Raw genomic sequence first — 57671 nt, forward strand, 5'->3', positions numbered from 1 at the left:
GACAGTTGCACCTCGACTGGTAAATCTTTGAGCGATAAACCTAGAACCTCCCTCAGCAGGCACGAACTGTCCCTCGATCACTGCCCCCGCAGGAATCAAGACCGTCCCATTGTTTGCTGCGATGTCTTGGGCAACTAGCAGACTTGCATTAACAGTTTCTCCCTTGTTGATATAGAGTGTGTCTTGGCGATTGATTTTAGTGGCGATTGTTTGACCAGCAGGCAAACTCAAGGTCGAGCGAAACACTTGAGCAACTTGATTAGGAGATTTGGTTTGTGAAGGTTGAGGATTAGCAAATCGGGGTTGCGTGACCTGTGATTGATATCTAGCTTGCGATCGATAACGCGGAGCCGCAGAGCTTGGGCTTGCCATCAATAAAGAAGTTGCTGCAATGCTGACTACTATGCTTGCAGATGAAATAGCTGCTAATTTTGAAATGTGTTTAGCGCTCATAAATGCCTCTTGGGGATGCCAATAGAGTTCTATCTAGATATGACTAACTGTAATTTAGTTTTGTTCCAATCGCGATCACCTTAATCACTACAGCAATTTATCACTACAGCAATTTCCCATCAAAACCCAAAAGCCCTTTAAAAAGCTTGCGAAGCCAAGCTTTTTAAAGGGCTTTTGGGTTTGTAATTTTTACAAGGTATGTCCCATGCGCTTAGGAATTGCCTCATTAAAGTTTTTGGTAATTTGCGCTAGGGATACCGCGATCGCTTTCTCTTTACCCACCACAATCTCTAAGTTCTGATCTGCATCACTTACAATGCCGATATGTTGCCAATTGTTGCCTAACTGATTGGTGAGATAGGTTTCCCATGCGGTGCGATCGCTATCTTTGACAGAAACAACAATTCGACTCGCGCCTTCACCAAAGAGAACTTGAGTGAGATGGTGACCTTCAGGATTAGCGAGTTGAATTTGCGCCGTGAGTTTGCCAGAGATACTTGATTCGGCGATCGCCACGGCTAGACCACCTTCAGCACAATCATGAGCCGACTTTACTAATCCTTGGGTAATGCCTCGACGACAAGCGAATTGCACTTTACGTTCTAGGTCAAAATCAACGGGTTGCGGGCGACCTGTCACTTCACCAATGACTGAAGCAAGATATTCTGAACCAGCTAGACTCGCGCGATCGCTACCGAGTAGATAAATCGCATCACCCACAGATTGCCAACCCTGACCACAAACCTTAGTGACATCTTCAACTAAGCCCACCATGCCAATTACAGGTGTAGGATAAATTGGTTGGGCATTACCTTCGGAGTCAATGGTTTCGTTGTAGAGTGAGACATTGCCACCAGTCACAGGAGTTGACAACTCGCGACAAGCATCAGCAATTCCGCGACAAGCTTCGTGAAGTTGCCAATAACCGATCGCATTTTCAGGACTGCCAAAATTCAAATTGTCGGTGACAGATAGAGGTTCAGAGCCAACGCAAGACAGATTACGCGCCGCTTCAGCAACTGCGAGTTTTGCACCTTCATAAGGGTCAAGATAAACATAACGAGCATTACAATCAACTGTAGCCGCGACACCGACAAGAGAATCAATTTGAGCTTGGGATGCTCCCAATTCGCCAACTCCAAAGCCTTGGCTACGTAAACGAATCACCGCTGCATCGGCTCCCCCAGGAAAGATCACCGTATTATTTTGAACTTGGTGATCATATTGACGATAGACCCATGATTTAGAGGCAATCACAGGAGTGTCAAGTAATTGCAAAAGAGCATCATTGGGAGAAATAGATTTAAAAGCAGCGATCGCAGCTTTCTCCTCCCAAGCCCAAGCTTTCTGAGCATATTCGGGAGTATCTGCAAGCTGACGATGATAGATGGGAGTATTGTCAGCGAGTGCTGTGGCGGGGATTTCCGCAGCAACTTCCCCATGCCAAAGAATTCGCACAATCGGTTCCGCTAAAACTTCTCCAGCAACAACCGCATGAAGTCCCCAACGCTCAAAAATATCAATAAGTTCCTGTTCTCTTCCCTTATGCGCCACAAAGAGCATTCTTTCCTGTGATTCTGACAACAGATATTCATAGGGAGTCATTCCTGTTTCTCTGGCAGGAATTTTGTCTAGATCGAGAACTACACCCACACCACCTTTAGCTGCCATTTCAGAAGTGGAACAGGTCAACCCTGCCGCACCCATATCTTGAGCTGCGACAACTGCACCTGTTTTGAATGCTTCCAAACAAGCTTCTACTAGGGATTTTTCTAAAAAGGGATCGCCGACTTGTACCGCCGAACGGCTCTGCTCCGACTTGTCCGAAATCTCAGTACTAGCAAAACTCGCTCCCTTCATCCCATCTCGTCCTGTAGTAGAGCCAACATAGATCACAGGATTACCAGTGCCTGAAGCTCCAGACTTAACGATTTCCTTGGTTTCCATAATGCCGATCGCCATGGCGTTGACGAGGGGATTACGGTTATATGCCTTATCAAAATAGACCTCACCGCCAACCGTAGGAACGCCGATACAGTTGCCATAACCTGCAATGCCATTGACAATGCCATTGACACGACTACGCACCCAAGGATCAGACAATTCGCCAAATCGCAGTGAATTCAAAATAGCGACGGGACGCGCTCCCATCGTAAAAATATCGCGTAAAATGCCGCCGACACCTGTTGCCGCGCCTTGGTATGGCTCCACTGCCGAAGGACGGTTATGACTTTCGATTTTGAAACTGATGGCAATATCATCGGTGATTTTGACCACACCTGCATTTTCTCCTGGTCCAACGAGAATGCGATCGCCTGTAGTGGGAAATTGCTTAAGTAACGGACGCGAATTTTTGTAGCAGCAATGCTCTGACCACATCACACCAAACATCCCCAATTCGGCTTTGTTAGGTTCACGACCAAGGCGATCGCAAATCATCTGATATTCATCAAGAGTCAAGCCCTCAGATTTAATTTCGGCTGCGGAAAATTTGGGTGTGGTATTGGCGGTCATGGTTAGATCTGGGACAATCATTTACTTGCAATAATCATCTTATCGCAACACCCTATTTTTTGCTGTGGTGCGATAGTCGGCTTCTTTGCAGATTTTGGTTCATCCGTTAAGATGGAAACACTAACTCGCAATTAAGTTGAAAAATATCATGTCCGATCGCCTGAAATTTTTCCGCAAACTAATGTCAGCTTTTGAAGGTACTTCTAACCCTCAACGCGCTGTCGAGCGAGGATTTTATGTCAACTTGCCTAATAATCCTGTAGGAGTTATTACTAGTAAAATTGCTCTCCGACCTTCTTCAGTGCATTTGTTATTTGGTGGTATTGGATCGGGAAAAACAACACAGTTATTATTAACGCAACAAGCTTTAGATGAGTTAGAAGATATTAAAGCTATTTATGTTGATGTTAGTCTTGTTACGGATATTTCCGATCTTCAGTCTGGGGCTTTAATTGCGATCGCTGGACTTGAATTAATAAAAACATTACAAGGCTACAATACTTCTGAGATACATAATTCCAAAAGAATATTTGAAGGATTATTATATGGAAATAGCGAGATTATTACGCATCATCAACCAAAATTTACTGGAGGTTTAGCGGAAGTACTAAATAAAGGATACCCCCAAGCATATACTACTACTGAGAAGCGAGAAAATAGAAGTTCAGTTTTACAAGCTTTTATAAAGGTAAGTGAAATTGCTAATGAAAGGACAACAAAACAAGTTGTATTTCTTTTCGATAGTCTAGATAGATTAAGGGAATCCAAAATATTTATTAAACCTACTCTTGATGACGTAATTGAAATTAACAAATATGGGCTTGGAGCTATTCTCGTAGGCTCAATTGTAACTCTATATACAGAGAGAGTCCATATTGTCAAAAACACAGAAAATTTCTATTTTTTACCATATTTGGATCTATTAAAAGATTCTGAAGCGCAGCAATTTTTCGCGCAGATTTTTGAGGTTAGAGATTCTGAAAGCCTTATCAATAAAGATGCAAGAGAATTATTGATATTTAATTCTGGAGGAGTATTACGAGATTTAATGTCTCTTAGTCAAGCAGCTATTGAAGAGGCATATATGGATGGCTCGTCTCTAGTTATGGAGCAACATGCAGAGCAAGCAATTATATCTATGCAACGTTCAAAAACAATTGGTTTAACTGATTTGAATATAGATACTCTTATTAAAGTTGCAACTGAAAAATCATTTTTTCCTAGAACTTCTGAAGATTTTGAACTAATGCTCACAGGGCATATATTAGAATATGAATATCCTCGCCAACGTTTTGCTATTCATCCGACTTTAATTCTATTTATCCAAAATAAAATTAATATGAGAGAATTTACTAATGGATTTGCTAATGGATAAACTATCTTCTGTAGATGAATTATTGCAAAAAATTGAGTTGCGCCCACCAGATAGTAATAGTTGGATGGTTCTAGTCGCTACGCCTGATGACATACAATCAACAATTGATGAATTACAAGATAGTGTTGAGATTTTTAGTGAATGTGAAACAGTAACTATTGCAGGAGAATCTGGAGCAAGAAATCTAGTTAAATGTATTCAAGAAGCACCTCAAGAATACTTCCTACTACATCAACTTGACTCTTGGGATAATAACGAATGGAAAATTTTTGATGCTTTTAGAACTCAATTAGATAAAAATACAAATGGAGGCTTAGTTGTACTTTCCGATCAAGCAAGTCATTTAATGTTTAGTAATGCTCCTCATTTTGTTAGCTTCGTCGGTTCACGATTATATTATTTAGATAACAAAGCAAATGTACTAACTCCTGAAGAATGTGAGCAACGCTTGTCTGCATTACAAGAATGGTCTGGTCAAACCAATGAAGAGATAATAGCTTTAGCAGAAAATCGTCAACTACCAACCGATCCAGAATATGGAGAGTGGCTAATTTTGCTTGATCGAGGTGACTTGCTTGAAAGGTAAAAATAATTGGGAAAAGTTCTGTAAAGAAATCCAAGAGCGTTCTTTAAATCAGACACTGCTGGAAGTAGAAAGTGCAGAGAAATTAAGGAAGAAAATTTTTAAATGTTTGAATGATGCTAGCAATGAAAAAATATTGAGTGAAAATCTAAGCGAGATTCATAAATTACTTAAAATCAATAATAGTAAGCAAGGATACATAATTACAGGTGGTGGCGAAGATTCTAAGCGCAATTTTAAAAGAGATCCCAATATTCCACATTTTAAACTTCATAATGGACGCTGGTTTGATTTTGCGATCACTATTGATGAAAGATGTAAACCTGCTCAAATTCTAAGTTTTGCTTTTGAAATTAGGTTTCCTAAAAGAGAAGGAGAAATTGCAGATTCTTTTCTAAGAATTGACCTTAATTCCCCAGATCATAGAAATGATGTACGAGAGTTACGATTTCATCTTCATCCCAACAATGGTGACATCATGGTTCATAGTCCGCCTATGTCACCTCTAGAAATTCTTCATATGTTTTTATATGGTATGGAAATTCGTGACAAACCACGTGCTTCTTAAAACACTCAAAATTTTGCTGCGATTGAGATAGCTTTATGATTGCTCTCAGCAGCTATTAATCTAACATTTTTAGTAATTGCTCAACCTATAGAAAACAATGATTTGAGAGGATTCAAAGCGATAAGAATGGACTCAAAAGCAGAAAAGCCTTGTCTTTTTCCAGTATTGACAATGGAACGAACAGCCGCAAATAAGTCACGCCCCCAATCGGAGCGAAAACCATTCGTAACTTTTCTAAAAATGACACTCCAACGTAAAGCCTGTTCGCTAGAGTTATTAGTTGGCGGGATGGTGTGGTCATCCAAAAACAGAAATAAGTTTTCTCGTAATTCTAGATATCGCTTCTGTAATCTAAGTCCATCTTCTTGAGTAGGTAACAGAGCTAAAATATTGTCGAGGTCTCGATACAATCGACATCGATATTGATAACGAGTAGAGTCAGCTAAATCCGACCATCGCCTTCGCAGCACCAAAGCTCGTAGCAGCAGCTTTTTCATCCTGCCAGAGAAAATCTGGTCTCCTGCATCAATTCCATACTGACAATCTCTGAGTTGATGGGCAAGACAAACTTGCCATTCTGTCGCTGGATTGGTCTTTTGGGCGCTAAACAAATCTGATACCCACACCTCTGGTTGATGCTCTGCCATCACTTCGGCGATGACATCTGCGCCTCTAGACGGTCGGATGATATGAAAACATACTTGTTCGTTCTGAAATACCCATTCCCATTGATTTTTACCGTTTACCCTTGCTCTGGTTTCGTCACTGCATACTAGACGAGATGTTTTTAGGGCTTGGAGTATTCCTGTCACCTCCGACTCTAGTTGTCCTTTCACCCTTGTTAAGAGATTGGCGATACCTCCTTCTGATATCTCTAAGCCAAATACTTCACTCAGCATTTGCTGCATTCTTCCATAGCTTATACCGTGACTGTATCTCATCGTTGTCACTAGGGCAGCTATTCTTTCTCCAAAGGGACTTCCTACTTCAAGTCCTACGGGTAATGCTGCGATTTGTTCCTGTCCACAATGCTCACACTTGCATCCATACCTTTCGATTCTGGTAACGATGGGCTTGATTGGTGGTATATCGATCTTGTCGTATCGTTCCAGTAATACCTGCATTGATTCAGCGATCTCTTTCCCACATTCTGCACAACTTTTTACAGTTGCTTTGAGCGTTTGGTCTGGATTTTCACTCAGTTGACGACCTCCTCCATCTCTTCCTATACTTCCTGCTCGTTTGCCTTCTGTTTCTTCTGGATTATTGATTTCCGCTTTAAATCCTTTGGCTGGTGGCAAACTTGAGTTCTTTGAAGTCTTCTTTGGTTTCTTTTCTAACTGCTTCTGTAGTTTTTGTAGTTCTTCCCATAACTTAACTATCAAGGCTTCTTTTGCCTCGTCTGTTAGTTCTTTTAGGTTGGGTAGTTCTTTCATTTCTTTAATTTATCAGCTTTTGCCCCTTTGTCAATTTTCCTACGTTGAGCTATTACCATTTTTATCATAAAAAGCATCAAGAGGTAGTCCTGAAGTACCGTTCTAATAAATGTAAATAGAGTCATTAAATAGAGAAATAGAGCCATTTTCCATTTTAAAAATTCTTGTACTTGTGCCATCAGGTTATTTATGAGATTAAATGGTTTGAGAGAGTGAGCCCCGAAGGGGCTCACTCTCTCAAACCATTTAGGATTGCTATAGATCGAGCTTAGTACTGATTACACTAGTTTTATACTAGTTATTTAGAAGCAAATAATCCCTAACTTCAGAGCCATATGGATACGATTCAGCAACCCCGGTCCAAGATCGGTGCATTTGACAAACTGCGAAAGGCTTCAGAATTTACGATCGCGGGAGTTGAAGATTCGATTCCGTTGCGGGTACTAGTCCAAATCTTTGTGTTTATTAGTATTGGGGCTATGGACTCCGTCGCGAGTTCAGGGAATAGTGCTTGGGCAATCCCTCTTAGCGCGATCGCAGGAGTCTGGGCATGGTACGCAAGGCGCAAACGCAATGTAATTGTAAAACTATTCATTGCGATCGCCATGATTGCGATGTTGGTTGTATTTCTACGCGATCTGGTACGAAATGCCGATGAGACTAGATTGCTACTAGCACGACTGTTGATCCAGTTGCAGGTTTTGCATAGCTTTGACCTACCCCGTCGCAAAGACTTGGGATATTCGATTGTGATCGGATTAATCCTGATGGCTCTAGCCGCGACCCTCAGTCAAACGATGGTGTTTGCACTATGGTTAATTGCTTTTTTATTGTTAGGGATTCCAATTTTATTGCTTGATCACCGATCGCGTTTAGGCGTTCCCACCAAAAGTTTTCAGCCAGATAAAATGGGGATTTCTCTATTGCCTTTATCGGGACTACTCGCGATCGTTTTAGTTTTAGGCTTAACAATTTTTGCATTTTTACCTCGCCTTCCAGGTTTTCAGCTACGCAACTTTCCCGTAAGTGTCAATCTTTCCGTCCAAAGAGATGTACCTAGAGGTGACATCTTAACGAGACAACAACAAAATCAACAACAATCTGGCAATGGCACTAGCCCCAATGGCACTGGAGGAACAGGAAACAATAACGATTTAGAAACCTTGCCTCCATTATTTGCACCTGAAATTGATACAGTTTCTGGTTCTCAGCAAAGTAAGCAGCGTCAACCTGAATTAGTAATGCGTGTGCGATCGCAAGCTGAACTATTCTGGCGCGTAATGGCGTATGACGAATTTACAGGCAAGGGCTGGCGAATTTCGCGCAATGACCCCAAACAAATTCGCACTGTTCGGCGTAACCCCTTTACTTACGAGTTTTTTGTCGCTCAACCGCCCCATGCATCTATTGGTATCAAAAAACAACTCCAACCCGTTGAGAGTCAAGATGTAGTCCAAACCTATACCATTACCTCACCAAATTTTCCTAACCTTGTACCTGCCGCATCTGTGCCAAGACAGATCTTTTTTCCTAGTGAAGAGCTAGATATCGATCCAGAGGGAATGATTCGCGGACCGGGTCCTTTGCCTGAAGACCTTACCTATACGGTAATTTCCAATGTGGTGGCTCGTGATGTCCAACAATTACGACAAATGCCCAATCAATACCCAAGCTCAATTCGTAATTATTATTTACAAGTTCCCGCCAATTTATCGCCTGAAGTCCGTAATCAAGCTATTAGTCTAGTGAATAATGCCAAAGACAAAGATGGCAAGCCGATCACTTTGGATAATGCCTACGATGTGGTGGTACAGATCGCCCGCAGTGTTAAGCAAAACTACGTCATTAAACCTCTGAAATTTGATGATTCTAAAGGCGATCTCGTATCTCAGTTTATTGAGCAGGGTGGTGGTGAAGAGAGTCATTTTATCTCGACGATGGCGGTCATGTTGCGATCTCTGGGGATTCCTACTCGCTATGTGGTTGGTTTTGCCCCAGGAAAATTCAATCCATTTACAGGGCTATATGAGGTACAGAACATTGATACCCAATCCTTGGTAGAAGTTTACTTCCCTGTCTATGGTTGGATTCCATTTGATCCTGTACCCAATCGTCCTCTGTTTCCCCCATCACTGGAGAACAATCGCACCTTTGGCGTGATCCAGACCTTTTGGAGTTGGATCGCCCAATTTTTACCTAGTTCAGTCACCAACTTTTTTACAGCCCTATTTGAAAGTATCGGTAAATTTTTGGGTGGAGTGATCAGTTGGCTCATTGAGATGGGCTGGATTGGGATTGCCTTTGGTTTAGCGATCGCCTTTGGCATTGGCATCGGTTTATGGGCATTGTGGCAATTGGCGATCTGGTGGTGGCAAGTACAACGCTTACAAAAAATGCCAATCCCGCAGCGTACTTATCAGCAAATGTTGCAATGGCTATCAGAGCAGGGCAAACCGAAATTGTCTTACCAAACGCCCCAAGAATATGTGGCTAGCCTCAACAATCGCGTTTCTGAAAAACAAGCAGAGGCGATCGCCAAAATTACGCAGATCTATCAAGATTGGCGCTATGGCGATCAGGCGATCGGCTATAACCTAGCCACAGAACTAAAAATGCTGCTCAAGCAACTAAAAGCCAAAATGTAACAGGTCAGATATATCTTGCTTCAAGACAAAAAGCACTTTAAATCTGGTTTTTATAGACATCTTTTGCTATAGCTCATACAGATTTTGCACTGACTGGAACCCCAAAGCAAAAACTTGAAAGTGATGCTTCGTCTCACTTTCAAGTTTTTGCCCTAACCTAAAAGTAGAGATAGGGCACAAAGCACCGCATCTGTACTTTTAGGTTTTGATTATGAAGATTTGTGATTTTATTACAAATTCTTGGCGCATTCACCGCTTTTGGTAGACTAGATGGCGAATATATTAAATTTTTTATTTTAATTATGAGTGTAGTTAGTCAAGTTTTAGAAAGAGCCGACGAAGAACTCCGTTATCCCAGCATTGCTGAGTTACAAAGTGTGCAAAACTTTCTCGCCACTGGCGCTCAAAGGGTACGCATTGCCACAACCTTGGCAGAAAGCGAAGACAAGATCGTCAAGAAAGCCACCGAAGAACTATTTAGAATTCATCCTGATTACATCTCCCCAGGTGGTAATGCCTATGGTCAAAAGCAACGAAACCAGTGCCTGAGAGACTTCACATGGTACATCCGCCTCACCACCTATGGGGTTTTGGCAGGTGATAAAGATCCGATCGAAAAAATCGGCATCATTGGTGTCCGTGAAATGTACAACTCCCTCGGTGTTCCTCTAGTCGGAATGGCTGATGCAGTTCGTTGCCTCAAGAATGCATCTCTAGCCTTACTCAGCAAAGACGATGCTGCTACCACTGAGCCTTATTTTGACTACATCATTCAAGCCATGTCTTAGAAATTAGAAGGGGGTGCTTTGCGCCCCCTCCTAATGCGATCGCTCTAAGATAGAAATAGGACGATCTTCAAAAATTGACCCTTATGCTGCAAAATCCTAAAATCCCAAAATCTCAAACAAGTTTTTCGACTTTTGATCCCCGCTACTTCTCGCAGATCGTCGTTACTTCTGAGCCTGTTACCGATGCTTGGCGACGATGGATAGCTGATAGCAAGTTTGCGGGGATGGATGATCAGTCAATTGTGCAGCAATTAATTACCCATGGCATCAGTCCCAGCGCAGCCCGTCTAGAAGTAAGTTCGCTTCATCAAAATCCTTATTTTCAAGCAGGACATAAATATGTCCAAGTCCTCAATAAAATAGAATCCCATGCCAATATTTTGGCAGAGCTTTCGTTTCTCTCCCCTCGCTCACATACCATTGAGCGCAGAGACCATATTTCTAGAACAGAGTTTTTAGAAAACTACTACTGCAAAAATATTCCCCTAATTTTTCCAAGCATTGCCAAGAACTGGTCAGCCATTTCAAAATGGAATCCTGAATATCTTCATGAGAAATATGGCGAGGTTGAGATAGAAGTACAAAGCGATCGCAACAGCGATCGGCTTTATGAGATTAATGTCGATCAACATCGCAAAAAAATGCGAATGGCTGATTATGCTAGAACCGTAGTCAATGGGGGGGCAACAAACAACTATTACATGGTGGCAAACAACGGCAATATCGAAAAGACCGATTTACGTGGTTTGCTAGAAGATATCGAGATGTTTCCTGAATATCTTGATCCGACAAATATCAATGGCACTACTTTTTTCTGGTTTGGTCCTGCAGGAACAATTACTCCATTACATCACGATCCCGTTAATCTAATTTTTGTGCAGGTCTATGGTCGTAAAGTATGGAAGATTATTCCTCCCTATTACACCCACATGATTTACAACTACCGAGGTGTTTTTAGCGAAGTTGACTGTGAAAATCCTGACTATGAGAAGTATCCATTATTTCAAAAAATTCCTATTATTGAAGTGACTTTAAATCCAGGAGACGCGATATTCATGCCCGTTGGTTGGTGGCACGCCGTGAAATCTCTGGATATCAGCATATCTATGTCTTTCACTAATTTTGTATTTCCCAATAAATATGAATGGACATATCCTGCTATCACAAATTCATAGCTAAATGAAGGCGGCACTTCGTGCCGCCTTCATTTAGCTATTTGCGGCGTGCTTCGCACGGCTGCAAATGTACGCAAAACATATATATAGCTATAGCCACCTGTATCAGGACAAATCAAAACCCAAATAATGTGAGGCGGCGCTTCGCGCCGCCTCACATTATTTGGGTTTTATGTCCTACAAGAATGGCTATAGCTATACCAATGCCACAGTAGCTATACTTTTTGAGTATGCAATTCTAAAAACTCACGAATGCGTTTGATTTGAAAATCACGGGCATAGTCTAACACTTGATTAGCAAAGGGACTAAAAGTGGCATCAGTTGTCTGTAAAAGCGTAACTTCATCCTGAATTGCTAGAACATCACCCATCCGAGCCAGTTGCAATAACTTTTCGAGTGTGTAGTTGGGGGGAGGAATCAGAGGTTGCGAAATCGCCTCAGCCTTGTCATTGGCAACATCTATGACATTAGGAGCATGAGTATGTGCATCTTCGTATAGCCATTCCAAATTGAGAAGCGATCGCATTGTATAAAATAATGTATCTGGATCAACAGGCTTCGCAATAAAATCATTGCATCCAACCGCAATACTTAGATTCCGATCTTGATTGAAAGCACTCGCCGAAACCATGACGATCGCAGTTTTCTGGAACATTGGCAACTGACGCAACTGCTTTGTAGTTTCATGTCCATCCAGTTGCGGCATCACCATATCCAACAAAATTAAATCTGGCTCAAATATCTGCGCTTGCGTAATGCAGTCATAACCATCGATCGCCTCAGCCACGATAAAACCAAGGGGTGTAAGCAAATCACGTAATACCATGCGATTTTCAGTCTTATCATCGACAATCAAAATTTTGCACCGCTCTCCTAAGTAGCCCGTAATTGTGCGACTATCGATCATTACATGGGGAACATGATTCGGAACTTCGGTTAACTCAATTTCAAACCAGAAAGTACTACCCTCATTTAAGCTACTCTCCACATGCAGTTGTCCTCCCATCATCTCCACAAGTTTCTGACAAATCGGTAAGCCTAAACCAGTACCAGAGTATCGCCGAGCGCGATCGCCTACTTGCTGAAATGGCAAAAATATGTCGTCTAACTTATCAGGATCGATACCCACACCCGTATCGGCGATCGCAAAATGGACTTTATATTTATGACTAGATTCACAGGGTTGAGTACTGACGGTCAGCGAGACACTACCGTGATCAGTAAATTTAACTGCATTCCCAAATAAATTAATTAATACTTGGCGCAATCGCTTTTCATCACCATACATCGTAGTGGGTAAAGCTGTTAGAGGTTTGTAGATTAACTGAACATCCTTAGCGCCTACTTGCAGTTGGAACATATCCGTAATACTTTGTAGCAACTTCGGAAGATCAAATTCACTAGGATTCAGTTCTAGCTTCTTTGCTTCAATTTTAGAAAGATCGAGAATGTCATTGAGCAAAGTCAGCAAATGCTCACCACTACGTTGAATCACCTCTAAACCAGCTTTATGTTTATCAGGATCGTAACTACGCTTGAGGATTTGAGCATAACCGAGAATACCGTTAAGGGGAGTACGTAACTCATGACTCATGTTTGCGAGAAACTCACTCTTAGCCCGATTTGCCGTATCTGCAACTTCTTTAGCAGATTGCAGTTCTTTCTCGGCTTGTTTACGATCAGTAATATCCGTCCCTACCGATAGAATTTCAATTAACTGTCCTTGATCGTTATAGATCGGCTTATTCGACCAAGTTACCCAGACACGCCGCCCATCTTTGCAAATATTCTCATTCTCGTTGAGTTGATATTTCTCAGGAGCGCAACATATTTCAGAAATCATGTTTCGCAGATCTTCACCTGATACATCTTTGGCTGAGACAACTGTATCTAATACATAAGTACCGATAATTTCTTCTAATTGATAGCCAAAAAACTTCAGGCCATAGTCATTTAAGAAGCAAATCCGACCCTGTGTATCCCATCGGAGAATTATGCAATTAGCTGATTCCACGAGATCGCGATATTTCTTTTCACTCTGTTTGATATTTTCTTCGATAATCTTGCGATCGCTAATATCCTTGACTGCATAAATTGCAAAAACCTTGCCGCCAAACTCAATGGTTTCCGAAGAGATTAGTCCCGTAAACCTCTTCCCACTCTTAGTCACAAAATTTGCTTCGTAGTTAAATACTCTCCCTTCAACTTCTAAAATCGCTAACATGCGATCGCGTTCTTCCAAATCAACCCAAAGATTTAAATCAGAAGGCGCTGCACCAATCGCTTCTTCACGGGTATAGCCTGTGATTTCTGACCACTTATTATTGACATCAATATGTTTGTAAGTTTCATTGGAGAGCAAAGCCATACCATCTGGACTAGAACGAAATGCTTTAGCAAATTTCTCTTCAGATTCTCTCAAAGCCGCTTCAGTGATTTCATGTTCTAAAATCTCCTGCTGTAATGCATAGGTACGTTCATCAACTTTCTGCATTAAAAGCTGTGAATATTCCTCTAGTCTTGTGTGCGATCTTTTCATCTGGCGACTCATCTGATTAAAGGAATTCGCCAATATTGCTAATTCTTTAATGGCACAAGATTCTTCCACCTTTTGATCGAGATTACCATTAGCGATCGATTGACTTGCTTGACTAAGTTGAGCAATGGGACGACTGATACGACGAGCAGCTATCACTCCTAAGACAGCGTTCAATCCAAGGGCAATGAGACATAACATTCCTGTTGATAATGTATTTTCTTTAATCTGCGACATAAAATCAGACGCAGGCATAGCCACAACTATCCGCCAATTCAATCCACCTAAACCAGAGTTATCCTGCAATTTCCCAACTTGAATAAAGTATGGCTCGCCCTCAAACTTGATCATTGACTGTTGAATCTCATTGTCATGATTTACTGGCTGAGATTTCAACCATTCAGCCACTGTGCGAGTTAATTTATCTTGACTTTGAGTTGCTAAAATACGCTCCGATTTATTACCTAATGTTGAGATTTCTACATCTAAATTAGAAGTTGCGACTAATTTCCCTGAAGGCTCAATAATTAATGTTTGCCCCTGTTCACTAACTTTTGTTTCCTGTAAAAACTGATTGATATCGCCCAACAGCATCGATACACCTAACACACCCTGTAGATCGCCATTTTCTTGAAAGATCGGCTTAATCGCGGTGATCGCAGGTTTTTCGGCAATCGAGTCTGTATATACTTCAGTCCAAATACTTTTTCTGGTCTCAACTATAGTTTGATACCAAGGGCGATCGCTTAGATTAAATCTACTCTTGGGCATTAAGGCTGTTTGAGGTCGCCCAAAGTTATCGGTCATGAAAGTCGAACTGGAATTTTCTAGAGCAAATCCATCTTTAATTCGTCTTGCGCCAAAGTATTTACCAGAAAAAGTAGCAACGTAAATATTGCTGATACGAGGAAAGCTTTGTAGTTGTTTCCAAAAGTGATTTTGGATTTTTTGTTCATCACTAGAATCAATTTGAGCTAACTCAATGCTATTAGCATTAAGTTGATTGAGCGTATAGGGGAGTTCTAAATAGGAATGTAAGCGATCTTGAACTTGCTCAGTAGCTTTACGGTGGAACTGATTGGCGAGAAGCAAAATCGCTTGATGCCCATTCCGAAAAGATAACCATCCAATCAATCCAACAATGCCAAAGGTGTTTAACAAAAATGGCACTGTAATCAATAAGCTTAGAGGGATTCTCAAGCCTTTACATTCACAGCGATTTGTTTGCGTAGGAATAAATCCTGCTGACGCATTGTTAATTACTTTAGTAGATAGAGGATTGATCTGTTGGGTCATGGGCTTTGTGTGCTGTTGCATTCCTGAGCTTTAATCAAAACCAAGTCTTCTCAATGCGATTTTACGATTTTGCCAAACCTGTGGTTCTTGTGGTGATATTTGGATTGCTTGATCATAGGCAGCGATCGCCTCTTCGAGCATTCCTAGACCACTGAGAGCATTGCCTCGGTTATACCAAGCAAAATGGTCGTCAGGATTGATCTCTAGGGCACGGTCATGACTAGCGATCGCCTCTTCGTAAAGTTCAAGTTTACTCAGTACCAGACCACGATTGTTCCATGCATAATAATCATCGGGACGAATTTCTAGAGCTTTATCGTAACTGGCGATCGCTTCTGTGTAATTGCCCCATTGCTCAAGAGCTTTGGCGCGGCTATACCAGATTTGATGATCGCGCGGCTTATACTCTAGAGCGCGATCATAACTAGCCACAGCCTCTCCATATTTGCCGATACTTTCCAAAGCATAGGCGCGACTAAACCACCCCTGAACATAGTCGGGTCTAAGGGCTAGCGCCTTTTCGCAATGAGAGATCGCTTCTTCATATTTTCCGAGCACACTGCAAACTAACCCTTTCCCCCCATAGGAATAGTAATAATCAGGTTTGTGTTTAAGCGCTAGATTATAACTATCAATCGCTTCTTCGTAGCGACCTAACATACTCAAAGAAGTGCCAAGGTTGTGCCAAGCTGCATAAAAATCTTCTTTATAGGCGATCGCCTGACGGTAATTGTTTACAGCCTCTTCATGGTGACTAGATAGATCTAAGGCAACTGCACGGTTATACCAAGCCAAATGATTATTAGAACGAATCTGCAAAGCAAGATCGCAATTGGCGATCGCCTCTTGACAACGATTACCCGCAACTAATAACCCACCTTGCTCTAGTAATAGCTCAATCCGACGTTCAGAAATTAGGGGCTGAGCCGCAATCAGCTTTTGCAGATCCTCATATTTGCGATCGCGTTCTTCCTCACTAATTTGAGCGTAGGCTTCATAGCGATCGTCACTGACCCAGCGAAAAGTCTCCTGTCGCATCAACTCCATGTCAGTAGGAAACTCAAACACCTCAACAGCATCATCAAAAAATTCGGGATAGCTATCAATAAAAAATTTAAGTGCAAATAAAGGCAGTAAAAATACAAAGCAAATCGGAAAATTCTCTTTGAGCTTAGATTGTAATAGGAGCAGATGGGCAAGGGGACGAGGAAGATGGGTTAGTTTTTCACCCAATGCATGATCCTCTAAATCATCAACTTTATTTTCTAAGAACTCTTCGATACCTGTGATAAACAATAGATTTGCTTCATGTAAATCTGGCTCATTAGCAAACATCTCATAAAAATCAGCGATCGGGCGATCGAGCCTTAACACTCGAATTGTTTGACTCTCTGCATCTACCCGTATCCTTCTAATTATCTGCTCCCCCTCGGCAGGCGAGCAACGCACAAACAGCATTCCAAAATCTTGCTTGTTTCTGAGTAAACTCAATAGAGTCTGATATTCTGTCTCTGGATTTTTTAGAGCGTCCTTATCCCAAGCGTTTCCAGTGTATTGCATGGTTCTCCAATTTGACCGAATACTCAGACTAATCATATCAAAAAAGATTAGAGGCGGCGCTAAGCAAAACCTCATAAGAGTGTTGACATGCTTGGCGATAGGGCTATTAACAAACCAAGATATTTTTTGAAAATGATGCAAAGCAACATTTTCAAAAAATATCTTGGTTCAGGTTTGATCGCAAAGCGCTGTAATACCAAAACACAGGATGTCTACTTGTGTTTTTTGTGTCTTTCTTGATAGATGTGCAAAGATAGTTGCGGCGCTTTGCGCCGCAACTATCTTTGGGGTTTTGATTTTGTCCTAACATGACTGGCAACAGCTATAAAACCCTTACTAGGCTTGAGTTTTAATTTACAAAAGTGTTGCTACATTTTCGTAAATTGGTATAAGACATAAAAACTAAAGGAGAATTGCGGCGCTTTGCGCCGCAATTCTCCTTTAGTTTTGGGACTGCTATAACATAGAGATCTAGCTCAGGTTCTACCTGCGTTGCTCTATTGAATAATCCAAACTTAGAAAAAGTTCATGAACGATCGCTTAATTCGCGCCCTCACCGCCGACGGCCGAGTCCGTGTCATTGGCGTGAATATTACCCAATCCCTTACTGAGGCTCGTCGTCGTCATCATTTATCAGCGGTTGCTACAGCCTCACTCGGTCGAGCCATGGCGGCAAGCTTACTACTTGCCTCAAATATGAAACAACCTCAAGCCAGAGTAAATGTCAGAGTAGCTGGAGATGGCGGACTAGGTTTAGTCTACGCTGATGCTGGATTTGATGGAACAGTACGCGGTTTTGTTACCAATCCTCAATTTACATTGCCGCCCCTTGCCGATGGTCAACAAAATGTCATTCAAGGCGTTGGGCAAATAGGTTTTTTCAAAGTTATGCGTGATGTTGGCTATGGCGAACCCTATAGCAGCACCGTGGAGTTAATTGCAGGTGATATCGCCAATGATGTTGCTTGGTACTTAGCCTCTTCGGAGCAAACTTATTCCAAGCTCATGCTGACCGAAATAATTGATCAGGATAATCATAGCGAGGCTCCCGTTAAGGTAGCAGCAGGGATTTTGTTACAAATCATGCCCATGGCGACCCTGCGGGCAGCAAAGACCGCAAACCTCTCTCAGGAAGATTTATTGATCCAACTAGAAGCAAAAAGTGATTCGCAAAATTTCAGAAACTTGCTGCTTCAAGGCAAAGCGATCGAAGATGTGATGACGGAAATCTTTGCTGATATGCATCTAGATATTTTGCCGATGACTAAAGATGTCAAATTTCATTGCCCTTGCTCACTCGATCGCATGTTAGCGGCGATGAAGATGTTTGGCGAAGAAGATTTGCGATCGATGATTAGTGATGACAAAGGAGCCGAGGCAACTTGTCATTTCTGCGGTGAGGTCTATCACGCTAGTACTGAGCAGTTAAATAATTTACTTGCAGATTTACAGGTAGCAAAAGCCTAACTAACAAGAAGTCTCGCGTAGCGAGACTTCTTGTTAGTTAGGCTTTATGGTAACTTCACTTCTAGACGCTTCTCGATAAATTTGCATAATTCCTAAAAACTATGACAGTTAACGCACAAATTGGCATTATTGGTGGCAGTGGACTCTACAAAATGTCCGCCCTGACTGATATTCAAGAAATTAACATCGATACTCCCTTTGGAAAAACATCAGATGCATTTATCTATGGCAAATTATCAGGGACACCAGTAGTATTTCTTGCCAGACATGGGCGATCGCACCATTTACTACCCACCGAAGTCCCCTATCGCGCCAATATCTATGCACTCAAAAGTCTTGGCGTAGAATACATCATCTCCGCCTCAGCCGTTGGCTCGTTGCAGGAATATGCTCGTCCCCTTGATATCGTGCTACCCGATCAATTTATTGATCGCACCACTAGCCGCACTTCCACATTTTTTGGGGAAGGGATTGTCGCCCACGTTGCTTTTGGCGAACCAATTTGCAAATCACTGTTATCTGTTGTCTCCTCTGCGGCGGAAGCGATCGACTTAGGACGCAACAAAGTCCATAAAGGTGGAATTTATCTTTGTATGGAGGGACCAGCCTTTTCGACTAAAGCTGAATCTTTGCTCTATCGCAGTTGGGGCGCTAAGGTAATTGGCATGACCAACCTTACTGAAGCAAAGCTTGCCCGTGAAGCTGAAATTGCCTATGCCACGATCGCCTTGGTTACCGATTATGATTGCTGGCATGACGATCATGAGAGTGTAACGGTGGAAATGATCGTCCAAAATTTACAAAAAAATGCCCTAAATGCTCAAGCCGTAATTCAAAATGCCGTGGCAAAGATTGCGGCAAATCCTCCTAAATCTGAAGCTCATCATGCTCTGAAGACTTCAATCTTGACGGATTTGAGTAAGGTGTCTGATGCCAGTCGCGATCGCTTAAAAGTAATTTTGCAGAAGTATCTCTAATTTGATTACCTAGTAATTTACCTAGTAATACTAATGCACTTCAAAACAAGCCCAGTAAAATTTTGAGATTGCAAAAATGGCGTTGCCATTTTTGCAATTGGTATAGGGAGAAGTATCAAAATGACACAGCCTTTAACACTTGATAGTGTAGCCAACGATTTAGATACAGTCAAAGAGATCATGTTTACCCTTGCAAGGCAATATGAACGCATTGATCGTACTGTTGATCAAGTGGCTACTCAACAACAAGCTAATACTGAAGCGATCTCCAATCTGACAAGATTCATGATGCAGTTAGGTGAAACAATGGCAAGTACACAAGCTGACATTAGGCAGATGCAGGCAGATGTTAGAGAGATGCAAGCAGATGTTAGAGAGATGCAAGCTGAAGTTAAAGGCTTGCAAGTTGAAAATCGTAGGATTTTGCAACACGTATTCAAGGATGAGTTTTAGGGTTAGCAAAAGCTATAAAAAAAGCCTCGCTAAGCGAGGCTTTTTTTATAGCTTTTGCCGCAAGTTTCTTAAGAGCCAAGCCCTTTAACTGTCTCAAAGAAAAATCTGGCGTTATCTTCGGGCGTGGTGGATAAAATGCCATGACCGAGATTCATGATGTGACCCTTGTTACCAGCTTTAGCAACAACTTCTAAAATACGTTCGCGAATGTAGCTCTGCTCAGCAAAGAGAACACAGGGATCGAGGTTACCTTGGACAGGAATATCATGACCAAGGCGATCGCGGGCATCGACAAGATCCACAGTCCAATCAACACTGACGATATCCACACCAGACTTAGGCATTAGGTCTAGTACACCCGCACTACCACTAATATAAAGAATCATGGGCGTGTTGGGATATTTTGCCTTGACCTTATCTACCACCATCTTTTGGTAGGGCAGCGCAAAGGTTTTATAATCCGTTGGGCAAAGATGTCCAGCCCAAGAATCAAACATTTGTACAACTTGAGCGCCACACTCGATCTGGTGAATTACATAAGTGCCGATCATTTCGGCAATCTTGGTCAAAAAGCTATGAATAATTGCTGGCTCTTTGTAAGCCATTGCCTTAATCGTAGAATAATCCTTAGAGCCTTTACCTTCAACAGAATAGGCAGCTAATGTCCAAGGTGCGCCCACAAATCCAAGAATTGTTGCTTGATCTTTAACTTCTTCTTTGATCGCGCTTAAAATCTTCCGAATGAAGGGAACAGCAGTATCAGGGTCAAACTCTGTGAGAGCATCAACCTGAGCTTGGGTACGAATTGGGGACTCAATAATTGGTCCTCTGCTTTCGATGATGTCAAAGTTAATGCCGATACCTGTGAGGGGAGTGAGGATATCGGAGAACATAATCACGCCATCAGGTTGAAAAGCGCGAAATGGTTGCAAAGAAATTTCGGCGGCGAGTTCAGGGATTTCCGATCGCTCTCTAAATGTTGGATATTTATCACGCAAATCACGATACACCTTCATGTATCTTCCTGCTTGACGCATCATCCATACTGGTGGACGATCCAGTACTTCACCTCTTGCTGCCCTTAGCAAGCGATCATTTCCTCCCATAATCAACTCTTTCCTGTATTTTTAAACTTTTTTATGATTGTGCTTTTGAATTATAGAACGTGGAGTACCAGACACCAATAAACTAAAGTGGGGCGTAAAGAGCAAGGTTTTAGTCCTATCCTGCCAAATCATAGGGAGAGCCATCGGTTCATGACTAAACTTAGGCTTTATTTAATTTCTCATTGCGATTTGATTACTTATACTTTCTTTAAGATATGTTATTAATACTTAAGCTATGAATACTTTGCTAAGTACTTATTAAGTAAAAGTTTTGGCTAAATAATGGCTAGGTTTAAAAACTGTGATTAATGAAGGAGCAAATTTGGTAAAGGATGCTGACCCGTCGGCAGATACGACATCAGATCAATCCTTGCGTTCGCCTGAGGTAAAGTCGCCTCTACAAAGCTTGCTGGCGATCGCAATTACTTTGGCGATCATGGCGATCGCTCTATTTTTTTGGATATTCAGTCCACCGCTCGATCAATATACACAGTCGGTTTTAAACCTTTCAGGTGATCCTGTACAGGGAAGGTCAATTTTTGTGATGAATTGTGTGGCTTGTCATGGTCAATGGGCTAATGGCAAAGTTGGACCCAGCTTGCATGGTGTATCCGATCGCAAGTCCGATGCTCGTCTAATCCAACAAGTCGTCAGTGGTGAAACTCCACCCATGCCCCAGTTTCAACCAAGCCCTCAAGATATGGCAGATTTGTTGAGCTATCTCAAGCAATTATAAAAAGAGCGGCGCGATGCGCCGCTCTTTTTATAATTGGATTTGCAGCAATTCGCCAATCCCTTTTTCGGCGACATCGAGCATTTGATTAAGCTGCGATCGCGAGAATGTATCTGATTCGCCAGTGCCTTGCACCTCGATCAGCTTGCCACTGCTGTCCATAACCACATTGAGGTCAACACTGACAGCGACATCTTCTTTGTAATTTAAGTCCAAAATTGGGACACCCTCCAATAAACCCACAGACACAGCCGCCACAGCATTACGAATTGGCGATCGCGTAATTTTGCCTTCAGAGAGTAAGCGATCGCAGGCTGCTTTAAGAGCCACAAACCCTCCTGTGATTCCACCTGTGCGCGTGCCACCATCAGCTTGCAACACGTCAATATCAACGGTAAAAGTGTAATTAGCAATCGCAGTCATATCTAGTGCAGCTCTCAGACTACGCCCAATTAACCTTTGGATTTCTTGAGTACGCCCTGATAGTTTCATAAATTCCCGTTGTTGACGCGGAATGGTAGATGCAGGCATCATCCGATATTCGGCTGTTAGCCAACCTTGATTACTCCCAGTCAGAAACTTAGGCACACCTTCTTCGATGGATACAGTGCAGATCAATTGGGTATTACCAAATTTTGCCAACACAGAACCCGCAGGTGCTTGGGTAAATGGATGCTGCAAATGCACTGGGCGCAGTTGATCCCAAGCTCTCCCATCGGGACGTTGAATAATCGGCAAATCACTCATGATCACTGTTTGTAAAGTCTTTCCAATCATATAGCAATCCTAAATGTTTTTTGGAAGAGTGCTCCGAAGGAGCGCTCTTCCAAAAAAACAAAAATCTACAAAGGATTTAGGACAGCTATAGCAATGTATAGCTGTCACCATTTGTACTAGGACAAATCAAAACCCAGAAGGCGAGTGGCAGCGCTTCGCGCTGCCACTCGCCTTCTGGGTTTGTATCCTAACAAGACTGGCGACGACTATAAGAGTCATCTCGGACAAAAATCAAAACCCAAAAGATGAGTGGCGGCGCTTCGCGCCGCCACTCATCTTTTGGGTTTTATGTCCTAAGCAAAACTTACATTGCTATAGCAATCAATATATAGAGATTTTCCAGTCTGACAAAGGACGTGTTTGTGTTCCTAAAATGCCCCTACATCTCATAGCATCAGTTCTATCAATATTAATCATCATCTTTTTTCTTACCACCTTTTTTTGAAGGAAGTTCGCGTTTCGAGGATGGGGTTAATCGCTCATCAGGTCTGAGTTCCAGCGCTTTAGAAAAAGCTGCGATCGCCTCATTTTCACGCCCCATACTTCTCAGTAATAAGCCCTTTGCTCCCCAAGCATCGGCACTATTGGGATCTAACTTTATAGCTTCTTCTACTTTTGCCAGAGCTTCCTGAGGTTTGTTATTGCGATTAAGAATCAAGGCTTGGGCAAGTAACTCCTCAACAGATAAAGGCTTTGGGGTTGCAGTCGATGATGCTGTAACTGGAGGTGTCGATGCGATCACCGTTGGGGTTGCAGTCGATGATGCTGTAACTGGAGGTGTCGATGCGATCGCCGTTGGACTCGGTAAGTTGGAAACTACGGGATTATTAACAACTTCAGGTGCATTTCTCGCAGTTTTGCTGATGATTGCCATGATCACTACCAGCAGCAAAGCAAAGCCTCCAGTGACCCAAACCCAAATAGGAAATGATTTGCGCGACGAGGACTCTTGGAAGGCGACAGTGTGAGGGTCTCTATAGGAAGAATCGCCTTGAGAACCTGCTGCTTGCGTAGCAACCTGTGACGACGTGATGATAGTTGCGGCGTTGTTAGTCATATTGCTGGCGCTAACGACAGTTGGCAAATCATGCTCGGTAACATTGGGCAGAGAGGCGATCGCTTTTAGTACTTCTGAAGCGGTCTGATAGCGTTGACGGAAATCGTAACGCACCATTTTGTCGAGAATATCTAGAAATTGCGGGGAGTAATTACCCTGTAAGCGATCGCGCCAAACCAGTTCCGCCGTTTCAGGATGTTCACCAAACAGGCGTGGCTCTGCGCCAGTAATTGCTTGGATTGCCATCATCCCTACCGCATAAATGTCACTACTAAAACGCGGCTTGCCATTAAGTTGCTCGATGGGCATATACCCAGGGGAACCAATCGCGATCGTCAGATTTGTATTACCTTGCGGATCAACTGCCAAACTACCAATTTCTTTAACTGCACCAAAATCGATCAAAACAATTTTGCGATCGCTGTTACGGCGAATTAAGTTGGCTGGTTTGATATCACGATGGACAACATTGCGCTCATGCACATATACCAGTATTTCTAAAACCTCTTTGAGCAAGGCGATCGCCACCGCTTCAGGAGATCGCTTGCCATTACCAATCTCCTGCGTGAGATCCGTACCATCAGCAAATTCTTGGACTAAATAAAATTCTTCGCCTTCCTGAAAGTGGGCAAGTAAACGTGGAATGCGATCGTGGGAGCCTAAAGAATAAAGCATCTCGGCTTCTTGATCGAAGAGACGCTTAGCAGTTTCCAACACAAAAGGCTCATGGGATAAAGGCTTAAGTTGCTTCACCACACAGGTAGGATGCGTTGGCAAATCAATATCTTCAGCCAGATATGTCTGACCGAAGCCACCACCACCGAGGTGACTAATAATTTTGTAATGTCCTCTAAGTATGGTGTCTAGCACATTTTATCTATTTGTTTTCTAGGTGGTGATTGGAAATTTAAGGTCATTATAAGGCTTAGATCTCCGAATACAAGGGGATTAAGCAATATGTCGCAACTATAAATGCTCCAAAAAATAGCAGGAGGTGCTTCGTACCTCCTGCTATTTTTATAGCGATCTCATGTTTTAACGTCATTTCGCCATTTGCGTCGTGCTTCGCACGACGCAAATGGCGAAATGACGTTGTTTTAATTTCGACTTTTGTGATGTATTTGTGCAAACATTTGCTAGTATAGAAATCGCTCTTTGAGCAAACGAGCAAATTTAGGGTGACTGGCGCAGTGGTAGCGCATCGGACTCTTAATCCGCTGGCCCTGGGTTCGAATCCCAGGTCACCCATTAACAAGATTTAGAGGTACGTCGCTAAGCGACGTACCTCTAAGTTTTTGTTGTAGTGCATCAAGGCTTTTGAAAGCGTCGTGACGCTTTCAAAAGCCTTGATGGGGTTTATATAGCTATAGCCACCTGTATCAGAACAAAGCAAAACCCAAATAGTGTGAGGCGGCGCTTCGCGCCGCCTCACACTATTTGGGTTTTATGTCCTAACAAGAATGACGACTGCTCTAGCTGTGTCGCAAAAGAGGAAGAGCGATCGCTCTTCCTCTTTTGGTGATTAGAGAACTACACCCTTAGGAGCAGGAATAGAAGGTTGTAAATACATGGTCAGGAACTGTAAACCGTTATTGGCAAGGTAAGGAAGTTTCTGAATCTTCTTCAACCACTCAGGAGCATTGGATTCATCAATTTTCGAGAGCTTGGCATTGTTCTCTTCGCACTTCTTCAGGCAAGCCCAGAACTTAGGATTTTCCAGATTAAGAATCACAGGAAATGCCTTTGCAGCATCACGATTGGTTTCACGAAGAACTTCATCGACATACTTTCTGGTATCCATGCCGATGGATTCGTAGAACTCATTGCGAACACAAATATCATTTAGATACATGGTGGCAAATACTGATAGCAAGAAGAACTTACTCCAGAGATTAGCTCTAATACCCTTGATATTATTTTGCTCACTGCGGAGAAGCAAGCTACAGAAATCACCGTGGCGGCTCTCATCTTGGCACCAATTTTCAAAGAAATTGAAGATCGGGTAGATTCGATATTCAGGATGAGCAAGGAAATGTTGGTGAATCTTGATATAGCGCCAGTAGCCAATCTTCTCAGATAGATAGGTAGCGTAGAAGATAAACTTCGGTGCAAAGTAAACGTATTTCTTGGTTTTGGATAGGGTCGAAAGATCAAGTTGCAGATCAAAGTCTGGCATCGCCTTATTCAAGAAACCAGCGTGACGAGCTTCATCACGGCTCATCAGGCTAAAAATTTCCGCCATCAGAGGGTTCTTGTCTTTGATTTTGACAGCAATTTCCTTGTATAGCAAAAATCCTGAAAACTCAGAGGTACAAGAGCCTTCAAGGAATACACGGAAATGCTCTCTTACTTTGGGATCGATATGATTCCAATCTTGGTTGAAGTCAGCAGTACGGACAAAGTGACGACGGTTGTAGTCAAATTTAAATTCTTCGAGGATAGCTTCATAGTCTGGCTTCAGATCGAAGATATCCATATTTGCCATTGCTTCAAAGTCAGTAGTGTAGAAGCGTGGAGTCAGGATCGTTTCGCGTCGGCCAGTCCCGTTAACCTTTTGTTGGTTTGACTGGCTTACATCGGGTTTAGAAGGGGTAGCTACCATATTCTCTGTTTCTTAAATGCTGAATAAAGGTGGGGATAAATTGCAGTTTAAATACCTATCTGACTGCCTATTTTACGACTAGTGTTTAGTTTATGGGTAGTTATATCTAGAAATAAGGTTTACTTGTTAAGAAGCGTTAAGCAAGATCCCTGAAGCAAGCTGTGAGATTTGCAACGGTTAGGGACTTACTAACTAAAGTACCGATGGCTTCGACTACGCTCAGCCATCTTTCGACTACGCTCAGCCATCTAAAGTACCTGGGGCTGAGCGTAGTCGAAGCCCTATTTTTCTCATAAATGATTTAGGAATGCTGTAGCTTGTTAAAAGGGTGTAAAACTGTTAATTGCCCAGAATTTTTAGACTCAAGCGGATAAGACAGGCAAACTATGATCTCAGGGGAAATTAAAAGTCAAATCGATCGCATTTGGGATGCGTTTTGGTCGGGTGGGATATCTAATCCGCTTGAGGTGATTGAGCAGATTACTTATTTGCTGTTTTTAAAGCGCCTTGATGAGCTACATACCCTAGAAGAAAACAAGGCAAACCGCACCAAGAAACCAATGGAGCGGCGGATTTTTCCAGAGGGTAAGGATGATAAGGGACGCGCTTATGATGAGATGCGCTGGTCTAGGTTTAAGCATGTCGCGGCGGCGGAGATGTATGAGCTTGTTAACGATCATGTGTTTCCTTTTTTACGATCGCTAGGTGGTGACGGTTCGACTTACGCGCACCACATGAAGGATGCAAGGTTTACGATTCCCACGCCTGCGCTGTTGGCTAAGGTGGTGGATGCCTTGGATGGTGTGCCGATGGACGATCGCGATACTAAGGGCGATCTCTATGAATATATGTTGGGCAAGATTGCCAGTGCTGGGCAGAATGGGCAGTTTCGCACACCGCGCCATATTATTCAGTTGATGGTGGAGTTAACTGCACCGACGGCGGGAGATGTGATTTGTGACCCTGCGAGTGGGACTTGTGGCTTTTTGGTGATGGCGAATGAGTATTTGCGATCGCATTACCCTGAGATTTTGCGCGATGCCAAGCTCAAGGATCATTTTCACCATCGGATGTTTCATGGTTTTGACTTTGATAACACGATGCTACGAATTGGCAGTATGAATATGCTGTTGCATGGTGTGGAAAATCCTGATATTCGCTATAAGGATTCACTGGCTCAGGAACACGCAGGGGATGAAGGGGCTTATACGCTGGTTTTGGCTAATCCTCCGTTTGCGGGTTCTTTGGACTATGAGAATACGGCTAAGGATTTGTTAGAGATTGTCAAAACTAAGAAGACGGAATTGCTATTCCTAGCATTGTTTTTGCGGCTTTTGAAGACGGGCGGACGGGCGGCGGTAATTGTGCCTGATGGGGTTCTATTTGGTTCATCGAAGGCTCATAAGGAACTTCGTAAGGCTTTGGTAGAAGAACAGAAGTTAGATGGGGTGATTTCTTTGCCTAGTGGGGTGTTTAAGCCATACGCAGGAGTCTCGACGGCGATCTTGTTATTCACAAAAACGGAGTCGGGGGGGACGGATTTTGTGTGGTTTTATGATGTGAAGGCGGATGGTTTGAGTTTGGATGATAAGCGATCGCCTTTGTTGCCAGATGATAAGCAGGGGGCTGTGCCTGCTAAACCGTTGACGGATGAGGAGCATTCTAAAAATAATTTGCCTGATGTGTTGAGGCGTTGGCGTTCCCTTCCGATGGCTTCGACTCCGCTCAGCCATCGGCAAAAATCTAGCTCCCTGAGCGAAGTCGAAGGGACGGTAAACGAAGCCGATCGCCCTAGAACTGCTCAGAGTTTTTGTGTGCCGAAGGCGGATATTGTGGCGCAGGGCTATGATTTGAGCTTGAATCGTTATAAGGAGGTGGTACATGAGGAGGTCGATCATCGCGCTCCTAAAGATATCATTGCGGATTTGGCGAGGTTGGAGGCTGAGATTCAGCAAGGGATGCAGGAGTTGGAGGGATTGCTTACTAGTGTTATATGAAAATTGAGCAATCTAGCTCCCTGAGCGAAGTCGAAGGGACGGTAAACGTAGCAGATAAGTTTCCGCCGCAGAGATAATTGGTCTGTCTACGTTGTCGATGGCTTCGACTACGCTCAGCCATCGGACGATCTCTCAGGGAAAGGCTTTGAACTTCGCTCAGCCATCGGACGATCTCTCAGGGAACGGCTTTGAACTTCGCTCAGCCATCGGAATTCTAGAAGAAATAGCTTAAATGGATTTATGGCGTATATGTATATTTTGGAGTGTGTGGATGGGAGTTACTATACGGGTAGTACTAAGGATTTGGTGCGGCGTTTGTGGCAACATCAAAATGGGTTGGGTGCGAGGCATACGGCGAAACGGTTGCCTGTGAAGTTGGTTTATTGTGAGTTCTTTGATCGCGTGGCGGATGCTTTTGCTAGGGAAAAACAGGTGCAGGGCTGGACTCGCAAGAAGAAGGAGGCACTAATTGCTGGTGATACGAATTTATTGCATGAGTTTGCGGCTTGTCAAAATGAGTCACATTACAGCCATTTGAATAAACCTAGCTCCCTCAATAAATCTAGCTCCCTGAGCGAAGTCGAAGGGACGGTAAACGAAGCAGATAAGTCCCCGCCGCGTGGATAATTGGTCTGTCTACGTTGTTGATGGCTTCGGCTTCGCTCAGCCATCGGGCGATCGCAATAAATCTAGCTTCCTGAATAAATCTAGCTCCCTGAGCGCTTGCCCTGAGCCTGTCGAAGGGAAGTCGAAGGGACGGTAAACGAAGCCGATAAGTCCCCGCCGCAGGGATAATTGGTCTGTCTACGTTGTTGATGGCTTCGGCTTCGCTCAGCCATCGGGCGATCGCAATAAATCTAGCTCCCTGAGCAAACCTAGCTCCCTGAGCGCTTGCCCTGAGCCTGTCGAAGGGAAGTCGAAGGGACGGTAAACGAAGCAGATAAGTCTCCGCCGCGTGGATAATTGGTCTGTCTACGTTGTTGATGGCTTCGACTCCGCTCAGCCATCGGGCGATCGTATTCAGTCATTGAGGGATCGCAATAAATCTAGCTCCCTGAGCGAAGTCGAAGGGACGGTAAACGAAGCAGATAAGTCCCCGCCGCGTGGATAATTGGTCTGTCTACGTTGTTGATGGCTTCGGCTACGCTCAGCCATCGGGCGGATCTATAAAATAAAGCAGTAACTTGCTCCCTGAGCGCTTGCCCTGAGCTTGTCGAAGGGAAGTCGAAGGGAACACACTTGGTAAGAATAATTTAAATGAGAGGCAGAAATGAAGTATAGATTTCCTGTTGAATGGAAAATACAGTCTTTTAAAAAAATTGCGGATGTTGTCACAGGTACAACGCCATCAACTAATCATCCTGAATATTATGGAAATTCTATTCCATTTATAGGTCCATCAGAATTAGGGGGGATTGAACCAATTATAAAAAGCACTAAGAACCTTTCAGATGAAGGTGCAAAACAAGCAAGACTTTTACCTAGAGAATCTGTTTTGGTCTGTTGTATTGGCGCAACAATTGGAAAAATTGGTTTTGCTGGGACGGAATTAGCCACTAACCAACAAATTAATGCTCTAGTTTGCAATAAAAATATTGTTTTCCCTCGATATGTTTTTCACTATTGCCAGACGCTTATATCTTTATTTCGACATGAAGGAGCTTCTACAACTTTACCTCTTCTACCAAAAGGACGTTTTCAAGAAATAGAGATACCTATCCCTCCGATCGCAGAACAAAAACGTATAGCAGAGATACTCGATCGCACTCAGTCACTAATATCAAAACGCAAAGAGGCGATCGCAAAACTCGACACCCTCACCCAATCCATCTTCCTAGAAATGTTCGGCGATCCAGAATTAAAAGGGTGGCACATAGAAACTGTTAATAATGTAGTTCATCCCAGTAAAGGGTCAATTAGAACTGGACCATTCGGAAGTCAACTTTTACATAGTGAATTTGTAACAGAAGGTATAGCAGTTTTAGGAATTGATAATGCTGTTGCCAATGAGTTTCGATGGGGAGAGCGTAGATTTATTTCTGAGGCTAAATATCAAGAACTAAAACGTTACACAGTTAAGCCCAATGACGTAATCATAACAATCATGGGAACTTGTGGAAAATGTGCAATCGTTCCCGAAGATATTCCTCTCTCTGTTAACACAAAACATTTATGCTGCATTACCCTAAATCAAAAGAAATGCTTACCAAGATTTTTACAAGCTTACTTTCTATTTCATCCAATCTCTAACAGATATTTAGAGCAAACTAAAAAAGGTGCAATTATGTCTGGTTTAAATATGAGTATTATTCAAGCAATGCCAATTTTTTGCCCACCCCTTGCACTACAAAAAGAATTTGCTCAACGAGTCGAAGCCGTAGAAAAACTCAAAGCAACCCATCGGGCATCCCTTAGCCAACTCGAAGCCCTCTTTGCATCATTACAGCATCGCGCCTTTAGAGGAGAGTTATAATTTTATCGATACCAGCAAGACCTATCAAAAAATTGTCAGAAATGACCTAGTAAAACTTACAGACGATCATGGCTACTCACCAATTGTCAATTGAAATACCCAACGACAAGATCGCCGAATTTTGTAAAAAATACCATGTTCGCAAACTGTCACTATTTGGCTCAGTACTAAGAGATGACTTCAGCCCAGAAAGCGACGTAGACTTCTTAGTGGAATTTGAAAAAGGCAAAACACAAGGCTTCGGCATAGTCCGCATGGAGAGAGAGCTATCAGCCATGATTTCTAGAACCGCCGATCTACGGACACCCAACGAACTAAGCAAATACTTTCGTCAAAATGTTTTGTCTGGAGCCTTAACAATATATGTCCACGATTGACGACCGCACACGTCTACACCATATGCGGGATGCCGCTATTGAAGCAATTAGCTTTATTGAAGGCTACAGCCGTGACGATCTAGAAAGCGATCGCCGTTCAGTCCTAGCCCTAGTAAAAGCCATTGAAATTATCGGAGAAGCAGCAAACCGAATATCTAAAGATTGTCAAAATCGCCACTCACAGATGCCTTGGGCTGACATCATCGGTATGCGAAATCGTCTAGTTCACGCCTATTTCGATATAGATTTAGACATAGTTTGGCAAGTCGCTACCCACGATCTGCCGCTCCTACTTACGGAAATAGAATCAATCATTGCATCAGAGACAGATGCCTAACTAATAGCAATAGACCTGTAATATTTGCTATCCTAAAATAAAAATGTTAGGGGTCAGCATGAGCCAGTTCAGCTTTCTCAAACCAGAATTTCCCGCAATCTACGAATCCGCCCACAAAGCCTTTAGAACTGCCTACCGCGATCCGCGTACAGCTTGTTTCTATGCCCGTCGCGCCCTAGAACTAACCGTAAATTGGCTATACAAATACGACACATCCCTGAGACTCCCCTATCAAGACAACCTCAGCGCCCTAGTCCATGAGCCAACCTTTAAAACTCTAGTCGGCGAAGCCGTCTTTAACAAAGCCAAATACATCATCCGACTAGGCAACCTCGCAGTCCATAACGAGCGAGCCGTCCCCGCCAACGATGCCATTAATGCAGTCCGTGAATTTTTTCATGTCGCCTACTGGTTAGCCCACACCTACGGACGCACCCACAAACCCGAAGCAGGATTACAATTTGACCCGCAAGCAATACCGCAGGCTTCGACTTCGCTCAGCCAGCGAGAAAAGGTCACTGAGCGAAGTCGAAGTGAACTCCAAAAACTCGAAACCGAACTAAGCGATCGAGATGAAAAACTATCCATACTGTTAGCCGATAAAAATGCGATCGATGAAGAACTAAAACGCCTCCGCGCCGAACTCATCGCCGTCAAACAAGCCAATACAGTCCAACCAGATACCCACGACTATTCCGAAGCCCAAACCCGCGACCTATTTATAGACTTATTACTCAAAGAATCAGGATGGGATCTGGCTTCGGCTCCGATGGCTTCGACTCCGCTCAGCCATCGGCAAAAACCTAGCTCCCTGAGCGAAGTCGAAGGGACGGTAAACGCAGCAGGAAATGTTGAAGGGAGGCAAGGAACAACAACCGCAGCAAAAGATGCTAGTGGGGTTTTGGCTTCGACTCCGCTCAGCCAGCGAAGAAAATCTAGCTCCCTGAGCGCCAGCCCTGAGCGGAGTCGAAGGGAAGTCGAAGGGACGGTAAACGCAGCAGGAAATGTTGCAGAGAGGCAAGGAACAACAACCGCAGCAAAAGATGCTAGTGGGGTTTTGGCTTCGACTCCGCTCAGCCAGCGAAGAAAATCTAGCTCCCTGAGCGCCAGCCCTGAGCGGAGTCGAAGGGAAGTCGAAGGGACGGTAAACGAAGCAGAAAAGTTTGAAGGGCAGGAAGGGACAGCAAACATAACCAGAGAATTCCAAGTCTCAGGAATGCCCAATGAGTCAGGTAAAGGCTATGTCGATTATGTCCTCTGGGGCAACGATGGCAAACCCCTCGCCCTAGTCGAAGCCAAACGCACCAAAAAAGACGCAAGGGTAGGACAACAACAAGCAAAACTCTATGCCTATTGTCTCGAAGCCCAATTTGGACAACGCCCGATCATCTTCTACACCAATGGCTACGAGCATTACATTTGGGACGATACCAACTACCCACCCCGTCAAGTCCAAGGCTTTTATAAAAAATCTGAACTAGAACTACTGATCCAACGCCGCACCACCCAGAAACCTCTCTCAACAGCAAACATCAATCCTACGATCGCCTCCCGCCATTACCAAGCCCGCGCCATCCGTAAAGTCTCCGAAGCCTTCGAGCAGAACAAAGAGCGCAAAGTCCTAATTATCATGGCAACAGGCGCAGGTAAAACCAGAACCGCGATCGCCCTAGTCGATTTACTCATGCGATGCAACTGGGTCAAACGCGCCCTATTTCTCGCTGATCGCGTCTCTTTAGTTAACCAAGCGATCGGCGTATTCAAAAAACATCTACCCGACTCCGCACCCGTCAACCTACTCACCGAAAAAGACACCGAAGGGCGCGTCTATGCCTCAACCTATGCCACGATGATGGGGCTAATCAATGGCACTACAGATAACAATAAAAATGGACAAAAGCGCTTTGGAGTCGGACATTTTGATCTCATCATCATCGATGAAGCCCATCGCTCCGTCTATCAGAAATACCGTCATATTTTTAATTACTTCGATTGCTTACTCCTTGGACTCACCGCCACACCAAAAGATGAAATTGATCGCAACACTTACAGCTTATTTGACCTCGAAAACGGTGTACCTACCGATGCCTATCAACTAGAAGATGCTGTCAAAGATGGCTACCTAGTCCCCACTAAAGCCATATCCGTACCCCTCAAATTTCAACGAGAAGGCATCAAATATGATGAACTTTCGGAAGCAGAGAAGGAAGAATGGGATGCACTGGAATGGGATGAAGAAGGCAATATTCCCGATCGCATTGAAGCAGGGGCATTAGACCAGTGGTTATTTAATCAAGACACCGCCGACAAGGTGCTAGAGCATCTGATGACCAGAGGGCTAAAAGTAGCAGGAGGCGATCGGCTCGGTAAAACCATCATCTTCGCCAAAAATCAAAAACACGCTGAGTTTATCGAAGACCGCTTTAACGCTAATTACCCACACCTCAAAGGTGAATTTACCAGACTGATCACCAATAGAACTCCCTATGCTCAAAGCCTAATTGACGAATTCTCTAAAAAAGACAAAGACCCCCATATCGCCATCTCCGTCGATATGCTCGACACAGGCATCGATGTGCCTGAAGTCGTTAACCTAGTCCTTTTCAAACTAGTACGCTCCAAAACTAAATTCTGGCAAATGGTCGGACGTGGAACCCGTCTTTGCCCCGATCTATTTGGCGATGGTCAAGACAAACAATTTTTCTACCTATTCGACTACTGCCAAAATCTCGAATTTTTCAAACAGAATATTCCAACCATTGACGCGCCTATCCCTAAGTCTCTAGGCAAGCAACTATTTACCACCAGACTAGATCTAATCGCTGCGCTAGACAAAAAATATAGCTCCCTGAGCGAAGTCGAAGGGACGACAAACGCAGCAGAAGATGCTAGTGGGGTTTTGGCTTCGGCTTCGCTCAGCCAGCGTATACCATCTAGCTCCCTGAGCGAAGTCGAAGGGACGACAAACGAAGCAGGAAATTCTAGTGAGGTTTTGGCTTCGGCTTCGCTCAGCCAGCGTATACCATCTAGCTCCCTGAACGAAGTCGAAGGGACGACAAACGAAGCAGGAAATTCTAGTGAGGTTTTGGCTTCGGCTTCGCTCAGCCAGCGTATACCATCTAGCTCCCTGAGCGAAGTCGAAGGGACGACAAACGAAGCAGGAAATTCTAGTGAGGTTTTGGCTTCGGCTTCGCTCAGCCAGCGTATACCATCTAGCTCCCTGAGCGAAGTCGAAGGGACGACAAACGAAGCAGGAAATTCTAGTGAGGTTTTGGCTTCGGCTTCGCTCAGCCAGCGTATACCATCTAGCTCCCTGAGCGAAGTCGAAGGGACGACAAACGAAGCAGAAGATGCTAGTGGGGTCTTGGCTTCGACTTCGCTCAGCCAACGCATACCATCTAGCTCCCTGAGCGAAGTCGAAGGGACGACAAACGAATCAGAAGATGCTAGTGGGGTTTTGGCTTCGGCTTCGCTCAGCCAGCGTATACCATCTAGCTCCCTGAGCGAAGTCGAAGGGACGACAAACGAATCAGAAGATGCTAGTGGGGTTTTGGCTTCGACTTCGCTCAGCCAGCAAAGTTTTTTGCTCAGCCAGCGTAGAGCATCTCGTTCCCTGAGCGTAGCCGAAGGGAATGAAACGCTCTACAATCCAACAACTAATTCTGAATCATCACTACGCAATCAAATCGCACAGGTTCTCTATTCGGAAGTTGCCGCCATGAACTGCGAAAACTTTATCGTGCGACCCAAGAGGCGACTTGTTGAAAAATATAATAATCCCGAAGTATGGCGATCGCTATCAGAACAAGATCTAAACGAACTCAACCAAGAAATTGCAGGATTACCCGCCCAAATTGAACCCGAAGCCGAAGAAATTAAAAGGTTTGATATTCTCATCCTCAAATTACAACTAGCCATCCTGCGATCGCACTCTTCATTTACGCGGCTACGCGATCAGGTTAAGGCGATCGCCAACTTACTAGAGCAAAAGGCATCTATTCCTCTAGTTCAAGCCCAACTAGCACTAATTCAAGACATCCAGACTGATGAATGGTGGCAAGACATCACCTTACCCATGCTAGAAGCCGTCCGCAAACGCTTACGCAGTCTAGTTAAGCTCATCGAAAAGCAAGAGCGTCAACCGATCTATACCAACTTTGAAGACGAGATGGGTGATGAAACGATTGTCGAATTACCTCACTTCACTCCATCCGACAACTTTGAAAAATTCCGAGCTAAAGCTAGAGATTTTTTGCGATCGCATCAAGATCAGATGGTCATCTTCAAACTCAGAAATAATAAACAACTCACTGAAACTGACCTATCAGAACTAGAGACAATCTTGCTAGAAAATGGCTTGGGCAATGTTGAAGACCTTGACCGTGCCAAACAAGAATCTCATGGTCTGGGCTTATTTGTGCGATCGCTGATTGGACTAGATCGCGAAGTAGCTAAACAAGAATTTGGCAAATTTCTCACCGATAAAACTCTCAATGCTAATCAAATCGAATTTATCAACATGATCGTAGATTACCTCACCGAACACGGCGCGATCGCCGCAGAACGTCTCTATGAATCACCGTTTACCGACTTTGCACCCCAAGGCATTGATAGCTTATTCGCATCTTCTCAAGTAGATGAATTATTTGCTTTGCTAGATGATGTTTCTGCTAAAGCTGCTGCATAAAGTTATAGTCATTTTAAATAGCAGAGGGGCTTCGACTTCGCTCAGCCCTCGATGTAAGGTAGCTGAGCGAAGTCGAAGCTTAAGGTTGCTGAGCGAAGTCGAAGCTTAAGGTTGCTGAGCGAAGTCGAAGCTTAAGGTTGCTGAGCGAAGTCGAAGCTGTAGTTTTTATTTACTGATCGCCGCATCAATTTGTTCCATACTCAGCGATCGCAATAGACTCACCTGAGCCGCAGGCGTGGAAATATTCGCAAAATACGATGTAGTCAGGTATTCAGCATAATTAGCTTCTTGAAGCAGATGGTTTTTGAAAAAGGCAACACTCAGCAGCTTGAGATAATCTTGTGACTCGATCGCACTGGAGCCAGCCAAAACATTACTGACTTCAGGACTAAGGCGATCGCTAGAGGTAATGGCTGTAACCGCCGTATGTCCAGCTTTATTTAGCAGTACTAAATATCGATTAGGCGAGGTTAACCATGTAAATGGCACTATTTGCTCAGAAACCACAGGGGCAAAAGTATCACCTGAACTACCAACAATCGCGATCGGTACAGTAATTTTACTCATTGCAGGCTTACCCAAAACATGACTAGTTACAGGATTAACCGCGATCGCTGCCTTGATGCGTGGATCTCCCAAATTGTAGGTTTGGTTTGGCAGCCCCAGTGCTACACATTGCAATAACAGCGAAGCATTCCACTTATATTTGCCTTGACATGCTTCAGCCAAATCCGCAAATTGGATCTGGGCATCACTAACTAGCGCTAGCGCTGCATAGCCACCAAAGGAATGTCCAACCATGCCCACATTTTGCCAATTGATATTACTCGCTTGAGGCGACTTCTCTAGGAAATTTAGTACCGCAGTAATATCCTGTGGACGCTCAACAAAGCTTTTGGGCGGTGCAATTTCGCTAGCAGCCCCAATAATCAATTTATCTAACTGCTCCGCACTACTATTTGGGGAAACAGTCAGCACCACCGCAAATCCATAGGACGCTAAATGCTCAGCAAGATACAGCAACGGTTCACGGTTAGAGATTAGCCCTGGATAGATGACGATCGCAGGGATGGGCGCAGATTTAGCAGTGGCAAGCTTTGGAACAAACAGATAAAAGGGAATTTCATACTGCTGATCCAATGCTGGCGCTTTGAGGCTATAGCGTTCCCATTGGGTTCCTCCCTTATTTCGCAAATCAGCTAGCTGAATCGGTGAAGGTGTTGGTGTTGCTCCCGATTGCCCAGCTTGTTTAATTGCCTCATTGTTAACCATCTGCACAACTTTTTGCGTATTTTGCAGTAGGTCGCTCAACTCGCCAACGGTCTGCAAACCTTCTTGAATATCAAAATAAATATCCGACGTGGGGAATTTGCGGAGGAAATTGAGCAGAGATAATCCATTCTGTTTATCAGCAGTTGCTAAAACTGCCGCCGCACGGATAGCGCGATTACCTGATAGGTTTGGACCAGTTTTAATAAACTCTCCTAAAATATCTAACGCTCTTTCTCCTTGAGATGTGTAGAGAAATCTTGATAGTAATGATATGGGGACATCGGCTCGCTCTGTCAAAATGCGCCGAAAGGTTGCCATATCTGTTGCCGAAATATATCGCGAGGCCGTATCAAGTGCGCCGCGTAATTCACCCGTTTTAGAAAACTCTTCCAAGTCGTCAACAGATACCGAAACTTCAAAAATATTAAATCGGAAATTGACAGTGTCGGCAGCTTCACTAGGCTGAGCGATCGCCACTCCACTAATTGCACTCAGCAAAAATATCAAAGTGGCTGATCGGCTAATCAATCGGCGTGAAATATTGGCGATCGATGCTGTGAGATATTTCATCATATGTAGCTTTATCTGGGAGATCTCCCCTAGAAGCTAACACAACATTCACAAATTAACTTCAATTCGACGAACGCGCAAAACGGTAAAAATCGCTCTGCGATTTTTACCGTTTTGCGCCATTTGCGCCGCGCGAAGCGCGGCGCAAATGGCTAACCCAAAAGTTAAGTGGCGGCGCTTTACGCCGCCACTTAACTTTTGGGTTTTAGCCCCTAAATAAAACCTTCACGATACATAAAACAATACAAATGTTAATATTCATCAATTTTGCCCCAATCACTCTGGTGGCAATGCTAACATCCAAAATAGTTAAACCCCGATTAAATAAAGCTTTAGGAGCGTATTTTGACATTACGAGTTGCTGTTGTAGGCGGCGGGCCTGCGGGTTCTTGTGCGGCTGAAACACTTGCCAAAGCAGGAATTGAGACCTATATATTTGAGCGTAAACTGGACAACGCCAAACCCTGCGGTGGAGCAATTCCTCTATGTATGGTTTCTGAATTTGATTTGCCTGACGAAATTATCGATCGCCGCGTCCGCAACATGAAAATGATCTCTCCCAGCAATGTGGAAGTAGACATTAAACTCGACAATCCCGATGAATATATCGGTATGTGTCGTCGCGAAGTTTTAGATGCATTTTTACGCGATCGCGCTGCTAGCCTTGGAGCCAAGCTGATTAATGCTCGCGTCCTTGATATTAAAATTACCGAAAATGGTAAAAAGCCCTATGTAATCACCTATTCAGATTTCTCTGAAGGTGGCAACGAAGGCGTAATGCGTACTCTTGAAATTGACTTAATCGTCGGTGCGGATGGCGCTAACTCCGTAGTTGCTAAGGCGATGGATGCTGGTGACTATAACTATGCGATCGCCTTCCAAGAGCGCATCAGAATTTCGCCAGACAAGATGGAATATTACAAAGATCTGGCAGAAATGTATGTGGGCGACGATGTTTCGCCTGATTTCTACGCATGGGTCTTCCCTAAATACGATCACGTTGCCGTTGGTACTGGCACAATGCACAAAAACCAACGCCTAATCAAGCAATTGCAAGCTGGTATTCGTGCCCGTGCGTTGCCTCGCATCGAAGGCGGCGAAGTGATTAAGATCGAAGCTCACCCAATTCCTGAGCATCCCCGTCCTCGTCGTGTGGTTGGTCGGATTGCGCTCGTAGGTGATGCGGCGGGCTATGTCACTAAGTCCAGTGGCGAAGGTATTTACTTTGCTGCGAAGTCGGGTCGCATGTGTGCTGAGGCGATCGTTGAGTTTGCGGAAGCTGGTAAACGCATCCCAACCGAAGCTGATCTCAAGGTATACATTAAGCGTTGGGATAAGCAGTATGGCTTGACCTACAAGGTTCTCGACATTCTCCAGAATGTGTTTTACGCCACCAACGCCACTCGCGAAGCCTTTGTGGAAATGTGCGCCGATAAGGATGTACAAAAGCTCACTTTTGACAGCTATCTCTACAAAACCGTTGTGCCTGCTAATCCTTTCACACAGTTGAAGATTACGCTCAAAACCCTCGGTAGTTTGCTGAGAGGCAATGCTTTAGCACCTTAATTAATGGGTTTAAAAATAAAGACTGGTGTGGTGAGAGTTTCTTGCTGCACCAGTCTTTGTTTTTTGTGAAGTTACTGCTTAGCTATAATCATGAGCAAGTCAGGTTAAATGGTGAGGTAGGAATATGGAGTCAGCTTACATAACTGCGATCGCTGTTTCGTCACCTACTTCATTCAGATTGATGGTTTGAAATTCAGAGAGATTTTAGGTTATTCTGAGTCTTAACTAACTGCTAGATTTTTACCTATGAATATCAAGCTAGATTTGCCAAGTCCGTTAGAGCATGAGCTATCTATAGAAGCTTCAAGGCTTAATGTGTCTTTGTCGGATTATATTCTCAAGGTCTTGACGCTGAGACGAGATTGGCTGGTTTTGGAGGAGATAGAAGATGCTGAAGATGTTGCCGATGCTGAAATGGCTTTGCAGGAAGATGGATTTATCCCTTTGGCTGATGTTAAAAGGGAGTTAGGACTTAGTTAGATGTCATACGAAATTGGCTTTAAGCCATCTGCTTTAAGGGAGATTCGTAAACTGGATGAGTCTACTCGACAAGGCATCATTTCGGAGATCGAGTTACTTGCAGATAACCCACGCCCAGATGGTTGCAAAAAGCTAAAAGGGGAAAGCAATTTATACAGAATTCGTGTCCTTGGTAATTATCGTGTTGTTTACGAAATACAGGATCGTAAGTTGATAATTACTGTTGTCAAAGTCGGTCATCGTCGAGATATTTACCGTTAATATTTCCTGTAAAATTAGGACTTATGCAGTAGTCCTGTAATAAATTACGGGCTAAAAGCTCAAACCCGTTGAAACGGGTTGCTTAGAAATATCTTTTAGTCTGCTTTAGCCGACTTTAGCTTTTAGCCAAGAACTTGAGTTCTTGATTTATTTGCGTAAGCCTTAACCATGCCTAAGAGATCTTTTGAAGACAGATATCCAAATATTTCTCCTTGGGTTAATAGAGAGAACGGAATCATTGAAATTGGATGTAGATTAAATGGCTATTCCAGTTCTTTTGTGCGTGCTTCTGATACGCGTGGAATATTTTGCGATTGTGAGGATGAATATGATTCGATGGAGGATGCGCTTTTGGCTTTGAAGGATGGTGTGCGGGAGCTTATGAGGAAGATTCATGGGGAATAGTAGAAGACTAAAATTATGTAACGATAAAGATTAGCATCCAGAAAATTTTTCAATATCAGTCTCTTTAGAAAGCAAAAATTTTAAAAAGTCAATCTCCTTATACTTACAAGTTTTATATACACTCAATAAAATCAAATAATCCTTAATACTATTTTCTGTAAAAGAACCATCTGCTAACTTTCTATAAGCAGCAAATCCCTTGACAGCGTTTTCAGCATTGTTATTATTCCAAGGAATCCCATCATAATCTAAAAATGTAAATAACTTATTTTGGTAAGCTTTAAATTTTTTTTGATATTTTATGGCGATTTCTGAGCTATATTGATTAGAAATAATAGTCTTGAAGAAATTTTCTGTCTGGTGCTTATGTTTGTAAAGATGCCTTTTCTTAAGCCCATATTTATCAACTGTACTTATAATTGATCTAATTAAAATGCTAAATTCTTTAACGATTTCTTTGTATTCATTTACAAATTGGTTTTGCAACAAATCATCATTCATATCTCTAATAAGATGGATAAGACATTTTTGTTGAGAACATCTAACTGAGTCATAGACGCTATAAAAATCAGATACTAATACACCATTAAAACCACTTATAAAATCCTCTAAAATACTTCCTTCTCTTGTTGGAGAGTATATATAAATAACCTCTTCTAAACTTGTAAATACCCATACATAAGCCCCTGCTCCTTTAATATTTATGTGAGTTTCATCAGCATGAATTAGATTTCCATTTCTTAATTTTTTAATGATGTTTTCATAAGTAGCTTTATGATACATTGCTAGCTTTTCTGTGGCTCTATCCATTGCAGATTGATTGACATAAAAGTTAAAAACTTCTCGTAAACAATCTTGAATTTTACTGTAAGGTTGTCTCAATGCAATATGCTGATAAACTATCCACACATACAACTCATAACCATATTTACTTGTGATATTCCGAAATTCGGCTGGAAGGAAGGAATGATAACAAGAATAGCACCTAAGTCTATCAGCTTTATATTTAACTACCCATTTTTTGATCCCCCCTCTAAAAAACTTTAAATTTAATACGATTTTTTCTTTTTTAGTACTCCGATAAAGTTTAGAACTACCACATTTATAACATTCCAAAACCCTAGGAATTTCTATCGTTTTATTAATAAAATGATTTTGGCATGAATTACAATTTCTTTTATTACTAGATCTTGTTTTTTTCTTTTTATTATCCCTGAAATATATATTTTCTCTTTGATAGTTAAAATAGGCACATTTGTTAATAAAATCTAGATCCTCAAATGCATATTTAGTATTTCCAAATCTGTAAACTGAATCAATCTTTATTTCACTAACAGAATGGATTTCAGTATTTAAATATTTATTATCATTATTGAATATTTTAGTTAAAACATCAGCAACATGCTTTAATGCTAAGCAGTCTTCCCTGTTATATGTACTCAATTCTTGTTTTAAATTCTGATCAAATGTTTGCTCCCATTCATATCTCCAAACTAAGCTTTTTATACCAGATGCTTCTGACGATGTCCAAGAAGCACCTATAAAAGCACCAACCGTTTTCAGACTATTTGAAAAAACAGGAAAATAAATCCTACCATAAATATAAGAATTTATATTAACAAGTCTTTTTGTGATTTGATCGAGATTAACAGCGTATCTTTTGGACAACTCATTAAATGCTCTTATTTCATAACTACCATAATGATAAATTGGGACTTCAGGATACTCACTTACCTTTTCAATCAATTGTCTCAAAATTTTTTCTTCTTCATGAACTGTATCTGCCCAAAAGCAATTATATGAATTACGCTCGTCATCACAAACAAAAACACCTATAAGATAATAAAAATCTTGATCTGGTATACCTTCAATATCCAGAAATATTTCAACTGTCTTTCTGCCTAATTTTGGCAACTCTTGAATGTATATTTTCTGTTCCTTAATTGCTAAAGCTTGCAACTCCAAGCTATGCTTGACTACAGGCATTTTTGTTTTCTGTTTTCTCTCTCTTCGAGGTCTAAAAAGATAAGAAAGTTGGAGAACAGTAAATATCCCCTTTTTGTTATATTTTTGAACTGCTTTTGGAGTCATTCTATCTAACAAGCTGAGATTATTCTCCTTCAAAGCTTGGTCTCGACATAAATCTCGAAATTGGCAAGACGTACAATGCTTATTCAACATCAAATCAGGAGGTTCAATTGGTTTCTGTTTACTCCATTCTTGCAATACCTTCACAAATGGCGTGATCGCTTTATAGCCACTTTCCAGTTTAACTCGATGTACTTTGCCATCCATCCCTACGATTGTTCCTACTGTTGGCAACTGTTTTTGGATTTGTCCCAATACCTTCCCAATAAACAAAAGTTCTGCTTTTTGCTCCTTAGTAATACTATAAGTTCCAACAGCGATCGTCGGCTCAAACGTCACCTTTTGACTTGATATATCCTGTTCAACTTTGGTTAAAACATCACAATAAGCTTCCAAACACTCTACCTTGAGCGTAGCTTCAACAAAAATCTCACCTTTCTTTAAATTCTTGTCATTATATGGTCTAGCTTCCTCATGAACTTGCTGAAAAGCCTGAATATACTCAGCTTGATGAACTTTTCGACGCTCTTCCAAAATACGAGGATAATCATGGAGCGTACCTCGATCATCTGAAAACAACAGCAAAAATGCTTTACGAGGACATTGGGAGTAAGCAACAAAAACATCTGACGAGATCACTTTGTCAATCATGATGCCTCCGTTAGTGCAGCATGAAAACTTTTACTTCAGCTATACTTCTTCTAGTAATGCTCAGACACAATTTATATTGCTCACAATAACACCTATCACAAGATATCTGCATTACCAATCAATAAAAATTCATTTACAGATTTTTCTAAGCTGCTATTACAATTGCCATAAGTCGATAGGTTGGATAAAAGACTTTGTTTGCGCGATCGTACTGTAGATGTGCTGATAGGCGATTGGTATGAGCGATAATCAATTAAAATCGCATTAGGTTTAGTAAATTATGGAACCTAATTAAAAATTTATCTCTTTCATAAAAATGCAAATAACATAAATCATCATGACCCTTAAAGAACTAATTTACGCCGAAATCAGCAAAATTGAAGAAGACAACCTCGATGAACTATACGAATTTGTCAAACAACTTGCGATCGCCAAATCCGCAGCCAAACCCAAAACAGGCATCTTAAACAAACTCAAACGCATCAAAATTCAAGCGCCAGTTGACTTTGCTGCTAACGTTGATCTGTACATGAATGGAGAAAAGAACCTTGACAATATTCATTGATACTTCATTCATCATTGCCCTCATCAACGAACGCGATCAATATCACACACAAGCCCTAGATTTAAGCGATCGCTATAGCGATCAAGCCTTAGCCATTACTGATGCAGTCCTTCTAGAAATAGCCAACTCTCTAGCGCGTAGATACAAAAATGAAGCAATAGAAGTAATCGAACAATTTCTGGATTCAGAAGATGTTGTAGTTATTCGCCTCACACCTGAAATATTTGATCGAGCCTTTGAACTATACAAAACCCGCCCAGATAAAGAATGGGGCTTAGTAGATTGCGTCTCATTTATCGTCATGCAAGATCGTCATATTCAAGAAGTTCTCACCTTCGATCAACATTTTGCCCAAGCAGGATTCCGAATCCTTTGAAGCGATCGCACTGTAGCTGTGCTGATAGGCGATCGCAGGTAAAATAACAATGTGATTATCCTCAAAAGGTAAAAACCATGCTAGAAGCAACTGTTCTCGATAATCAAGAGCTTTCTCAGCTAATCCAACAGGCAACATCTAAACGCGAAGCTATAACCCTAGTACAAGAAGGACAGCAAAAAGCAGTCTTGTTAAGTTTGGAAATGTTTCAAGCATTAATAGGAATTAGCGATCGCAGAGAGAACTTGTCAGCCGAAGGATTCGCAGATGTGTCACAGCAACTCTTTACAAAATCTGGCTATGACTCACCCGACAAAATAATGCATCTAATTCAGGAAGTAAAACAAGAATTAGCAACCGAAAGAGAACAAAGGCTCAATAACGAGAAAATCAATGCCTAGTTTGCCCAACTCAATATTTCTCGACACAAATATCTTTATTTTGGGAGCGCTCGATCTAGAAAGCGATGAATGCAAAATTTTATCTCTACTGGAATCTGATAGAAATAGCGATTGGCAGACCAAAGTTATTTTCTCCCAAGAACTGATCGATCAAATCCTAAGAGTTGGTAAACGCTTACAAAACAAAGACTGGTCAAGTGGTCTATTAGCAAAGCTTTGGCAGCAATTACAAATAGATTTTATATTTGTAGCCGACCAAGATATTCAAGCGATCGCTGATGCTGGCATCATTCCCCGTGAAGATGCAGGAGTTTATCTCACTGCCAAACAAGGAAAAGCACAATGCTTTGTATCAAGAAACTACAAACTAATTCGCGCACTTGTCGAACAAACAGAAGAATTTGAATGTCTCACCCCAAAGGAGTTTTTACAAAAATATGCCAAATAATATTGATGGAAAACTTAATTTGAGAGATCTCCTTACCAAAGTCCTGATAGGCGATCGCCATGAGTGATAATCAATATAATGGCGATCACATTAGGAAAACTTCAAATGTCACAAAGTACTGCCCAGTGCGATCACGAAACTACCGACAAAAATCACCCCTATGTCATTTAGCAACTTCAAAAGTCTAGGAGCAACTGTCAAAGAATTGCAGGTGATCTATACCGAGGCAAACTTTGTCACCCAAACCGTCTTTCCTGTATCTGAATACTTTCAGCAAGACCTAGAATATGTGATGCGCGAAGGAGTGGTGAATAATTCCGAATTTGCAATCTGTGAGAACTTGATTTATCCAATTCTGAAAGAGGTTTGGAAGACCTACAGTAGCAAGTTCACGCTCTGGAGTCATCAGCTATTAACCTGCGACGATAATCTGTCAGGTTATCCTGAGTACATTCTCGCCAAGCGATCGCCTCTGGGTAAGGTTGTATTTGACAAGCCCTATTTGCTGATCGTGGAGGCAAAACAAGATAATTTCGACTGGGGATGGGGGCAATGTTTAGCCGAGATGGTGGCAGCGCAGCGTTTAAATGAAGAATCAGCGATCTCCATATTTGGGATTGTCTCTAATGGCATAAATTGGGAGTTCGGTAAATTGGAAGGCAACAGGTTTACGCATCACCCTGCACCCCATAACATTTTTGATTTAAAAGGTTTATTAGCTATGGTTAATTACCTTTTTCAGCAAAGCGAGATCCAGTTGGCGGCTTACCAAAAAATAGCTGCATGAAACACAAAAAAAGAGAATGGTGGCGCAAAGCGCCACCATTCTCTTTTTTTGTGTTTCATGCACAGCCATAGGGCTGTACTTTTTTCTATTTGCTGCTTTGACCTTCTTCGCGGCTAGATGTTTGGATATACAAAGTTAGCAAGAAGACGGTAGGTACAAATACGGCTAAGACAGTAGCGAGAAGACCAAGAAAATTAGTTTCCATAAATTTGAATTTGAGTGCTGATTTTTAAAGATTTTGATGACTGCTAATATTCTAAGTTCAAAATTGATTAGTCTTACGAAAAAATTAAAAAACCCAAAAAGAAGGTGACGCTTTGCGTCACCTTCTTTTTGGCAGATTAGGCTTCCCAGAGCTTACTGATATTTTTTTCAAGGCGTTCTTCAGCTTCTGCAAAGACTTGTGCTGAGTTATCCAACATTTCACCAGCATGAAGCTCAAGGATCTTGGTAGACAGGGCAATGCGATCGCGTGACTCATCAATATCCACGACTACAGCCTTGATCATGTCATTGATTTGAAAGACACGGGTGGGATCACTAACGGGCTTTTGGCTCATTTCCTTGACATGCAACAAGCCTGAAACCCCAGCAAACTCCACAAACGCCCCAAAAGGACGAATATTGGTAACTTTGCCACTGATAAGTTGCCCCTTGGCAAGTTGATTCATCGCTGCAAGTTTGGCAGCTTGACGGTTAGATAGCACCAACTTTTTGCGAGTCTCATCGGCATCTAACACCATCACAGGAATAGTTTTGCCAACTAATTTGGCGAGATCTGAGGTATCAGAAAGATGAGATCGCGGTACAAACCCACGTAAACCCACAGAATCAACGATCACACCACCGCTATTTGTGCCGATCACCTTAGTTTCAAAAACCTTGGACTCTGCTTGATAATCACGGAGAGTCTGCCAAGCTTGCTTGAATAATAAACGACGCACCGAGAGTTTTACTTCACCATCAGCATTCTGACTACTAATGATCAGAAATTCGTACTCATTACCGATGGGGAAAGCATCACTATTGGAGCGCGAAGAACCACTGAGCGTGGCTTCTTCGATGGGGAGGAAACCTAAAGATTTAGCGCCAATATCGACATAAATGCCACTACTTTCGACTGACACTACCTTGCCCTTCACAGTTTGCCCAACGGCGAATTCGTAGTTATGCTCGGCGAGGGCATTGGCAAAATCATCGGCAGAAAATGGCTGAATATTTGTTGTGGCGTTCATGGATATGAATATGCGTAGCGTTGCTTGCGTGTATTTTAGTGTAATTGTCTCACAGCACTCATAAAGAATGTGAAGTAAATCTATCTTCTCGTAAAATCACTATGTTTTTTTAGAATTAGGAGCGATCGCCAAACATATTAGAACTGATGTTATTTGGATGGAATTCCTGCGATCATATAAATCTAGGGCTGGCACGGGGGATTGCCTCTACAAAATCTAAATTATTGGGGTAGGGGCAATCCCCCTGTGGTTGCCCTGTCATGCTAGCAGCAAAAGATTCATCATCTTAGTTCCACGTAACATCAGTTAGAAAAAGGCGCAAATCTGCCACTCTAATTTTTTGGGGCTTAATTAGGGATTTTTGGGCGATCGCCAAGCAGATACCCAACAAATAACCCAACTATTACCAAATCAATCACAACCGCAATTCCTGCTTGCCCAAGATATTGTCTGCCATAAATCAACACTAAACTAACGAAGGTCAGCTTGCTCACAATTGAAATAAACACGATCAAAGAACGGTTTAGGTGGTTAAACGCCCCATAGATTTGCATTGCGCCAACAAGGGTTATTAAAGCGCCCCAATTACGGACAATGATTTCCGAAAGCTGACCTTCTAAAGAATCGCCAAACAAAGAATTTAGTGCAGCTTGTGGCGCGATCGCCGCATAAACCAATGTACAAGTCAGGACACCAGACACGAGCATGATCCACTTGATCTGAGCAGCAATCCAATTCATTGTTTTCTCTTATCTGAGTAGAAATATTTAACATTATTTGGAAAGACAACACAAAGTGTCACCCTTACTTTCTTTATGACAGCTTTTTTGCCAATGCACTAGACTAGTAGATAATTAAAGTCAACCGATTACCGCATCGACAGGGTTATAAGGAGCGACAGGCAGTGATGTCTTCTGGTAAAAAAATCTTTTTGGCAACCTTTTGGCGGCGCGTCAAAACGACGGTCGTAAGTTTAGCAATATTGCAAAGTGTAGCGATGGCAGTGCCAACGGCTGCTCGTGCTGATACAGATAATGTAGCGACGATGGGCTATACCGAGCTACTTTCAAATGTGAAAGAAAATCGTGTTCAAAAAATCGATCTCGAAAGTAACGGTTTAGCGGCGGAAGCAGTTTTAAAAGATGGTCGCAAAGTCAGGGTTGACTTAATTGCCCGTGATGGCAATACCGAATTGATGAAGGCTCTAAGGGAAAATAATGTCGATATCGCGGTAAAAGCCCCTCAGCAACCAACCTTAATTTGGCAACTTGCAAGTACATTTTTTGTACCGATGCTGTTGATTTTTATATTGTTAATGGTCTTACGTCGTCTCAGTAATGCTCCTGGGGGACCTGGACAAACCCTCAGCTTTGGCAAAACGAAGGCGAGATTTTCACCCGAAGCCAAAACGGGAATCATGTTTGAAGATGTGGCTGGTATTGATACCGCGAAGGAAGAATTACAGGAAGTTGTTACATTTCTTAAACAGCCCGATCGCTTTACGGCAGTTGGCGCAAAAATTCCCAAGGGCGTGTTGTTAATTGGACCTCCCGGCACAGGTAAGACTCTACTCGCTAAGGCGATCGCAGGAGAGGCGGGGGTTCCTTTCTTCTCGCTGTCAGGCTCAGAATTTGTAGAAATGTTTGTGGGTGTGGGTGCTTCCCGCGTCCGCGATCTATTCCAAAAGGCAAAAGATAATGCACCTTGTATCATTTTCATCGATGAAATTGATGCGGTCGGTCGGCAACGGGGCGCTGGTATCGGTGGTGGCAACGATGAGCGTGAGCAAACCCTCAACCAAATGCTCACGGAAATGGATGGATTTCAGGGTAATTCGGGCGTGATTGTCGTCGCCGCAACTAACCGTCCCGATGTGTTAGATAGTGCTTTGCTACGCCCAGGTCGTTTCGATCGCCAAATCACTGTGGACTATCCCGACTATAAAGGTCGTCAAGAAATCCTCAAAGTCCATGCGCGTAATAAAAAGCTAGAAGACAATGTTTCACTCGAATCAGTGGCGCGTCTGACCCCCGGATTTGCAGGTGCGGATTTGGCAAACTTGCTCAATGAAGCAGCAATCTTAGCGGCGCGACGCTATAAAGAAGCAATCGGAGAACTGGAAATTGCCGATGCGATCGATCGCATCACCATCGGTCTAAGTATGAAACCGATGCTCGATAGCTCCAAAAAACGTTTGGTTGCCTATCATGAAGTTGGTCATGCCCTAGTAATGACTCTGCTTAAAAATGCATCTTTGCTCGACAAGATTACGATCGTGCCGAGATCTGGTGGTATCGGTGGCTTTGCTAAGGGTGTCCCCGATGAAGAATATGGCTTAGAGTCGAGATCGCAGATTCTGGACACAATTACGATGATGCTTGGTGGCCGGGCTGCCGAAGAAGTCGTCTTTGGCGATGCCGAAATCACTACGGGCGCATCGGGAGATTTCCAGCAAGTCGCAAGGCTGACCCGTTTAATGGTGACTCAATTCGGGATGTCAGATTTAGGATTGGGCGCTCTAGAATCCGAAAGCGGCGAAGTATTTTTGGGGCGTAACTTTATGCCTCAGAGCGATTACTCCGTCAAATTAGGCGATCGCATTGATCGGCAAATCCGTCAGATTGCCCAAACTTGTTACGACACAGCAAAACGTTTGATCGAAGAAAATCGTGACCTGTGCGATCGCCTAGTCGATATTCTGTTAGACGTAGAAACCCTAGATGGAGAAGAATTCCGCAAAATCGTCGCGGAATACACGCAACTTCCAGAGAAGAAAACAGCTTCAGTCAAGTTCTAAGAAAAAAGGAGCGCTAAGCGCTCCTTTTTTTATGTGACGGCTAATTTCTCGAGCTTAACCTCAAAACGTTCCCAAGGCTTAGGCTCAATCACTTGCGTAGAAATATTATTTTCTGTGAATAGCGATCGCAGAGAATCCATCGAACCTTCAGCCTTCAAGATGTTCAACAATACCCCGCTATATGTCAAATCACCACCTGCGGCGGTTGGCAACATTACTTGAGGCTTGAGCCACTTTGCTACCTGCACAGCACCTTGCTGCCCCTTAATTACCGTACCAAGGAGCGGCAATTTCAAATCAATCATGGGCGTAATCACCACATCCACAGGCGCAAATTCTTGAATTGCCGCTGCATGGTAGCCATGAGGTTCGTAATAAATAGAAGTTCCTTCTACGAGATCTCGGAGAATATATCCATTTTCAAGAGTAGTTGGGCCAGTGGGTGAACCTGGCACGGCTCTGATTTCTAATAGGTTAGGAATACTAAATACTTCACCGTGGGCAAGAGCCGTAACTTGGGTATAGCCAAGTTCTTTGACTAGTTTGGCAGCACTGGGTGAACCAACTACAGGAATTTGGCGATCGAGTTTCTTAAGAGTAGGGGGATGGGCGTGATCTGGTAATCCCTGTGACAGCAAAATTAAATCAATATTTTGGGGAATCTCTCTTGGAGTAAGTCGCTCAGACTTAAAAAACCATGCAGCATTGCCAAACATCAACGCATCAACCAACCAAGGATCGAGCAAAATGCGTTTACCTGCAATCTCGATCAGCCATGAATTACTGTCTAGCCATGTTAAATACATAATTCTTAGATGTAGTAGCTTTCTACATAGTATTGTAACGAATTGTTTACAAACAAAATCAGAAGAAGTGCAAAGTATATCTACAGGCTCACCCAAGGATTAGCGGCGCGAAGCACCGCTAATCCTTGGATGGGAGCAAACCCAAGAAATGGTTGGCGGCGCTCCGCGCCGCCAACCATTTCTTGGGTTTTATACTCCTGATTTTTGATATAAAAAACCCGCAGGAGGCATTCTTGCGGGAGAAATTATGTAGATACGTCGCTAGTGACTAGATTATCTTCCTTTTTTCTAGCTTAAGTGGTGACCCAACTCACATCAAGAAGGCGATCGTGTAACAATGCTCTTGTGACAGTGATCACACATATTGATCAAAACCGCAAACTATATGTTGTATTTCCTACAAGCTTGACTGTACTAATCGACACTTTTGCAGATCATTCTTTAAAAGTATAAGAAATCAGGGCTAAACTTACGCCAATTTGCAATTTACAGCTTTCCTGCTATCTCTCAAAATAATCTGTGACAACTTACAGCAATTATCAACCAACGGAGTCACAAGATATTTTTTAAAGGCGTTGGTTTGCATCACTTTTAAAAAATATCTTGGTTTGGGTTTAAGCGCAAAGCATTGTAAATAAGGGGAGAAGGGACGTATTAATACCAAAGCATAAAATCGCTTAGCAATTTTATGCCTTTAAAACCCTTGCTGGGTCTGATTTGCAACTCACAAAAGTGTCGTCATACTCTTGTGAGTTGATATAAATGCTCAACAATCCAAATAGCGGTGTATGGATCTAATCATGGCAAAAGTAACAACAAAAAGAAAGAATTATTTTGCGCGTTTTTTAGCGATCGCGATCGGATCTGCGATATTTGCTGCATTTACACCAGCGATCGCCCATGCGGTGGAGACAGGCGCACTAGAGTCTTTAACTAAAAACACAGGTACTCTAAAGCTATCAGTTGATACGGGTTGGGTGCTGATCACGGGGTTTTTAGTATTTTTTATGCAATGTGGATTTGCCATGCTAGAGGCAGGGCTGGTCAGGCAGACGGGGGTAGTAAATACACTTACCGAGAACTTCATTGATGCAGCAGTTACCCTTTTAGCTTGGTGGACTACTGGTTTTGCGATCGCTTTTGGGACAACTAGTAACGGATTTTTTGGGGTAGATGGCTTCTTTTTAAATAATGCCTTTACTTTCAATAATGGGGCGATCGAGTATGCGATGGGTGCAGGAGGTTCTACCGCGCCCATCAACACATTGACATTGTTCTTTTTTCAGTTCGCTTTTTCAGCAACAGCAAGTACGATCACTACAGGTGCAATGGCTGAACGGACTGACTTTAAGGGCGATTTAATTTACGCTTTTATCATGGGCGCTGTTATGTATCCCATTGTTGTGCATTGGGTTTGGAACAATGGGGGCTGGCTCTATAAACTCAACTTTCATGATTTTGCTGGGGATGCTGCTGTACATACGGTTGGCGGATGGACAGCTCTAGTTGGAGCCTATTTACTTGGTCCACGTCCTGATCGAGTATGGGGGCAGATTCCTCCAGCGCATAACCTTGGCTATGCCACGATTGGCACGATGATTTTATGGTTTGGCTGGTATGGCTTTAATGCTGGTTCGACCTTGACTATGGATAACCCTGGTTTAGTTGGCTTAATTGTTGTAAATACAACAATAGCCGCTTCCACTGGTGCAATAGCAGCTTTTATCTACATCTACTTTCGCTTTCGTCAGTGGCACTTATTTTGCGGACTCAATGGTTCGCTAGCAGGTTTAGTAGGTATTACCGCAGGCTGTGCGTATGTCATGCCTTGGGCGGCAGCACTAATCGGAGCCGTGGCTGGTGTACTGGTGTTGATAGTAGTAGACATCATTGAGTGGTTTGAAATTGACGATCCTGTGGGTGCATTTGCCGTTCATGGTGCGTGCGGTATGCTGGGGATAATAGCTGTAGGACTATTTGGACATCCAGCCCTAACCACCAATAAAAAAGCTGGATTATTTTTAGGTGGTGGTTTTGATTTACTTGGAGTGCAACTCGGCGGTGAAGTTGCGATTATCATTTTTGTAGTGATCTTCTCCTTTTTGATGTTTGGCTCCATCAAAGCATTGGGGATGCTGCGAGTTAATCCTGAAGCCGATCGCATTGGCATTGATGTTTATGAGCATGGTGCATCGGCTTGGCCAGATGTTTATCCAATCGATGATCTCCAATTTGATGACGAAGAAGAATAAAGTAAAAAAGTAAATGGCAGCGCTAAGCGCTGCCATTTACTTTTTTTAGTGTTTTTCTGGGGTGATTTTGCTAGTATTATTCGGATAGCTTGTGCTGCTAAGACTAAATTCCCAAAACTTTGTTTTATTTGAGCTGAGCGGGACATTATAAAGATATTGGCGACATCCATGACTCCTGATTTAGGCTGGAAAACAGACACACCTGAAGATAGCTCCCCCTCGAATCCTCAGGTACTAGCAGAGCAACTACACTATTACAAGTGCTTGCTTGATAATCTGTTGGCAGTATCTTTATCCTTGTCTAGCACCAATGACTTAAGAACTTTTTTAGAATCAGTATTAGCGACAACTCGTAAAATGACAGCAAGTGACGCAGGCAGTATTTATTTAATCGATCGCTCTGCCCCAGTCCACACAGTCTGCTTTGAAGTTTCTCAAAATGATTCCCAACCTGATCGATCACTAGTCAACTTTGCCGTGCCACTCAACCAGGATAGTATCGTCGGCTATGTTGCCATGACAGGTGAGACGCTCAATTTATCTGATGTGCGCGATCTGCCAGATGATGCTGTATATCGACATCACAAGACTTTTGATTACGATATTGAATATCACACCCGTTCAGTTTTAGCTGTTCCCATGTTCGATTTACAAAAAAGAACGATCGGTGTCTTTCAGTTAATAAATCGTAAGGTTCAAGATATTTCAATTACATCAGATAATGTCAGAGAAATCACCCTCGCCTATTCAGATTTAGATGAGAAATTATTAAAGGCGATCGCTTCTCAAATATCTCTATACATTGAGCGATCGCAACTTTTAGGACAAGTATTTCCCACGTAAAAGCTTTAGCGTCATAAATGTAAATCTCCAGTTTTTTAGCGTATTAACCCAAGAAGAGAAGAGCGGTGCTTCGAGCCACTCTTCTCTTCTTGGGTTAATAACAATTAACGAAAGTATAGAAACACTTTTGTGAATTAAAAGCCAAACCCAGTAAGGGTTTTAAAAACACAAAATATTACCTTTAATTTTTAAATCTAAGTATTTATACTCAAAAGTAAATACCCAATCTTAAGGAATTATAAGGAATCCCCATCTTTTCCTATAAGATTTAACATAGGATAAATTCTTAGATATTTATACGGAGATTATTTATTTATGCTCACTTTAAAAATAGTGGTCTACATCACTGTCATATTTTTCATCAGTTTGTTTGTGTTTGGCTTCCTCAATAGCGATCCATCTCGCAACCCAGGTAACAGGGATCTCGAATAGTGATCAACACCCCCAAAGCTAGCTCTGCCAAATCTCAATCTTCAAATCGCAAAAGTAATGACTGGCGGTTGATTTTGAGCTTATTGCCTTACGCAAAGCAAAATTCCAAACAGCTTGTCATATCGCTGCTTTTACTTGTACCTCTCTCAATCGCTAGTGCCGTCCAGCCAATTTTGGTACAGCAAGGCATTGATGGACCAATAAAAAACGGCGATTTGTTGGGTTTGCGGTGGATTTGCTTAGTCATACTCTTGACGATCGCAGTGCGCCTTGCGTTTCAGTCTTGGCAGGGCTACTTGGTGCAGGAGGTCGGACAAAAAATTACAGCAGATATCCGCTCTGATTTATTCCGTCACGTCACCTCTTTATCAACTAGTTTTTTTGATCGCACGCCTGTTGGCAAACTCATCACCCGCTTAACTAGTGATGTCGAAGCACTAGGTGATGTATTTGCAACTGGTGCTGTAGGTGTATTGAGCGATTTTGCAGCGATCGGGACAATCGCTATTTTCATGTTTTTGCTGCGCTGGGACTTAGCCCTGATGCTAGTGATCATGGTGTTACCCGTGACTGCATTAATTGTCTATTTCCAGTACGAATATCGCAAAGCAAATTTTAAGGCTCGCGATCGCCTGTCAGAACTTAATTCAATTCTGCAAGAAAATATTATTGGCGCAAATATTGTTCAGCTATTTCGTCGCGAAAAGTTTAACTCCGCCCAACATCTCAAAGTCAATAAGCAGTATGTAGACGAAGTAAATCGCACAGTTTTCCATGATTCTGCGGTTTCGGCGACACTGGAATGGATTGCGCTAGTGGCGATCGCTGGCGTACTATGGCTAGGCGGCGGACAAATTGTCCAAAAGAATCTCACCTTCGGCGAACTTTCAGCCTTTGTGTTGTTTTCGCAGCGCCTGTTTGACCCAATTCGTCAACTCGCAGAAAAATTCACCACAATTCAAGCAGGATTTACAGCAGTTGAACGGATCAATGCCATCCTGCAAGAACCCATCGAAATTCGCGACCCTGAATCTCCCAAAAGGCTTCCCCTTGATGGCACTGGCGAAATTTGTTTTGATCATGTGTGGTTCGGTTATAAACCCAATGAGTATGTTCTCAAAGATGTGAACTTCACACTGAAAGCAGGTGAAAAAATTGCCCTTGTTGGTCCCACAGGCGCGGGTAAAAGCTCAATCATCCGACTGTTATCGCGTCTATACGAGCCAACCAAGGGCAGAATTTTAATTGATGGTATCGACATTCGTGAGATTACTCAAGCAGAGCTACGTCGCTGTGTTGGCGTAATTTTGCAAGATGCTTTCCTATTTTCTGGGGATATTAAAGACAACATTACGCTCGGTGAAGACTATGCGATCGAGCAAGTAGTCGAAGCTGCTGAGTTGATGAATGTAGATCGCTTTATTCAAGAACTGCCCGAAGCCTACGCAACCCAAGTCCGTGAGCGTGGTACAAATCTTTCGGGTGGACAAAAGCAGTTGCTAGCCTTTGCCAGAGCTGCCATTCGCGATCCCAGAATTTTAATTTTAGATGAAGCAACCGCTAGTCTTGATGTCAGTACCGAGTTTTTGATTCAACAAGCTTTAGATCGACTTTTGATTGATCGCACTACGATCATTATTGCTCACCGTCTATCGACAATTCGCAACGTCGATCGTATTCTCGTCCTCAAGCAAGGCGAAGTCATCGAGTCTGGCACTCACGATCAACTAATTGTTCAGCAAGGTGTTTATGCCAGCCTCTATGAATTAGAAATGATGGCAACCCGTTAATATTGGCATGATTGGGATTTGTTGGTGTTAGGTTGGCTACTCGTAGTGAGCCAACTTTGCATCCTAAATGGTTTGTGAGAATGCACCTCTTCGGGGTGCATTCTCACAAACCATTTAGGATCGCTATAGACATCATTTTTTATGGTTCGAGGAAATATGCTAGGGCTGATGATGCTGGTTGCCGTAAGCCCTATAGCTCTAATTGGCGGATTTTTACTTAAGCTCAAAGACCCAATCACTATGTCAGCAGTTGGCTGTGGTTTAGTGATCGTAGATTTGATTTTTCGAGCTAAGTTTCGGAGTACTTCAGGTTGGTTGTTACAGAGAGAATTTGGTGGAGCATTATTTTTCTTGCCAGTCTGGATTTTAGGGCTTGTGGTTATAGCTATTAATCTCAGTAGATTAACGTGAGTTTTGATATAGCCATTTGCGGAGTGCTTCGCACTCCGCAAATGGCTATATCAAAACAGGAAAAATTGCGGAGCAATTTTTCCTGTTTTGCGTGTTGGTCGAATTGATATTAAGTTTTAACGATTTTTCATGACCCTTTCGATATCACGCTTGTCATCGCGTTTTTTCATGTCATCGCGTTTATCGTGAAGTTTCTTTTGGCGGACTAAGGCTAAATCAACCTTAATCCATCCATCCTTTTGATAGACCTTGAGTGGTACTAGCGTCAAACCCTTTTGCTGCACAGCCACGATCAACTTGCGGATTTCATCTTTATGTAATAGCAACCGACGAGTGCGGGTTGGCTCATGGTTAAAATACACACTAGTCGTATGGTGTGGGGCAATATACATATTTAGCAGCATGATCTGCCCCTTCCGCACAATACCATAGGCATCGCGGAGATTTGCTTTCCCCCCTTTAATTGATTTAACTTCCGTGCCAAGTAGCTCGATCCCTGTTTCATGGGTTTCGAGAATTTCGTAATTAAATCTAGCTTGCCGATTTTCGGCGAGTACACGATAGTAATTTGCCATTTATTCCCATTAATACTGTCTAATATCCTGATGTAACTTCTAATAGCTTCCATTCTGGACTGTCACAGAATGCTTTAGAAACACGATCAGAGATTCCATGACAGTAATTATTAATCCGAAGTGGCAGTTCGGCATTTTTGGTAACGCTAGTCAATTTTGCCTGATTGCCCTCAATCTCAGAACGATGGATCAAGACCTCTACCGTAACCATTTTGGCGAATGACGCATTAGTCTCTATTTCTTGAGCAATCACATAGTCATCAGTTTCATAGGTAATTACCAAGTTACAAGACTCCAACGTTTTGATAATCGTTGAATGTAGGTTTTCGGGAGCGATTTCAACTAAGAAATGTTGAGTGTATCTAGCCATAAATCATCAAAACAACTGGTTCGGCTAGCAGTTTACTAGTCCTTGTCTACAAACTATCTCTAAAAGCTATAGGCTTATCATGTACTATGCCATTTTTTGGCATTAGCACTTTTTAATTTTAGTTATTAGGGCTTACAGCTTATCCATCATAAACCAAGGTGTCATTAAATCGTTTAATCCTAGAGCATGAGCAACAATAAATAAAAGCGGTGCGAAGCGCCGCCTTTATTTATTGCTTTAAGCAAAATTTACAAAACCCAAATATGGGAAGTGACGTAAAGCGTCACTTCCCATATTTGGTTTTTATGTTTTACTTG

50 protein-coding genes and 1 tRNA gene (1 of these 51 running past the window's edge) are annotated in these 57671 nt (G+C 42.7%); 34 read left to right on the forward strand and 17 right to left on the reverse strand.

Annotation, left to right across the window (positions count from 1 at the left end; translation table 11 throughout):
- Both ABM313_RS18635 and purL read right to left on the reverse strand, forming a co-directional pair.
- Positions 1–453: the 5' portion of a hypothetical protein gene (locus tag ABM313_RS18635; protein ID WP_434684641.1), read on the reverse strand. Its footprint begins 282 nt before the window's first position; only the first 453 of its 735 coding nucleotides appear in the window; it begins with the start codon at positions 451–453; its stop codon lies beyond the left edge, outside the window.
- Positions 454–642: 189 nt separating this feature from the next.
- Positions 643–2967, reverse strand: a complete 2325-nt coding sequence (gene purL / locus ABM313_RS18640) for a phosphoribosylformylglycinamidine synthase subunit PurL (protein ID WP_434688524.1) — start codon at positions 2965–2967, stop codon at positions 643–645.
- A gap of 148 nt (positions 2968–3115) precedes the next feature.
- On the opposite strand from purL, the gene ABM313_RS18645 reads away from it, so the two are divergent.
- The 3 genes from ABM313_RS18645 to ABM313_RS18655 are packed head-to-tail and all read left to right on the forward strand — an operon-like array spanning position 3116 to position 5493.
- Positions 3116–4342, forward strand: a complete 1227-nt coding sequence (locus ABM313_RS18645; protein ID WP_434684642.1) for a hypothetical protein — start codon at positions 3116–3118, stop codon at positions 4340–4342.
- A complete protein-coding gene (locus ABM313_RS18650) occupies positions 4335–4928 on the forward strand; it encodes an ABC transporter permease (RefSeq protein ID WP_434684643.1) in 594 nt (197 codons plus the stop codon). The genes ABM313_RS18645 and ABM313_RS18650 overlap by 8 nt, the downstream gene beginning before the upstream one ends.
- Positions 4918–5493 (forward strand): hypothetical protein, encoded by a 576-nt coding sequence (locus ABM313_RS18655; RefSeq protein WP_434684644.1) that lies wholly within the window; start codon positions 4918–4920, stop codon positions 5491–5493. Before ABM313_RS18650 ends, ABM313_RS18655 begins: the two co-directional genes overlap by 11 nt.
- Before the next feature lie 80 nt (positions 5494–5573).
- Here ABM313_RS18655 and tnpC read toward each other — a convergent pair whose 3' ends face one another.
- Positions 5574–6929 (reverse strand): IS66 family transposase, encoded by a 1356-nt coding sequence (tnpC, locus tag ABM313_RS18660; protein WP_434684645.1) that lies wholly within the window; start codon positions 6927–6929, stop codon positions 5574–5576.
- Between the two features lie 335 nt (positions 6930–7264).
- Here tnpC and ABM313_RS18665 point away from each other — a divergent pair, with 335 nt between their 5' ends.
- The 3 genes from ABM313_RS18665 to ABM313_RS18675 all read left to right on the forward strand — a co-directional run bounded on the left by ABM313_RS18665 (position 7265) and on the right by ABM313_RS18675 (position 11537).
- On the forward strand, positions 7265–9574 hold the full coding sequence (locus ABM313_RS18665; protein ID WP_434684646.1) for a transglutaminase TgpA family protein: 2310 nt from the start codon (positions 7265–7267) through the stop codon (positions 9572–9574).
- A gap of 302 nt (positions 9575–9876) precedes the next feature.
- Positions 9877–10362 (forward strand): allophycocyanin subunit alpha-B, encoded by a 486-nt coding sequence (gene apcD, locus ABM313_RS18670; protein WP_434688526.1) that lies wholly within the window; start codon positions 9877–9879, stop codon positions 10360–10362.
- 83 nt (positions 10363–10445) lie between these two features.
- Positions 10446–11537, forward strand: coding sequence for a cupin-like domain-containing protein (locus tag ABM313_RS18675; RefSeq protein WP_434684647.1), 1092 nt, complete (start codon positions 10446–10448; stop codon positions 11535–11537).
- A 215-nt stretch (positions 11538–11752) separates the two neighbouring features.
- On the opposite strand, the gene ABM313_RS18680 is transcribed toward ABM313_RS18675, so the two are convergent.
- Complete coding sequence (locus ABM313_RS18680; protein ID WP_434684648.1) at positions 11753–15370, reverse strand: PAS domain S-box protein; 3618 nt, start codon at positions 15368–15370, stop codon at positions 11753–11755.
- 30 nt (positions 15371–15400) lie between these two features.
- Entirely contained in the window at positions 15401–16930 is a 1530-nt protein-coding gene (locus ABM313_RS18685) for a tetratricopeptide repeat protein (RefSeq protein ID WP_434684649.1), read from the reverse strand.
- Between the two features lie 528 nt (positions 16931–17458).
- Here ABM313_RS18685 and hslO point away from each other — a divergent pair.
- From hslO to ABM313_RS18700, 3 genes are all read left to right on the forward strand, one after another.
- Positions 17459–18397, forward strand: a complete 939-nt coding sequence (gene hslO, locus ABM313_RS18690; RefSeq protein ID WP_434684650.1) for an Hsp33 family molecular chaperone HslO — start codon at positions 17459–17461, stop codon at positions 18395–18397.
- A 101-nt stretch (positions 18398–18498) separates the two neighbouring features.
- The gene (locus tag ABM313_RS18695) at positions 18499–19374 is read left to right on the forward strand and encodes an S-methyl-5'-thioadenosine phosphorylase (RefSeq protein ID WP_434684651.1); all 876 of its coding nucleotides are present in this window, start codon (positions 18499–18501) and stop codon (positions 19372–19374) included.
- Between the two features lie 120 nt (positions 19375–19494).
- Positions 19495–19827 carry a hypothetical protein gene (locus tag ABM313_RS18700; protein ID WP_434684652.1) on the forward strand — a complete coding sequence of 111 codons (333 nt, stop codon included), beginning with the start codon at positions 19495–19497 and terminating at the stop codon, positions 19825–19827.
- A 68-nt stretch (positions 19828–19895) separates the two neighbouring features.
- Here the strand turns inward: ABM313_RS18700 and hemE are convergent, their stop codons facing one another.
- Complete coding sequence (hemE, locus tag ABM313_RS18705; protein ID WP_434684653.1) at positions 19896–20933, reverse strand: uroporphyrinogen decarboxylase; 1038 nt, start codon at positions 20931–20933, stop codon at positions 19896–19898.
- Positions 20934–21234: 301 nt separating this feature from the next.
- Between hemE and ABM313_RS18710 the strand changes: the two genes are divergently transcribed.
- Complete coding sequence (locus ABM313_RS18710; RefSeq protein ID WP_434684654.1) at positions 21235–21669, forward strand: c-type cytochrome; 435 nt, start codon at positions 21235–21237, stop codon at positions 21667–21669.
- A 27-nt stretch (positions 21670–21696) separates the two neighbouring features.
- Here the strand turns inward: ABM313_RS18710 and rph are convergent, their stop codons facing one another.
- Positions 21697–22443, reverse strand: a complete 747-nt coding sequence (gene rph, locus ABM313_RS18715; protein ID WP_434684655.1) for a ribonuclease PH — start codon at positions 22441–22443, stop codon at positions 21697–21699.
- Positions 22444–22852: 409 nt separating this feature from the next.
- A complete protein-coding gene (locus ABM313_RS18720; protein ID WP_434684656.1) occupies positions 22853–24370 on the reverse strand; it encodes a protein kinase domain-containing protein in 1518 nt (505 codons plus the stop codon).
- 306 nt (positions 24371–24676) lie between these two features.
- Between ABM313_RS18720 and ABM313_RS18725 the strand changes: the two genes are divergently transcribed.
- Positions 24677–24748: transfer RNA gene (locus tag ABM313_RS18725), tRNA-Lys, on the forward strand.
- Positions 24749–25022: 274 nt separating this feature from the next.
- Here the strand turns inward: ABM313_RS18725 and acsF are convergent.
- Positions 25023–26102 (reverse strand): magnesium-protoporphyrin IX monomethyl ester (oxidative) cyclase, encoded by a 1080-nt coding sequence (acsF, locus tag ABM313_RS18730; RefSeq protein WP_434684657.1) that lies wholly within the window; start codon positions 26100–26102, stop codon positions 25023–25025.
- A 386-nt stretch (positions 26103–26488) separates the two neighbouring features.
- Between acsF and ABM313_RS18735 the strand changes: the two genes are divergently transcribed.
- The 9 genes from ABM313_RS18735 (at position 26489) to ABM313_RS18775 (ending at position 35973) form a co-directional block, all read left to right on the forward strand.
- A complete protein-coding gene (locus ABM313_RS18735) occupies positions 26489–28099 on the forward strand; it encodes a type I restriction-modification system subunit M (RefSeq protein WP_434684658.1) in 1611 nt (536 codons plus the stop codon).
- A 97-nt stretch (positions 28100–28196) separates the two neighbouring features.
- Positions 28197–28331: a hypothetical protein gene (locus tag ABM313_RS18740; protein WP_434684659.1), complete on the forward strand. Its 135-nt coding sequence runs from the start codon at positions 28197–28199 to the stop codon at positions 28329–28331.
- Positions 28332–28339: 8 nt separating this feature from the next.
- Complete coding sequence (locus ABM313_RS18745; protein WP_434684660.1) at positions 28340–28726, forward strand: GIY-YIG nuclease family protein; 387 nt, start codon at positions 28340–28342, stop codon at positions 28724–28726.
- Complete coding sequence (locus ABM313_RS18750; protein WP_434684661.1) at positions 28719–28862, forward strand: hypothetical protein; 144 nt, start codon at positions 28719–28721, stop codon at positions 28860–28862. The genes ABM313_RS18745 and ABM313_RS18750 overlap by 8 nt, the downstream gene beginning before the upstream one ends.
- 192 nt (positions 28863–29054) lie before the next feature.
- Positions 29055–29210 (forward strand): hypothetical protein, encoded by a 156-nt coding sequence (locus ABM313_RS18755; RefSeq protein WP_434684662.1) that lies wholly within the window; start codon positions 29055–29057, stop codon positions 29208–29210.
- A 159-nt stretch (positions 29211–29369) separates the two neighbouring features.
- Positions 29370–30572, forward strand: coding sequence for a restriction endonuclease subunit S (locus ABM313_RS18760; protein WP_434684663.1), 1203 nt, complete (start codon positions 29370–29372; stop codon positions 30570–30572).
- A gap of 68 nt (positions 30573–30640) precedes the next feature.
- The gene (locus ABM313_RS18765; protein ID WP_434684664.1) at positions 30641–30949 is read left to right on the forward strand and encodes a nucleotidyltransferase family protein; all 309 of its coding nucleotides are present in this window, start codon (positions 30641–30643) and stop codon (positions 30947–30949) included.
- Complete coding sequence (locus ABM313_RS18770) at positions 30936–31286, forward strand: HepT-like ribonuclease domain-containing protein (protein WP_434684665.1); 351 nt, start codon at positions 30936–30938, stop codon at positions 31284–31286. Before ABM313_RS18765 ends, ABM313_RS18770 begins: the two co-directional genes overlap by 14 nt.
- Positions 31287–31344: 58 nt before the next feature.
- On the forward strand, positions 31345–35973 hold the full coding sequence (locus ABM313_RS18775) for a DEAD/DEAH box helicase family protein (RefSeq protein ID WP_434684666.1): 4629 nt from the start codon (positions 31345–31347) through the stop codon (positions 35971–35973).
- A 165-nt stretch (positions 35974–36138) separates the two neighbouring features.
- On the opposite strand, the gene ABM313_RS18780 is transcribed toward ABM313_RS18775, so the two are convergent.
- Positions 36139–37818 (reverse strand): alpha/beta hydrolase, encoded by a 1680-nt coding sequence (locus tag ABM313_RS18780; protein ID WP_434684667.1) that lies wholly within the window; start codon positions 37816–37818, stop codon positions 36139–36141.
- Positions 37819–38160: 342 nt separating this feature from the next.
- Between ABM313_RS18780 and chlP the strand changes: the two genes are divergently transcribed.
- The 3 genes from chlP to ABM313_RS18795 all read left to right on the forward strand — a co-directional run bounded on the left by chlP (position 38161) and on the right by ABM313_RS18795 (position 40122).
- A complete protein-coding gene (chlP, locus tag ABM313_RS18785; protein ID WP_434684668.1) occupies positions 38161–39381 on the forward strand; it encodes a geranylgeranyl reductase in 1221 nt (406 codons plus the stop codon).
- Positions 39382–39627: 246 nt separating this feature from the next.
- Complete coding sequence (locus ABM313_RS18790) at positions 39628–39861, forward strand: type II toxin-antitoxin system RelB family antitoxin (RefSeq protein WP_434684669.1); 234 nt, start codon at positions 39628–39630, stop codon at positions 39859–39861.
- Positions 39862–40122, forward strand: a complete 261-nt coding sequence (locus tag ABM313_RS18795; protein ID WP_434684670.1) for a type II toxin-antitoxin system RelE family toxin — start codon at positions 39862–39864, stop codon at positions 40120–40122. It begins immediately after the preceding gene.
- Positions 40123–40557: 435 nt separating this feature from the next.
- Here ABM313_RS18795 and ABM313_RS18800 read toward each other — a convergent pair whose 3' ends face one another.
- The gene (locus ABM313_RS18800) at positions 40558–43266 is read right to left on the reverse strand and encodes a TM0106 family RecB-like putative nuclease (RefSeq protein ID WP_434684671.1); all 2709 of its coding nucleotides are present in this window, start codon (positions 43264–43266) and stop codon (positions 40558–40560) included.
- A gap of 337 nt (positions 43267–43603) precedes the next feature.
- Between ABM313_RS18800 and ABM313_RS18805 the strand changes: the two genes are divergently transcribed.
- From ABM313_RS18805 to ABM313_RS18825, 5 genes are all read left to right on the forward strand, one after another.
- Positions 43604–43831 carry a hypothetical protein gene (locus tag ABM313_RS18805; RefSeq protein ID WP_434684672.1) on the forward strand — a complete coding sequence of 76 codons (228 nt, stop codon included), beginning with the start codon at positions 43604–43606 and terminating at the stop codon, positions 43829–43831.
- Positions 43815–44207, forward strand: a complete 393-nt coding sequence (locus tag ABM313_RS18810) for a type II toxin-antitoxin system VapC family toxin (RefSeq protein ID WP_434684673.1) — start codon at positions 43815–43817, stop codon at positions 44205–44207. Before ABM313_RS18805 ends, ABM313_RS18810 begins: the two co-directional genes overlap by 17 nt.
- A gap of 77 nt (positions 44208–44284) precedes the next feature.
- Entirely contained in the window at positions 44285–44608 is a 324-nt protein-coding gene (locus tag ABM313_RS18815) for a hypothetical protein (protein WP_434684674.1), read from the forward strand.
- A complete protein-coding gene (locus ABM313_RS18820) occupies positions 44601–45056 on the forward strand; it encodes a hypothetical protein (RefSeq protein WP_434684675.1) in 456 nt (151 codons plus the stop codon). Before ABM313_RS18815 ends, ABM313_RS18820 begins: the two co-directional genes overlap by 8 nt.
- A gap of 160 nt (positions 45057–45216) precedes the next feature.
- On the forward strand, positions 45217–45843 hold the full coding sequence (locus tag ABM313_RS18825) for a hypothetical protein (RefSeq protein WP_434684676.1): 627 nt from the start codon (positions 45217–45219) through the stop codon (positions 45841–45843).
- An 85-nt stretch (positions 45844–45928) separates the two neighbouring features.
- Here the strand turns inward: ABM313_RS18825 and psbM are convergent, their stop codons facing one another.
- The 3 genes from psbM to ABM313_RS18840 all read right to left on the reverse strand — a co-directional run bounded on the left by psbM (position 45929) and on the right by ABM313_RS18840 (position 47818).
- On the reverse strand, positions 45929–46048 hold the full coding sequence (gene psbM, locus ABM313_RS18830) for a photosystem II reaction center protein PsbM (protein ID WP_009625880.1): 120 nt from the start codon (positions 46046–46048) through the stop codon (positions 45929–45931).
- 136 nt (positions 46049–46184) lie between these two features.
- Positions 46185–47078 carry a S1 RNA-binding domain-containing protein gene (locus ABM313_RS18835; RefSeq protein WP_281006256.1) on the reverse strand — a complete coding sequence of 298 codons (894 nt, stop codon included), beginning with the start codon at positions 47076–47078 and terminating at the stop codon, positions 46185–46187.
- A 347-nt stretch (positions 47079–47425) separates the two neighbouring features.
- Positions 47426–47818: a hypothetical protein gene (locus ABM313_RS18840; RefSeq protein ID WP_434684677.1), complete on the reverse strand. Its 393-nt coding sequence runs from the start codon at positions 47816–47818 to the stop codon at positions 47426–47428.
- A gap of 167 nt (positions 47819–47985) precedes the next feature.
- On the opposite strand from ABM313_RS18840, the gene ftsH reads away from it, so the two are divergent.
- The gene (gene ftsH, locus ABM313_RS18845; RefSeq protein WP_434684678.1) at positions 47986–49875 is read left to right on the forward strand and encodes an ATP-dependent zinc metalloprotease FtsH; all 1890 of its coding nucleotides are present in this window, start codon (positions 47986–47988) and stop codon (positions 49873–49875) included.
- A gap of 29 nt (positions 49876–49904) precedes the next feature.
- On the opposite strand, the gene ABM313_RS18850 is transcribed toward ftsH, so the two are convergent.
- Positions 49905–50681: an MBL fold metallo-hydrolase gene (locus ABM313_RS18850; RefSeq protein ID WP_434684679.1), complete on the reverse strand. Its 777-nt coding sequence runs from the start codon at positions 50679–50681 to the stop codon at positions 49905–49907.
- A gap of 800 nt (positions 50682–51481) precedes the next feature.
- Here ABM313_RS18850 and ABM313_RS18855 point away from each other — a divergent pair.
- From ABM313_RS18855 to ABM313_RS18875, 5 genes are all read left to right on the forward strand, one after another.
- On the forward strand, positions 51482–52933 hold the full coding sequence (locus tag ABM313_RS18855) for an ammonium transporter (RefSeq protein ID WP_434684680.1): 1452 nt from the start codon (positions 51482–51484) through the stop codon (positions 52931–52933).
- 168 nt (positions 52934–53101) lie between these two features.
- A complete protein-coding gene (locus ABM313_RS18860) occupies positions 53102–53776 on the forward strand; it encodes a GAF domain-containing protein (RefSeq protein WP_434684681.1) in 675 nt (224 codons plus the stop codon).
- Positions 53777–54091: 315 nt separating this feature from the next.
- Positions 54092–54208 (forward strand): photosystem II reaction center protein I, encoded by a 117-nt coding sequence (locus ABM313_RS18865; protein ID WP_071590106.1) that lies wholly within the window; start codon positions 54092–54094, stop codon positions 54206–54208.
- The gene (locus ABM313_RS18870; protein WP_434684682.1) at positions 54208–55998 is read left to right on the forward strand and encodes an ABC transporter ATP-binding protein; all 1791 of its coding nucleotides are present in this window, start codon (positions 54208–54210) and stop codon (positions 55996–55998) included. Before ABM313_RS18865 ends, ABM313_RS18870 begins: the two co-directional genes overlap by 1 nt.
- 141 nt (positions 55999–56139) lie before the next feature.
- The gene (locus ABM313_RS18875; protein ID WP_323261042.1) at positions 56140–56409 is read left to right on the forward strand and encodes a hypothetical protein; all 270 of its coding nucleotides are present in this window, start codon (positions 56140–56142) and stop codon (positions 56407–56409) included.
- Between the two features lie 116 nt (positions 56410–56525).
- On the opposite strand, the gene smpB is transcribed toward ABM313_RS18875, so the two are convergent.
- Both smpB and ABM313_RS18885 read right to left on the reverse strand, forming a co-directional pair.
- Entirely contained in the window at positions 56526–56984 is a 459-nt protein-coding gene (gene smpB / locus ABM313_RS18880) for an SsrA-binding protein SmpB (protein ID WP_094534639.1), read from the reverse strand.
- A gap of 19 nt (positions 56985–57003) precedes the next feature.
- Entirely contained in the window at positions 57004–57354 is a 351-nt protein-coding gene (locus ABM313_RS18885; RefSeq protein ID WP_434684683.1) for a hypothetical protein, read from the reverse strand.
- Positions 57355–57671: the final 317 nt, after the last annotated feature.

Origin of the sequence: Pseudanabaena minima str. Chao 2107 (assembly GCF_051131155.1) — a bacterium.
Lineage (GTDB): Bacteria > Cyanobacteriota > Cyanobacteriia > Pseudanabaenales > Pseudanabaenaceae > Pseudanabaena > Pseudanabaena minima.

Bases quoted from the DNA above. Each gene is read 5' to 3' on its own strand.
- purL (WP_434688524.1), bottom strand. From the start codon at position 2,967: ATGACCGCCAATACCACACCCAAATTTTCCGCAGCCGAAATTAAATCT.
- ABM313_RS18645 (WP_434684642.1), top strand. From the start codon at position 3,116: ATGTCCGATCGCCTGAAATTTTTCCGCAAACTAATGTCAGCTTTTGAA.
- ABM313_RS18650 (WP_434684643.1), top strand. From the start codon at position 4,335: ATGGATAAACTATCTTCTGTAGATGAATTATTGCAAAAAATTGAGTTG.
- tnpC (WP_434684645.1), bottom strand. From the start codon at position 6,929: ATGAAAGAACTACCCAACCTAAAAGAACTAACAGACGAGGCAAAAGAA.
- ABM313_RS18665 (WP_434684646.1), top strand. From the start codon at position 7,265: ATGGATACGATTCAGCAACCCCGGTCCAAGATCGGTGCATTTGACAAA.
- apcD (WP_434688526.1), top strand. From the start codon at position 9,877: ATGAGTGTAGTTAGTCAAGTTTTAGAAAGAGCCGACGAAGAACTCCGT.
- ABM313_RS18675 (WP_434684647.1), top strand. From the start codon at position 10,446: ATGCTGCAAAATCCTAAAATCCCAAAATCTCAAACAAGTTTTTCGACT.
- ABM313_RS18680 (WP_434684648.1), bottom strand. From the start codon at position 15,370: ATGACCCAACAGATCAATCCTCTATCTACTAAAGTAATTAACAATGCG.
- ABM313_RS18685 (WP_434684649.1), bottom strand. From the start codon at position 16,930: ATGCAATACACTGGAAACGCTTGGGATAAGGACGCTCTAAAAAATCCA.
- hslO (WP_434684650.1), top strand. From the start codon at position 17,459: ATGAACGATCGCTTAATTCGCGCCCTCACCGCCGACGGCCGAGTCCGT.
- ABM313_RS18695 (WP_434684651.1), top strand. From the start codon at position 18,499: ATGACAGTTAACGCACAAATTGGCATTATTGGTGGCAGTGGACTCTAC.
- ABM313_RS18700 (WP_434684652.1), top strand. From the start codon at position 19,495: ATGACACAGCCTTTAACACTTGATAGTGTAGCCAACGATTTAGATACA.
- hemE (WP_434684653.1), bottom strand. From the start codon at position 20,933: ATGGGAGGAAATGATCGCTTGCTAAGGGCAGCAAGAGGTGAAGTACTG.
- rph (WP_434684655.1), bottom strand. From the start codon at position 22,443: ATGATTGGAAAGACTTTACAAACAGTGATCATGAGTGATTTGCCGATT.
- acsF (WP_434684657.1), bottom strand. From the start codon at position 26,102: ATGGTAGCTACCCCTTCTAAACCCGATGTAAGCCAGTCAAACCAACAA.
- ABM313_RS18735 (WP_434684658.1), top strand. From the start codon at position 26,489: ATGATCTCAGGGGAAATTAAAAGTCAAATCGATCGCATTTGGGATGCG.
- ABM313_RS18740 (WP_434684659.1), top strand. From the start codon at position 28,197: ATGGCTTCGACTACGCTCAGCCATCGGACGATCTCTCAGGGAAAGGCT.
- ABM313_RS18745 (WP_434684660.1), top strand. From the start codon at position 28,340: ATGGCGTATATGTATATTTTGGAGTGTGTGGATGGGAGTTACTATACG.
- ABM313_RS18760 (WP_434684663.1), top strand. From the start codon at position 29,370: ATGAAGTATAGATTTCCTGTTGAATGGAAAATACAGTCTTTTAAAAAA.
- ABM313_RS18765 (WP_434684664.1), top strand. From the start codon at position 30,641: ATGGCTACTCACCAATTGTCAATTGAAATACCCAACGACAAGATCGCC.
- ABM313_RS18770 (WP_434684665.1), top strand. From the start codon at position 30,936: ATGTCCACGATTGACGACCGCACACGTCTACACCATATGCGGGATGCC.
- ABM313_RS18775 (WP_434684666.1), top strand. From the start codon at position 31,345: ATGAGCCAGTTCAGCTTTCTCAAACCAGAATTTCCCGCAATCTACGAA.
- ABM313_RS18780 (WP_434684667.1), bottom strand. From the start codon at position 37,818: ATGATGAAATATCTCACAGCATCGATCGCCAATATTTCACGCCGATTG.
- ABM313_RS18790 (WP_434684669.1), top strand. From the start codon at position 39,628: ATGAATATCAAGCTAGATTTGCCAAGTCCGTTAGAGCATGAGCTATCT.
- ABM313_RS18795 (WP_434684670.1), top strand. From the start codon at position 39,862: ATGTCATACGAAATTGGCTTTAAGCCATCTGCTTTAAGGGAGATTCGT.
- ABM313_RS18800 (WP_434684671.1), bottom strand. From the start codon at position 43,266: ATGATTGACAAAGTGATCTCGTCAGATGTTTTTGTTGCTTACTCCCAA.
- ABM313_RS18805 (WP_434684672.1), top strand. From the start codon at position 43,604: ATGACCCTTAAAGAACTAATTTACGCCGAAATCAGCAAAATTGAAGAA.
- ABM313_RS18815 (WP_434684674.1), top strand. From the start codon at position 44,285: ATGCTAGAAGCAACTGTTCTCGATAATCAAGAGCTTTCTCAGCTAATC.
- ABM313_RS18820 (WP_434684675.1), top strand. From the start codon at position 44,601: ATGCCTAGTTTGCCCAACTCAATATTTCTCGACACAAATATCTTTATT.
- ABM313_RS18825 (WP_434684676.1), top strand. From the start codon at position 45,217: ATGTCATTTAGCAACTTCAAAAGTCTAGGAGCAACTGTCAAAGAATTG.
- psbM (WP_009625880.1), bottom strand. From the start codon at position 46,048: ATGGAAACTAATTTTCTTGGTCTTCTCGCTACTGTCTTAGCCGTATTT.
- ABM313_RS18835 (WP_281006256.1), bottom strand. From the start codon at position 47,078: ATGAACGCCACAACAAATATTCAGCCATTTTCTGCCGATGATTTTGCC.
- ABM313_RS18840 (WP_434684677.1), bottom strand. From the start codon at position 47,818: ATGAATTGGATTGCTGCTCAGATCAAGTGGATCATGCTCGTGTCTGGT.
- ftsH (WP_434684678.1), top strand. From the start codon at position 47,986: ATGTCTTCTGGTAAAAAAATCTTTTTGGCAACCTTTTGGCGGCGCGTC.
- ABM313_RS18850 (WP_434684679.1), bottom strand. From the start codon at position 50,681: ATGTATTTAACATGGCTAGACAGTAATTCATGGCTGATCGAGATTGCA.
- ABM313_RS18855 (WP_434684680.1), top strand. From the start codon at position 51,482: ATGGCAAAAGTAACAACAAAAAGAAAGAATTATTTTGCGCGTTTTTTA.
- ABM313_RS18860 (WP_434684681.1), top strand. From the start codon at position 53,102: ATGACTCCTGATTTAGGCTGGAAAACAGACACACCTGAAGATAGCTCC.
- ABM313_RS18865 (WP_071590106.1), top strand. From the start codon at position 54,092: ATGCTCACTTTAAAAATAGTGGTCTACATCACTGTCATATTTTTCATC.
- ABM313_RS18875 (WP_323261042.1), top strand. From the start codon at position 56,140: ATGGTTCGAGGAAATATGCTAGGGCTGATGATGCTGGTTGCCGTAAGC.
- smpB (WP_094534639.1), bottom strand. From the start codon at position 56,984: ATGGCAAATTACTATCGTGTACTCGCCGAAAATCGGCAAGCTAGATTT.
- ABM313_RS18885 (WP_434684683.1), bottom strand. From the start codon at position 57,354: ATGGCTAGATACACTCAACATTTCTTAGTTGAAATCGCTCCCGAAAAC.